At 47.0% G+C, this 57671-nt stretch carries 46 protein-coding genes and 1 other annotated feature (2 of these 47 running past the window's edge); of the genes, 10 read left to right on the top strand and 36 right to left on the bottom strand.

Annotated features, from left to right (window positions below; translation table 11 throughout):
• The 4 genes from AB3N00_RS05380 to AB3N00_RS05395 form a co-directional block, all read right to left on the bottom strand.
• Positions 1–605 carry the beginning of a PAS domain S-box protein gene (locus tag AB3N00_RS05380; protein WP_413033663.1) on the bottom strand. It extends 2029 nt beyond the left edge of the window, so 605 of the gene's 2634 nt are visible here — the first part of the coding sequence; it begins with the start codon at positions 603–605; the stop codon falls past the left edge of the window.
• Positions 606–873: 268 nt separating this feature from the next.
• Positions 874–3258 carry a polyprenyl synthetase family protein gene (locus AB3N00_RS05385; RefSeq protein ID WP_413033664.1) on the bottom strand — a complete coding sequence of 795 codons (2385 nt, stop codon included), beginning with the start codon at positions 3256–3258 and terminating at the stop codon, positions 874–876.
• A gap of 190 nt (positions 3259–3448) precedes the next feature.
• Positions 3449–4246, bottom strand: coding sequence for a sulfite exporter TauE/SafE family protein (locus AB3N00_RS05390; protein ID WP_413033665.1), 798 nt, complete (start codon positions 4244–4246; stop codon positions 3449–3451).
• A 433-nt stretch (positions 4247–4679) separates the two neighbouring features.
• Positions 4680–5147, bottom strand: a complete 468-nt coding sequence (locus AB3N00_RS05395; protein WP_413033666.1) for a DUF6376 family protein — start codon at positions 5145–5147, stop codon at positions 4680–4682.
• Between the two features lie 141 nt (positions 5148–5288).
• Here AB3N00_RS05395 and AB3N00_RS05400 point away from each other — a divergent pair, with 141 nt between their 5' ends.
• On the top strand, positions 5289–6257 hold the full coding sequence (locus AB3N00_RS05400) for a bile acid:sodium symporter family protein (RefSeq protein WP_413035196.1): 969 nt from the start codon (positions 5289–5291) through the stop codon (positions 6255–6257).
• A 60-nt stretch (positions 6258–6317) separates the two neighbouring features.
• On the opposite strand, the gene asd is transcribed toward AB3N00_RS05400, so the two are convergent.
• The 5 genes from asd to AB3N00_RS05425 form a co-directional block, all read right to left on the bottom strand.
• Positions 6318–7403 (bottom strand): aspartate-semialdehyde dehydrogenase, encoded by a 1086-nt coding sequence (gene asd / locus AB3N00_RS05405; RefSeq protein ID WP_413033667.1) that lies wholly within the window; start codon positions 7401–7403, stop codon positions 6318–6320.
• Between the two features lie 167 nt (positions 7404–7570).
• Positions 7571–7844 (bottom strand) — a binding site (T-box leader).
• A gap of 189 nt (positions 7845–8033) precedes the next feature.
• On the bottom strand, positions 8034–8906 hold the full coding sequence (gene galU, locus AB3N00_RS05410; protein WP_413033668.1) for a UTP--glucose-1-phosphate uridylyltransferase GalU: 873 nt from the start codon (positions 8904–8906) through the stop codon (positions 8034–8036).
• Position 8907: 1 nt separating this feature from the next.
• On the bottom strand, positions 8908–9345 hold the full coding sequence (locus tag AB3N00_RS05415) for a GtrA family protein (RefSeq protein WP_413033669.1): 438 nt from the start codon (positions 9343–9345) through the stop codon (positions 8908–8910).
• Positions 9338–10324, bottom strand: a complete 987-nt coding sequence (locus tag AB3N00_RS05420; protein ID WP_413033670.1) for a glycosyltransferase family 2 protein — start codon at positions 10322–10324, stop codon at positions 9338–9340. The genes AB3N00_RS05415 and AB3N00_RS05420 overlap by 8 nt, the downstream gene beginning before the upstream one ends.
• 47 nt (positions 10325–10371) lie before the next feature.
• Positions 10372–12618, bottom strand: coding sequence for a glycosyltransferase family 39 protein (locus AB3N00_RS05425; protein WP_413033671.1), 2247 nt, complete (start codon positions 12616–12618; stop codon positions 10372–10374).
• 201 nt (positions 12619–12819) lie between these two features.
• On the opposite strand from AB3N00_RS05425, the gene AB3N00_RS05430 reads away from it, so the two are divergent.
• Together AB3N00_RS05430 and AB3N00_RS05435 are read left to right on the top strand one after the other, a co-directional pair.
• Entirely contained in the window at positions 12820–13503 is a 684-nt protein-coding gene (locus AB3N00_RS05430) for a response regulator transcription factor (RefSeq protein ID WP_095287436.1), read from the top strand.
• Positions 13504–13514: 11 nt separating this feature from the next.
• On the top strand, positions 13515–15029 hold the full coding sequence (locus tag AB3N00_RS05435) for an ATP-binding protein (protein ID WP_413033672.1): 1515 nt from the start codon (positions 13515–13517) through the stop codon (positions 15027–15029).
• An 80-nt stretch (positions 15030–15109) separates the two neighbouring features.
• On the opposite strand, the gene AB3N00_RS05440 is transcribed toward AB3N00_RS05435, so the two are convergent.
• The 5 genes from AB3N00_RS05440 to AB3N00_RS05460 all read right to left on the bottom strand — a co-directional run bounded on the left by AB3N00_RS05440 (position 15110) and on the right by AB3N00_RS05460 (position 19321).
• Positions 15110–15700 (bottom strand): HAD-IA family hydrolase, encoded by a 591-nt coding sequence (locus AB3N00_RS05440; RefSeq protein ID WP_413033673.1) that lies wholly within the window; start codon positions 15698–15700, stop codon positions 15110–15112.
• Positions 15700–16065 (bottom strand): VOC family protein, encoded by a 366-nt coding sequence (locus tag AB3N00_RS05445; RefSeq protein WP_413033674.1) that lies wholly within the window; start codon positions 16063–16065, stop codon positions 15700–15702. The genes AB3N00_RS05440 and AB3N00_RS05445 overlap by 1 nt, the downstream gene beginning before the upstream one ends.
• A 233-nt stretch (positions 16066–16298) precedes the next feature.
• Positions 16299–16592, bottom strand: a complete 294-nt coding sequence (locus AB3N00_RS05450; protein ID WP_413033675.1) for a hypothetical protein — start codon at positions 16590–16592, stop codon at positions 16299–16301.
• A gap of 159 nt (positions 16593–16751) precedes the next feature.
• Positions 16752–18482 carry an ATP-binding cassette domain-containing protein gene (locus tag AB3N00_RS05455; RefSeq protein ID WP_413033676.1) on the bottom strand — a complete coding sequence of 577 codons (1731 nt, stop codon included), beginning with the start codon at positions 18480–18482 and terminating at the stop codon, positions 16752–16754.
• Complete coding sequence (locus AB3N00_RS05460; RefSeq protein WP_413033677.1) at positions 18473–19321, bottom strand: ATP-binding cassette domain-containing protein; 849 nt, start codon at positions 19319–19321, stop codon at positions 18473–18475. Before AB3N00_RS05460 ends, AB3N00_RS05455 begins: the two co-directional genes overlap by 10 nt.
• A gap of 113 nt (positions 19322–19434) precedes the next feature.
• Between AB3N00_RS05460 and AB3N00_RS05465 the strand changes: the two genes are divergently transcribed.
• Positions 19435–20025 carry a biotin transporter BioY gene (locus AB3N00_RS05465; protein WP_413033678.1) on the top strand — a complete coding sequence of 197 codons (591 nt, stop codon included), beginning with the start codon at positions 19435–19437 and terminating at the stop codon, positions 20023–20025.
• Between the two features lie 121 nt (positions 20026–20146).
• Here AB3N00_RS05465 and AB3N00_RS05470 read toward each other — a convergent pair whose 3' ends face one another.
• The 6 genes from AB3N00_RS05470 to AB3N00_RS05495 all read right to left on the bottom strand — a co-directional run bounded on the left by AB3N00_RS05470 (position 20147) and on the right by AB3N00_RS05495 (position 28469).
• A complete protein-coding gene (locus AB3N00_RS05470; RefSeq protein WP_413033679.1) occupies positions 20147–22402 on the bottom strand; it encodes an FAD-dependent oxidoreductase in 2256 nt (751 codons plus the stop codon).
• A gap of 5 nt (positions 22403–22407) precedes the next feature.
• Positions 22408–23253: a carbohydrate ABC transporter permease gene (locus tag AB3N00_RS05475; RefSeq protein ID WP_175396356.1), complete on the bottom strand. Its 846-nt coding sequence runs from the start codon at positions 23251–23253 to the stop codon at positions 22408–22410.
• A gap of 22 nt (positions 23254–23275) precedes the next feature.
• Positions 23276–24142: a carbohydrate ABC transporter permease gene (locus tag AB3N00_RS05480; protein WP_413033680.1), complete on the bottom strand. Its 867-nt coding sequence runs from the start codon at positions 24140–24142 to the stop codon at positions 23276–23278.
• Positions 24143–24423: 281 nt separating this feature from the next.
• Positions 24424–25737 (bottom strand): ABC transporter substrate-binding protein, encoded by a 1314-nt coding sequence (locus AB3N00_RS05485; protein ID WP_413035197.1) that lies wholly within the window; start codon positions 25735–25737, stop codon positions 24424–24426.
• A 154-nt stretch (positions 25738–25891) separates the two neighbouring features.
• A complete protein-coding gene (locus AB3N00_RS05490) occupies positions 25892–26647 on the bottom strand; it encodes a helix-turn-helix domain-containing protein (protein ID WP_413033681.1) in 756 nt (251 codons plus the stop codon).
• Between the two features lie 25 nt (positions 26648–26672).
• Positions 26673–28469 (bottom strand): sensor histidine kinase, encoded by a 1797-nt coding sequence (locus AB3N00_RS05495; protein WP_413033682.1) that lies wholly within the window; start codon positions 28467–28469, stop codon positions 26673–26675.
• Positions 28470–28916: 447 nt separating this feature from the next.
• On the opposite strand from AB3N00_RS05495, the gene AB3N00_RS05500 reads away from it, so the two are divergent.
• Positions 28917–30641, top strand: coding sequence for a cellulase family glycosylhydrolase (locus AB3N00_RS05500; RefSeq protein ID WP_413033683.1), 1725 nt, complete (start codon positions 28917–28919; stop codon positions 30639–30641).
• Between the two features lie 127 nt (positions 30642–30768).
• A complete protein-coding gene (locus AB3N00_RS05505) occupies positions 30769–31668 on the top strand; it encodes a manganese catalase family protein (protein ID WP_413033684.1) in 900 nt (299 codons plus the stop codon).
• 79 nt (positions 31669–31747) lie between these two features.
• Here the strand turns inward: AB3N00_RS05505 and AB3N00_RS05510 are convergent, their stop codons facing one another.
• The 3 genes from AB3N00_RS05510 to AB3N00_RS05520 all read right to left on the bottom strand — a co-directional run bounded on the left by AB3N00_RS05510 (position 31748) and on the right by AB3N00_RS05520 (position 36361).
• Positions 31748–33709 carry a sucrose-specific PTS transporter subunit IIBC gene (locus tag AB3N00_RS05510; protein WP_413033685.1) on the bottom strand — a complete coding sequence of 654 codons (1962 nt, stop codon included), beginning with the start codon at positions 33707–33709 and terminating at the stop codon, positions 31748–31750.
• A 26-nt stretch (positions 33710–33735) separates the two neighbouring features.
• On the bottom strand, positions 33736–35211 hold the full coding sequence (locus AB3N00_RS05515) for a glycoside hydrolase family 32 protein (RefSeq protein ID WP_413033686.1): 1476 nt from the start codon (positions 35209–35211) through the stop codon (positions 33736–33738).
• A gap of 166 nt (positions 35212–35377) precedes the next feature.
• Positions 35378–36361, bottom strand: coding sequence for a LacI family DNA-binding transcriptional regulator (locus AB3N00_RS05520; protein ID WP_413033687.1), 984 nt, complete (start codon positions 36359–36361; stop codon positions 35378–35380).
• A gap of 533 nt (positions 36362–36894) precedes the next feature.
• On the opposite strand from AB3N00_RS05520, the gene AB3N00_RS05525 reads away from it, so the two are divergent.
• Complete coding sequence (locus AB3N00_RS05525; RefSeq protein ID WP_413033688.1) at positions 36895–37980, top strand: bifunctional 3-deoxy-7-phosphoheptulonate synthase/chorismate mutase; 1086 nt, start codon at positions 36895–36897, stop codon at positions 37978–37980.
• An 83-nt stretch (positions 37981–38063) separates the two neighbouring features.
• Here AB3N00_RS05525 and AB3N00_RS05530 read toward each other — a convergent pair whose 3' ends face one another.
• From AB3N00_RS05530 to AB3N00_RS05590, 13 genes are all read right to left on the bottom strand, one after another.
• A complete protein-coding gene (locus tag AB3N00_RS05530) occupies positions 38064–39737 on the bottom strand; it encodes a ribonuclease J (RefSeq protein WP_413033689.1) in 1674 nt (557 codons plus the stop codon).
• Positions 39738–39943: 206 nt separating this feature from the next.
• A complete protein-coding gene (gene rhaA, locus AB3N00_RS05535) occupies positions 39944–41215 on the bottom strand; it encodes an L-rhamnose isomerase (protein ID WP_413033690.1) in 1272 nt (423 codons plus the stop codon).
• Between the two features lie 17 nt (positions 41216–41232).
• A complete protein-coding gene (locus tag AB3N00_RS05540; RefSeq protein ID WP_413033691.1) occupies positions 41233–43302 on the bottom strand; it encodes a bifunctional aldolase/short-chain dehydrogenase in 2070 nt (689 codons plus the stop codon).
• Positions 43303–43626: 324 nt separating this feature from the next.
• The gene (locus tag AB3N00_RS05545; RefSeq protein WP_413035198.1) at positions 43627–44559 is read right to left on the bottom strand and encodes a glycoside hydrolase family 5 protein; all 933 of its coding nucleotides are present in this window, start codon (positions 44557–44559) and stop codon (positions 43627–43629) included.
• A 355-nt stretch (positions 44560–44914) separates the two neighbouring features.
• Positions 44915–45625 carry a trehalose operon repressor gene (treR, locus tag AB3N00_RS05550; protein ID WP_413033692.1) on the bottom strand — a complete coding sequence of 237 codons (711 nt, stop codon included), beginning with the start codon at positions 45623–45625 and terminating at the stop codon, positions 44915–44917.
• A gap of 115 nt (positions 45626–45740) precedes the next feature.
• Positions 45741–46394, bottom strand: a complete 654-nt coding sequence (locus tag AB3N00_RS05555) for a prolyl oligopeptidase family serine peptidase (RefSeq protein ID WP_413033693.1) — start codon at positions 46392–46394, stop codon at positions 45741–45743.
• Between the two features lie 16 nt (positions 46395–46410).
• Complete coding sequence (locus AB3N00_RS05560; RefSeq protein WP_413033694.1) at positions 46411–47427, bottom strand: SDR family oxidoreductase; 1017 nt, start codon at positions 47425–47427, stop codon at positions 46411–46413.
• Between the two features lie 96 nt (positions 47428–47523).
• Positions 47524–47949: a cupredoxin domain-containing protein gene (locus AB3N00_RS05565; RefSeq protein WP_413033695.1), complete on the bottom strand. Its 426-nt coding sequence runs from the start codon at positions 47947–47949 to the stop codon at positions 47524–47526.
• Positions 47950–48175: 226 nt separating this feature from the next.
• Positions 48176–49129: an EamA family transporter gene (locus AB3N00_RS05570; protein WP_413033696.1), complete on the bottom strand. Its 954-nt coding sequence runs from the start codon at positions 49127–49129 to the stop codon at positions 48176–48178.
• A 332-nt stretch (positions 49130–49461) separates the two neighbouring features.
• Complete coding sequence (locus AB3N00_RS05575; protein WP_413033697.1) at positions 49462–51675, bottom strand: DEAD/DEAH box helicase; 2214 nt, start codon at positions 51673–51675, stop codon at positions 49462–49464.
• On the bottom strand, positions 51672–53015 hold the full coding sequence (locus tag AB3N00_RS05580; protein WP_413033698.1) for an ATP-binding protein: 1344 nt from the start codon (positions 53013–53015) through the stop codon (positions 51672–51674). The genes AB3N00_RS05575 and AB3N00_RS05580 overlap by 4 nt, the downstream gene beginning before the upstream one ends.
• Positions 53016–53022: 7 nt before the next feature.
• Positions 53023–54627, bottom strand: a complete 1605-nt coding sequence (locus tag AB3N00_RS05585; RefSeq protein WP_413033699.1) for a TerB N-terminal domain-containing protein — start codon at positions 54625–54627, stop codon at positions 53023–53025.
• A 239-nt stretch (positions 54628–54866) separates the two neighbouring features.
• Positions 54867–55466: a biliverdin-producing heme oxygenase gene (locus tag AB3N00_RS05590; RefSeq protein ID WP_413033700.1), complete on the bottom strand. Its 600-nt coding sequence runs from the start codon at positions 55464–55466 to the stop codon at positions 54867–54869.
• Positions 55467–55709: 243 nt separating this feature from the next.
• Here AB3N00_RS05590 and AB3N00_RS05595 point away from each other — a divergent pair, with 243 nt between their 5' ends.
• The 3 genes from AB3N00_RS05595 to AB3N00_RS05605 all read left to right on the top strand — a co-directional run.
• Positions 55710–56507, top strand: coding sequence for a Nif3-like dinuclear metal center hexameric protein (locus AB3N00_RS05595; protein ID WP_413033701.1), 798 nt, complete (start codon positions 55710–55712; stop codon positions 56505–56507).
• 247 nt (positions 56508–56754) lie between these two features.
• On the top strand, positions 56755–57180 hold the full coding sequence (locus tag AB3N00_RS05600) for a DMT family transporter (protein WP_413033702.1): 426 nt from the start codon (positions 56755–56757) through the stop codon (positions 57178–57180).
• 44 nt (positions 57181–57224) lie between these two features.
• A protein-coding gene (locus AB3N00_RS05605; protein ID WP_413033703.1) for a Crp/Fnr family transcriptional regulator crosses the window boundary here: on the top strand, positions 57225–57671 show its 5' portion. 252 nt of this gene lie beyond the right edge of the window; 447 of the gene's 699 nt are visible here — the first part of the coding sequence; its start codon is at positions 57225–57227; the stop codon falls past the right edge of the window.

The raw sequence follows: 57671 nt of genomic DNA on the forward strand, positions 1-57671 counted from the left end.
GTACTCAAGTCCATTTGCGAGATCCGCTCCAAATCTTGTGGATGGAAATAGGCATTATTATTTTGGCCAATTACGTCTTCTTGCGAGTAACCCAGTAAATTTTGGACTGAGGGTGAGCAGAACCGACATACCCCATTAAAATTGGCGATATAGATGATCTCCTGAGCGTTATCCGAAATGAGTTTGAACATCTCTTCACTGTGCAAAAGTTTTTGTTCGGACAATTTACGATCGGTAATATCTACAATATGGCAAATGAAGTAAAGAGGCTCTTCCGTTACTTCGTCTCGAGCCAGGGATACATGCAAGGAAATCCATAGTACATCACCATTTTTTTTAATGTAGCGCTTTTCGTATTTATGCTCTTTGGACATGCCTTCAAACAGCTCGCACGCATAGACCGTATCTTTTGGTGTATCATCCGGATGCGTAATATCCTGGTAGCTGAGATGGATTAACTCCTCACTAGTAAAGCCCAGCATACAGCAAAAAGCAGGATTCACTTTCATCCATTGCCCTGTTGGAGAAACGAGTGCAATTCCAATAGGCGCTTGGTTATAGATCTGCTCGAACAATTCATGATGGTCGACCTTTTGAACCTGCATGTTAAGCTCTCCTTTGGTATATAACTCTAGTTAATTATTGTCGAATTTTATAATTTTCTTGGATATCGTTTACTCACAGTTTAGTCGGTTTAAAACCGATAATCTCTGCTTAATACCCAGTATTTTAGCCATTGAAACGGCTCTTTTCAAGAGATTTGTGTCTTTGAAACCAAACAAGGCCTGGAATCCATCATCATGGAACTCCCGACCTATGTCGCTATATATCATTATAAGTCATATAAGTACAAGGAGTCGCGAGTAAAAAATGTCAGCGCTCACGCCCAACGATATAATCTAGCAAATGCTTCAGGAATGGAACATGCTTGGGCATATCGTTCAGCGCATCGGTTGCAAGACAATAATGTTCCCACATCTCTTTTTTCGCTCCATCCTCCCCTAATATGGATACGAAGGTTGAATTGTTGTTCCGAGCATCCTGTCCTGCTGGTTTACCAAGTACAAGATGATCCCCTTCCAGGTCCAGCAGGTCATCCTTGATTTGAAAAGCGATACCTGCATGATATGCGAATTTCTTCAAGGAGGCGATTTCCGATTCCTTCACCTGTGCCAGAATAGCTGGCATTACAAGTGCCGCTTCAAAGGCAATGCCTGTTTTATAGAAACAGATCATGTTTAATTGTTCCAGTGTCAGTGCTTTTCCTTTGGAGTTCAGGTCCATCGCCTGCCCCATGCACATGTCTTCTGCTTTTTCAGCCGAATACCGAATAAGGGTTAGGACCGTTGCTGCGTCGAATTGTCCGAGAGAAGATTGTTCCCCTATGGCTTTCTGGATGAGAAACAGACCCGTCAATTCAGCTGTGGCGCTGTTATGCACCTGATGCAAAGTCGAACGCCCCCGCCGGGTTGAAGCATTATCCTGTGTCGGCAGATCATCAAAAATGAGGGAAGCGGTATGCATATACTCCAGTGATCTTAACAGGGGAACGATTGACGCTTCTGTAAGTCCATACTCACGCACACCCATTACCCAGGTTAAGATAGGCCTCAGCCGCTTGCCATCTCCCTGCAAACTGTAATTGGCTGCATCAATCAGCGTTTCCTTCATTTCTGGAATTTCAGTCGGTTTGGAGATTTGCAATTCAATATTAATCTGTTCGCGAACCGTTCGAATCGTATGAAGAAATTCTTCTTTTTCCTGTTTGTCATTTTGCAGATGAACAATTACCTGATCCCTGAGCAATTTGTCGAGAAAATCCACATCATCCGCTTTTCGAACCATTTGCTGAACTAGCTGATTGAATTCGGGCTGGCCCGAAGCAAATATGTTCATGATCTCATTGTATTTCTCCCGGCCAAGGCGCTCTTTGCTGCGCTTGAGGCCATTGATGGCGCGATCCAATATGACTTCACGTGTCTTTTCGTCCGAATGATACACGCTATGGATCAGATGAGAGATGACCGTCCAATACAGCTCATACGGATTAATTAAATCGGGACGCAGATCTCGATACTTCAAATAGTACGTATATGGGGTAACTGCCCCCTCTTCCATGTCGTCAAACATATCTGCAAAATCATCTGCAAGCTGATTGTAGATTCCATAATAGAACGTGCGCAGATCAAAGCCTTCATCCTCTGAAGCGCTAAGAACTGAACGGACGATGAGTCTTGATGATGATGACTTGATAATAATCGGTACATACAGCTCTTCATTGGTATAATTCGCATTGCTGAGTTTCTTTGCCCGGTCCAGTTCCTGGGATTGAAAAAATACATAGGATTGCTCGAAAAATGTACGCTGCATCTCAGGTCGCTGGTAGTTCTTGATATATTCAAATGCTTCCCGCAGCTCCGAATGAACATACTGAATGACTTCCTGGTTCGCTCCGTTCCACTGGCCAATGTCAGGTACAATTCCAGTGAGCAGCGCTTGGCGAATCATCTGGGAATACTGCTCTTTCTCTTGCGCAGTCAATGCCTGTGAATCCAGAAGGTCGTCAATAAAAGGATAGGTCAATCCATATGAATAGCCCAATCTGATCGCTGCATCAAATCTCTGCGAACGTTCCGCAATTGGAGTCATCTCATCCATTTCATCATTCACGTGGAGGACAACGCCAAGAATAATCTTAATGAGCTTTCGCTGTGCCTGCTCTGCATCCAATTCCTTTGGAATATTTGAAGCTACATTCTTAAGCTTCTGGATTAGCCAGATTACGGCTGTCTCCACATTTTCCTTCTGAGCCCAGCGATACAATGAGGCCACACTGATATAATCGGGCTGCTCTTTGCGTTTGCCAGCATTGGGGCGCATGAAATACTTCTTGGTATCCTGCGCTACGCGCTGAATGCGAGCCTGCGTCTCGGAAGAATCCAGGGCCTTGCCCAGATCTCTCATGTAAATGTATGAGATACTCCGATCCAGGTAATCATCCAGTTTACCTGTAACGTTAAGCCAGTGGATATATCTATACACATCCCGTGAATCGGGTTTTCTTTTGCTTCGTGATACCAAGGGCAACCAGGAGTATCGATGAATATGTTTTTTTTGCCATAATTGAATATCTTGGGTAAGCGCAGTTGCATATGTGTTGTTCATTAACTGCTCGTGTAGGGAAGTAAAATACTGGGCTGCCTTTTGCTCAGCCAACTGATATCCTGCCTCAGCCTGATCTATAAGTACGTTATTCATAGGATGGATACCTCAACTTCTATTAATGTTAAACACGTATCCATGAGAGGAGTATGAAGGTGCGCTCCATGGACGAAACTGTTGTGAATTCATGCTGTAACAAATTCGCCAGCTCATGTTCATAACCTATATACGGTGTTCCAACGTTTTGGTTACGAAATCGTCATGGGTGCACCACGAATGCTTGTTTCTACAGAATGGAAGCCCAGACTTTAACGGCTGTTATGGCAATGAGAACGATTAATCCATAGCGAAGTACACTCACATTGATCATCGAACTGACCCTCGAACCGAGGGAAGCCCCGAGAAGACTGCCAATAACCGTATAAATAATAGGTTCAATCGGAATGTCTCCGCCCGTAATTTTCCCGATCACTCCACCAATGGCGGATATAAACACGATGGCAAGGGATGAAGCAATGGTTGTTCGTGTAGGTATTCGGAGCACCGTCAGCATGATCGGTATCAGGATGAAAGCTCCACCCGCACCTACGATTCCCGAGACAATCCCCACGGCAAAAGCGGCACCCGCAGCAATCCATCTGTTAAATACCAGATCATCAGCAGCCACTTCTGTTCCCTTTCCAGGAATCAGCATGAGCACGATCGCCACAATCGCCAATATTCCATAGATCAGATTGATGACATCTCCATCCAAGTGTCCGGATAGGATACCTCCAATCAGACTGCCGGCAAGAATGCTGGTGCCCATGTATGCCACAAGTGCTCTGTTCACCAATGCATGCCCATTTCTTATTTTCCTTTTCTTTCTCTGAAATGCTACCACACCTGCCAATGAGGAAAAAAACACCTGGAACATACTAATGGATGATACCTCATGTGCAGTGAAGGGCTCAAGTCCCATCAGAGAAGGAACATATAAAAGCAGCGGGTAATTAATGATAGCTCCACCAATACCGAGTAAACCGGAGAAGAAGGAACCGACCAGACCGAGTATAAACATGATGATAAAAAGCAGAACATCCATCGGTTATTCTTCCTTTCTTGCGATGAAAAATCTTGTCAAAAAACAGTATACGCAGTGAATATAATCGGCTATAATAAAAACCAAGTAAATTAATCAGAAATGAGTGATTAAGCATGCTTAACGTGTTGAAGACTCTTTTTGAAAACAAATGTCCACTCTGCAACGGAAAATTGCATGTCCATAATGACTCACTGTGTGCTACCAAAGCTTGCTCACAATGCCATTACAAAGAAGAGAGCTATGGCTCTCTCGGTGTACGTATTGTGTATGACACCACAAAATGATAAAAATAACATTCCTGCTTATTGTATCACGTCTGAGCTGACTCGATAAGCACCCTTACTAGATGAGCTATGTCCTTATAAATATAAAAAAGGTGCTAAACGAATCGAAATCGTTCTGCACCTTTTTTTGCTGTCTATTCGAAATTCGGTTAATTTCCAAGACCGCTTAACGGGTCTTTTAAACTGTTGATATTATTGATCAAATCGGGAATCCCGGTATTCTGCCAGTTTTCCGCGGTAAACCCCTGCTCTGCAATCGTTGTCTCGAAACGGTCCACAACTTCGGTTAATTGATTGTTATAACTGACCAAATTTTCATGAATGCTCTCTCCAATGGCGGGAGCCGTAAGCTGCGAGAATTCACTCGCTTCCGCTTGAATCTGATCGATTTTCGCTTGGATTTGCTCTGTCACTTCCGGGTTGTTTACCGCTTCCGTTGCCAGCTGCTGAAGATCCGCGCCAGCGCTGGATACCTGCTCAATATATTCGGTAGCGCCACTGACGTAACTCAAACTCTGGTTCGCTTGTTCCACCACAGAACAGGCAGAGATGATCAAAATACTTGAAGCAATAAACCCCGTCATTAACAGCGTTTGCCTTCGTTTACGTAAAATCATGAGCATCTTCCCTTCCTTATATCAGAAGTAATTACTTAATTGAATGATAGCTGTTCCGTATACCCGAATGCAAATCGGTCTGCACTCATAGGATTGAACATGTATAATGGAAGAATCACACGGTAAAGGGATGTCATGAATATGCTTCAGGCTTTGAATCAGCGCTTGAACCGCATCATGCCACTGATTACTCCAATCAGCATTATCATTGGCGTACTTTGCGGAAGTCTTCTTTCTTCGTATACTTTTTTATCCCCATGGCTTTTTGCATTCATGACGTTTGCAGGAAGTATCAGTCTCGGGATCAGGGATTTTCTGAACGTGCTGAAAAAGCCTTTCCCGCTGTTTGTTTGTCTGTTTATTCTGCATCTGGCCATGCCTCTGATTGCACTGGGTATGGGCCATTTGGTTTTTCCGACGGACGCCTATACAATAACAGGTCTTGTTCTGGCAGCAGTGATTCCAACAGGTGTTAGCAGCTTTATCTGGGTTAGCATCTATCGGGGCAATATTGCACTGACGCTATCCATCATCCTTATCGATACCATGCTGGCTCCATTTGTCGTTCCTGGTGTGTTATCTCTGCTGATCGGCACCAGCGTTACGCTGGATATGGGCGCAATGATGAGCAGCCTGTTCTGGATGATCGTCGTGCCTTCCCTGCTCGGCATGCTGCTAAATGAGTGGACCAAAGGAGCAATCGTCCCGGTGTGGGGCCCAAGACTAAACCCATTCTCCAAGTTGTTTATGGCAGCAGTTGTTGCGATTAACGGATCCGTTGTAGCTCCTTATCTCGCCGATTTCAACTGGAAACTGGCCGGCCTTGCAGCAATCATCATTTTCCTGGCTTCCTTCGGCTATGCACTAAGCTACTTCATCGCTAGATTGCTGGGCTGGAATGAGGCTGACCAAGTCGCACTCGTGTTCAATGGAGGCATGCGTAATATCAGCGCAGGAGCGGTGCTAGCCGTATCCTATTTCCCCCCCCCGGTAGCTGTCCCGGTTGTTCTGGGAATGGTATTTCAACAAATGCTGGCTTCGCTGACAGGGTATCTGCTTGGAAGACGCTCGCAATTGCTGCAAAATGCGGATAAAACATCCGCCGCCTAAGGATGCAAACAAAGAAAAACGCCAACAAAACGTTGGCGTTTTTCTGTTTCATGTTAAGTTTTATTTCGGTTGAATATATCCTTCGGCTTTGAGAAGCTCAGCAATCAGCACTGCGCCACCTGCAGCACCGCGCAATGTGTTGTGAGACAGCCCGACGAATTTGTAATCATACAGGGAATCTTCACGTAATCTGCCTGTTGATACGCCCATTCCGCGCTCAATGTCACGGTCCAGTTTCGTTTGTGGTCTGTTTTCTTCTTCGAAATACGTAATAAACTGTTTTGGCGCACTTGGCAATTCGAGTTCTTGTGGGCGTCCTTTGAACTGCAACCAGCGGTCCAAAATTTCATCTTTGGATGGTTTTTTCTCAAAGTTTACAAATACGGTAGCCAGATGTCCATCCGTAACCGGAACACGGATACATTGCGTCGTGATTACCGGTGATGAAGCCTTCACAATCTCATTATTTTGAACGCTGCCCCAGATGCGCAGAGGTTCTTGCTCACTCTTTTCTTCCTCGCCACCGATGTACGGGATCACGTTATCCAGCATTTCAGGCCAATCCGTGAAGTTTTTGCCTGCTCCCGAGATGGCTTGGTAAGTGGAAGCTACCACTTGAGTTGGGTTGAACTCACGCAACGCGTGAAGTGCAGGTACGTAGCTCTGAATGGAGCAGTTTGGTTTAACTGCAATAAATCCGGTTTTGGTGCCCAGGCGTTTACGCTGTGCTTCAATAATCTCCAGATGTCCTGGATTGATTTCAGGAATAACCATCGGAACATCAGCCGTCCAGCGATGAGCCGAGTTGTTGGAAACAACCGGTGTGCCTGTTTTGGCATAAGCCTCTTCGAGCGCTTGGATCTCATTCTTTTTCATATCCACTGCACAGAAAATAAAATCAACCTGGCTCGCAAACGCTTCGACCTGGGAAGCATCCTGCACTACGATTTTTTTCACCGCTTCCGGAATCGGAACCGCGAGTTTCCATCTGCCCTGAACGGATTCTTCATAGGTTTTGCCTGCCGAATTGGCACTCGCCGAAATAGCTGTTACTTCAAACCATGGATGACCATCCAGCAGATCCACAAAACGCTGGCCCACCATTCCTGTTCCTCCAACAATACCGACTTTCAATTTTGCTGTCATATCATCATCAATTCCTTTCGGTGTGAGTAGAATATTAGCTTATTTCATTCCTGTAATGGTTGCTGGGACTTCGTGATTCTTCCCTTAATAAAAACTATTCAGATGATTCCAAAGCGTGTAGCCAACACCCCGGAAAAACCAAAAAATCCCACCCCCAAGACAGAAGTCTCAGGGACGAGATTGAATACTCGTGGTACCACCCAGATTCGCCAATATGTCGCCATATCAGCCTCTTTGAGTTAAGGATAACAACACGTAATGAGTTGTCATTGCCTATACTCCAGCTCTGTAACAGGAGCTCCTGTCACACCATCCCTTACGTTTAAGTTCCGATGTGCTGCTCTGAGTCTTTATTCAACAAAAAATTCTTTACCCCTTTTCAGCTGCCGGGGCTCTCTGAGAAAGAATACTTTTATCTACTCATCTCTTCGTCGCATTTGATATTGCGATTATAATATCAAAGTTACCATTGCGAAGTAAACATATTTTTTATAATTTGCTGCAAATGGATATTTATTTACTGCATTTTAGTGACAAAAGTATAAGTTACCAGGTAGGTTTAAGGTTTAGCATAAAAGGATTCGCCAACATTTACCGTATTCCGCCTAATTGTTCTATTATTCCAGCAGTTTAGCCCCATTGCGTCGCAAGCTGCTTGAGATACGGAGACAGCATGGGCTGCAGTTCCTTGCGCATAAGTCCGATCTCCAGGATCGCCTGTATGTATCCGAACTGATTGCCAATATCATAGCGGCGGCCCTCAAGTTCAAGAGCAAGCAGTTCCTCCATCTGACTGACTTCTTTTAAGGCATCGGTTAACTGATACTCTCCTCCTGCCCCTCTCTCGATCTGGTCCAAAATTGGAAAAATGGACGGTTTCAGAATATAGCGGCCCATCACCGCTGTTCTTGAAGGTGCTTCCTCCACTGAAGGCTTCTCCACAAGATTGGTAACCCGGTGAACCCGGTCCTCTGCATCTGTTGAATCGATAATGCCATATTTACTTACGTCTGCAGCCTGAACTTGGCGTACACCCACGATCTGGCTGCCCGTCTTTTCATACAAATGAATCATTTGTGCAAGTGCCGGTGGATCAGACACCATGATATCATCCCCCAGCAGTACAGCAAACGGATCATCTCCCACGAACTGACGGGCACAACCGATGGCATGACCAAGTCCCAATGGTTCTTTTTGACGGATAAAATGAATGCTTGCCATATCACTAATCGCCTGCACCTCTTCGAGCAAATCCTGTTTGCCTTTGGCATGTAGGGAATGTTCCAGTTCCACCGATTTGTCAAAATGATCCTCAATTGATTTTTTGTTGCGTCCGGTCACAATAATGATATTTTCAATTCCCGATTGTACCGCTTCTTCCACAATGTATTGAATGGCCGGTTTATCCACAATGGGCAGCATCTCTTTGGGCTGTGCCTTGGTTGCTGGCAGAAATCGTGTCCCAAGTCCGGCTGCCGGAATGACTGCTTTTTTAATTCTCATATCATGAAACTCCCCTTTCATTGGTATTATGGTTCGGATCGAGCATGGTCGCGGACACTGCCCGGAAAACCCAATACCGACTGGCAATATAGTTTAAGAACATTCCCGAGAGGGTCGCCGCTGCCTTGCTAATGACCAGATTCCAACCAAGTATGCTGTTCGAGAGGAACAACATCAGGGATGAAAACGCAAGAACGAACAGATTTGTAATCAAAAATCGCAGCAATTCATTTTTTTTGCTTTGTCTTCGCGCATCACGAAACGTCCAACTTCCGTTCCACCAATAACTGTTCACGACCCCGCAGCTATACGAGATAACCTGGGCGATTAAAACAGGTGTCCCCAAGGCGGCGAGCAAGGTGAACACCAATGCATCCACCGCCGTATTCATGACACCCACAATCCCGAATTTGATCAAAGTGACCAAACGTTTAGTCATGGTGAGCAACTCTGCCTGTCAACCGCACTTGCCCAGGGTGACTCTCCGACGGATACACATCTCGCACAATATAGAGGGGTCTTGCCTTGGTTTCATCATAGATACGGCCAATGTACTCGCCAAGAATGCCCAGCATAATGAGAATGAATCCATTAAAGATCAACATGATACTGACGATGGAAGGCCAGCCTTTGATCGTAGAATCCGTAAATATCGCAGAAGCAATCACGCTCAGCATATAGATAAATCCGCCTATGGAAAGAATAGCTCCCAAGTAACCCGCAAGCTTTAGCGGTTTATGTGAAAATGAAGTGATGCCATCCAGGCTTAGTTTCAACATGCGTTTCAGCGGATATTTGGTCACCCCAGCCAGACGCTCATCCCGTTCATATTCAATCGCTGTCTGTCTGAATCCGACCCAGCTGACCAAACCACGGACAAAACGATTTTTCTCCGGGAGGCGTTTCATCTCATCACACACTTTGCGGTCAATCAGCCGGAAATCACCCGTGTCCACTGGGATATCCGTATCGGTCGAGGCACGCAGCACGCGATAAAACATGCTTGCAGACCACTTTTTGAAGCGGGTTTCCCCACTTCGTCTGGTTCGGCGGGCGTATACGACTTCATAGCCCTCTTTCCATTTGGGAATCATGTCTAGAATCAATTCGGGAGGGTCTTGAAGATCTGCATCAATAATGACGACTGCATCACCTGCTGCATAATCCATCCCTGCGGTAATTGCGATCTGGTGACCAAAGTTACGTGCAAAATCAATCAATTTCACACTCTCGTCCCAACGTGCGTAGTCACGGATCATCTGTGCGCTTCGATCGACGCTGCCGTCATTGACAAACAGCAGTTCATACGTCTCACCCGTACTGCCCATGACTTTTTTTAAACGTCGATAGGTTTCTTCAATGACCGCCTCTTCGTTGTACATCGGAATAATGATGCTGTAACGGCACGTTTGAGCCATATTCGTTCCCTCCCTTTTCAAATTCGGTTCATTCCACTTGATCATCTCTATAATTTCACTTCATACAGGGTACTCTGCCCGCCGAAGCCAGCTCCACTGTCTGTGCCTGTCGTCCACTCTGATGTGGGAATTTCGGTACCATGCTCCATGATCCAGTTGCTGATATCCGAATTGCCTCCCCGGCCGCCCATACCACCAACCATGAAGTATTTCACTTGCCCACTCTTCACGAGCTCTTCCAGTTCCTCCGTGGTATACACCGGATCAGAACCCGAGAAGCCTCCAAGCGTAATGACTGCCTCATTCTCATCAATGATGTAAGGGGCTGCCTGGTTATAATCTGTTGCTGCAAAAAGATACGTTTCTCCTGTGTTATGCTCTCTGAGAAAATTCAAAGTTGTTATATCCACTTCTTCATTCCTGCTTCCAGCTCCGCCTCGTCCACCAGCCGCTCCCATTCCTCCGCCGCCAAACATGTTTCCGCCTGATGCAGGAGGTGTTCCTGTACCGGTATTATCGACAACAGATTCGTCGCTCGAAGAAGACGGGAAGGATTGATCCGCATCACCTGAAGCATTTGGTGGAGTCGTGCCCCTGTTGTCATTCCCTTGTCTGACGCCCATGCCCATTCCTCCGAACATTCCATTAGAACCTGTAGGACCAGCCTCAGGAATCATGCTGTTACCGCCATAGGTAATTGGCGTGAACGCCCAATAGACCGGACCAATAAGCATAACCATGAATCCTGCGATAATCATTCCTTGTTTCCAAGGATGCGAACGATTGAGCATCACGATCAGGATGATCGTCATCAAAAGGCCTGCAATCAATTCGCTGATGGACCAGCCGGCACCGATGGTGTCATTATAGACCTGCATAATATACCAGCCGAAGATCGTAGTGAGCATGACTGCAAGAGGAAGCAGCCAGGCCTGCCAGCCATTACGTTCACGATATGCCTTCCACATGGCTACAAATCCAGCGCCAGTAAGTGCGGCAATCGGTGGAGCGAGCATGATCAGGTAATATTGATGGAAGAAGCCAGCCACACTGAAGAACGCCGCAACCGGAAGCAGCCAGATCAGCCAAAACGCAGTTTCCTTATGTTTCATCGTTATATTTCTCCGTCTTAACCCTGCAAAGAGAGCAATGCATCCAAGCAGTACCGTGGGCAAAAGCCAGCTGGCCTGGCCGGACAGTTCGGTCTGGAACAGCCGCAGCAGACCTTTTTCCCCTGTTCCAAACATGCCGCCCATTCCTCCGGCACCATTGCCTCCTCCGAAATCCCTTCCGTTTGGCATCTCGCCGCCATTGGGCATCTGGCCCCCATGCGGGAAATTCATTCCGTTCATTCCACCCATTTCACCTGCTGCACCGTTGTTAGATGGATTGCCTGAAGGAGCCGGGTTGTCCGTTTGATCAGAAGCCGGGACGGAGGCAGAAGCATTATCCCGATTATTTCTGTTATCTGCAGCGTTTGGCATGCCTGCACCCGCTGCTCTGTTCTGCTGGCCTGTGAGACGGGACAGACCGTTATAGCCAAAAGCAAGCTCCAGCACCGAATTGGTTTCGCTGCTTCCTATGTAAGGGCGCTGACTTTCCGGTATAGAATCAACCGTCACTGCCCAGGATAGGGAAACCACTGCCAGTACCGCCGTACTGACTATAAGCAGGATGATTTTTTTTCTCCATTTCGCCTGGAATGCGAGCAGGTAGAATATATAAAATGCCGGTAGAATCATGTAGGCTTGAAGCATTTTCATGTTAAATGCAAGTCCAATAAGTGCGAATGCTACGAGGATACGCCATGGACTGCCCTGTTTGGTACCTTTGAACAAAATCCAGGAACCCAGCAATAACGTAAATACCAGCATGCTGTCGATATTGTTGGTACGGCTTACTGCTGCCACAACGGGAACAGTCGCCATGGCTAGAGCAGATATACGCGCTGCTGCAAGGCCAAATGTTGGCTTGACCATCAAATAAATGAGCAGGACCGAACCAATCCCCGCCAACACTTGCGGCAAAATAACACTCCATCCGTGTAATCCGAAGACGTAGGCAAAAGCCGTCTGGATCCAAAAGACGACGGGTGGCTTATCTACGGTTACTGAACCAGCCGAGTCCAGCGATGCATAGAAGAAATTGTGGAAGTTTCGGAGCATGCTCCCAACGGCGGTCGTATAATAGGAATTGGCATATTGATCGTTCCAGATCCCATACCCGTTCAGAATTGCCGCTAATAATACGATCGGCAGAAGGACAAGATCAATCCTTCGTTTGGCGTTATTCAATGTTAATCACTCCTTCTCGCTCTTCATGATTGTATTGTGACATACCAAAATAAAATTGGGATGAGTGCCCGCTGAATGTTACCTGAGGATAAGTTCCAAACCTTTCAGCTAATTTTCAGTTTGGCAAGCGATAATACAACATAAAGCCCTCAATTCTTGGGGCATTTAATAGAGGGATTGAACAGGGAGGCATGCCCACTTATGAAGCTAAGTACGGGAATTAAAATACTTTTGGCCGATGATGAACCACATATTCTGCAATTTCTGGAGCTTGGATTGAGCAATGAAGGCTTCGATGTACGAACAGCACCGGACGGTGCTGCAGCACTTGAACTGGCGCTTGAATTCCGCCCACATATGGCCATTTTGGATGTGATGATGCCGGAGATGGATGGATTCGAGGTGGTTGAACGTTTGCGCAAGACCGGGGCTCAGGTTGGAGTCATCATGCTGACAGCCAAAGACGAAGTCGAGAATCGGGTTAAAGGTCTTTGGCTCGGTGCTGACGATTATATGATCAAACCCTTTGCCTTTGATGAGCTGCTGGCCCGGATTCAGGCAAGACTGCGTAATCAGTTTCCATTATTGATCGGTGCCGTAACACACGGTCCGTTCCGAATTGATGATCAGCGCAAAGAGATTACGTATCATGATCAGATTCTTGAGTTGTCTCCTACCGAATATGAACTATTAAAGTTCATCGTACTGAATCATGGTATTGTGCTAAGCAAAGCGACCATTCTTAGTCGTGTATGGGGATACGATTTTGGTGGGGAAGAAAATATTGTTGAAGTCTATATACGTTCATTGCGAGACAAACTCGGGGATAAAGAGCATAAACTCATTCGCACCCTTCGAGGTGTTGGATACAGAGTGGATCTCTGATGAACTTTTCAATGAAACAACCAAAAACACGTTTAGGACGACTGCACCAGTGGATCTGGCCCCGTTCGCTGCGCTCCCAATTGCTTACACGCTCCCTGTTTATACTTGCCGCATTGTTCTTGTTGATTGGTATTCTTCAATTCTGGATTATGGAGAGCTTTCTGTATCGCAATCAGGCGAAAACGATGGAAGAGCAGATCATGTCCATGCCCCCTGTCTGGCTCGGAATATCTTCAAGGAATGAGTCATTCAACAACCCGTTTGCCGGACAGGCAGGAACGGATACACGCGCGTCCGGTAACAGGTTGCTGTATATTCCAGATCGTTCGCTCGCGTTATTCGATACGAAAGGGACGTTCGAGGATGTATTTGGTGAAGACGGCCTGACGGCGCCCCGGCTCACTTCCGCTGAATATACGGCTATTACGGATGAATTAATGGATAAGCGACACGCTCCATACCAGATCGTGACGGATCGTACAGGCAATGAGCAATTGATTGTTTTTGCCTCGCCTGGCCCGCGTAATCGGGATTTGTCCATGGTTCAAATGGGTACCCCGACGAAGCCGCTAAGAGATCTGATTATGAAACAGCTTCTTATATTCGTGATGTTGTCCCTTCTGGCGATGATCGCGGGTCTCATTCTGTATACCAAAGCCCTTCGCCGCACACTGATTCCGTTGTCCAGTATCGTAGATACCGTGCAGCGGATCGATGCGGGCAGCTTGGCAGAACGCCTGCCCGCTACGCAGGGTCAACAGGAAGTGGATCAACTTGCGCTATCCTTTAACGGCATGCTCGAAAGACTCGAACAATCGTTTGAAGCAGAACGCGAATCCAAGGAACAAATGCAGCGTTTTCTGTCCGATGCTTCCCATGAACTCCGTACTCCGCTGACATCCATCCACGGATTCATAGAAGTCCTACAGCGGGGCGCAGCTACCAACAGCCAGCAATTATATCGTGCACTGGACAGCATGTATGGTGAATCCGTTCGAATCAATAAGCTGGTCGAGGACTTGCTGATGCTGAACAAACTGGATCAGGCTCCGAAGCAGGAGCAAGAAGTCGTTCAGCTTGATCATCTGTTGCTTGAGATGCAGCCACAGCTTGCCATGATGGCTCGGGAACGCCATGTTCATATGGACCTGACCGCTGGTATATATGTAATGGCCGACCCGCACAAGCTGAAGCAAGTGGTTCTCAATTTGTTTCATAATGCGGTGCAGCATACTCACTCAGAATCGGGTTCCATTACTCTGACGTTGTATGCTGTTCACAATAAGGCAGAACTGACTGTCAAGGATAATGGAACCGGCATTGAGCCGGAACATCTTCCTCATATCTTTGAACGCTTTTACCGTACCAGCTCTTCCCGTTCCAGAAAAGAAGGCGGAGCCGGCCTTGGTCTTGCGATTACACGATCCATTGTTGAGTCGCATGGCGGGATTATTACGGTAACCAGTAAGGTAGGCAGCGGAACGACGTTTATCATTGTATTGCCCCTGTCAGAGGCGGCAGCATGATCACGACGAATAACCCTTTCATCTCTGCGGAGAACGAGAAAGGGTTATTTTCTAATTCTTTTGAAATTTTCATTCCAAATCTAAACTTGAACTGTAAGGATGTGGTCCACTTTCTCAATCCAATGATGATGTTCATCTGCAAGCAGTGTTTCCCAACCTAGATCAGCAGCAGGCTTGAGATTTTTCATTTGATCATCCACATATAGTATACGTGTGTTAAGGCCCATATGAGATTGTACTAGTTCATAAATTTCTCTGTTAGGTTTGCAAAATCCAACCTGATTCGAAATGGTGATGCTCTTGGTGTGCTTTTGGATCGTCAGCAATGTGGGCTCAACCCACTCATGGCAATGGTTACTTAGGAGATGTATATCTGCATGCTGGCTCCATCGTTCAAGATAATCTATCGCAGGTAATGTTTCTGTCGTACGTTTCAGTAAATCGTAGGCATAGATTTTTTCGACGCTGGGGTATTGTGCTTGCAGCCAGTTCCAGAACTGCTCCTCTTTCAATTTGCCAGTCCACAGGTCTCCCCGAATACCGCTCAGTTGTTCAATTAAAACAGGAAAAGTGGTACCCGCATGACTTGCAAGCGCTTGCCAAAATGATTTGGACAGATTGGTAATCAGAACTCCCGCCAGGTCCAAAACAAGCTGAGGTTTGTTTTCCATTAAATCACCTCGGATAAACACTTGCACACCATTAACGTATTCCCATCCGGATCCTGAAAGTTAAACCAATGATCATGCTCAATTGGCGTCGTTATATTTACATCTTTGGATTGCATGAATGCATAGGCTTTTTCGATATCATTAGTATCAAAATGAAATGCTGGCGTCTTAAACGTATGCTCCTCGGCATAAATTTTGCTGTCCAGCACAATCCGTGTTCCAGCCATCGGAATAATAAACAAGTGTCCAAATAATATCTCGCCATTTGCAGGCAAACCCAAGATATCACAATACCAATCTCGTGCTCTCTCAACGTTACTGACAGGAATAAACACCGTGCCAATCCGATTCATAATGGGACTCACGCCAGTCCCTCCTTTTCCATAAACTCGTCATTGGTCAAACCAAAAAGAATCAGGTCATGATACTTTCCGTCCGTGTAATGCGGTTCGTTTCCCCCATAAATTGAACTAAGCTTATAATAACCCATAATGTGGAATTAAAGGTATAGTCTCTTCACAAAAAAGAACGCCAAATAGCCCCCCGGCAGGCATCCTGCCAGGAAGCTATTATTTATCTATACGACGGATCAAGCGAATCATTCCGGATATTGAGGTTTGGTCACGTTATCAGGAACCGATTCGTCGAAGACATCCTGACCTGGATAATCCCGTACTTCCCCTTCGTGAAGCTCATGGTTTTCATAATCAAAACGATGCGCGGATCTCTGATCCACTCGCCACGGTGAACTCTTCCCGAGAGTTTCGGACAATAGAGACGAGCCATAGGGCCCTTCCGGGAACTCCTCGAGTGCCAGGTCATTTCGCTGCGACTCCACCGTAGACACATCGGTGTATTCGCGCCTTTCTTCCTGAAGAAATTTATCCTTCATCGTTCGTCCCTCCATATCCGCTTTAAGGTATCCAAAAGATATCTAAGGCACGTCTATTTTGAACGAAAACCAACCCAATTATGCATATCCACTGGAAAACACTGCGTTTTATGCCTGATTCACGAGATGAATCCGTGCTGAGATCCCTCTCCTCAAACCCTACCGTAGCAATATAAATAAAGCAAAAATTATAAGGCCTATCACACAGATGACGGTATCCCGTTTGGACCAACTCAACAAGGTGGAGCGTATTCCAAGCAGAGAGTTCTCTCGTACTTTTCGCATTTCCATCGCGATCGTCATCTCTTCGGCTCGCTGGAACAACGACATTAATAAAGGAATAACCATCGGTCCCAGATCCCGGATCCGAACCGTATTCGGTTTCAGCGCAGCTTTACCCCGCGCCCGGACAATCAGTGAGAATCGCTGCCACTCGCTCCAGATCATCGGGATAAAGCGAAAAATTAAAGAAACTGCAAGTGCAAACGAGGCAACAGGCAGCCTGATTTTTTTACCGATGCCCAGCACCCAGTTTAACCCTTCCACCATGCGTCCGTATGGTGTGGTTAGCGAAAACCAGAGACTCGCCAAGGTGACGATAAATAAACGATACACATTTAAAAGCGTAGCCTCCGCCTGTAACAGAGAAAAACCGAACCGGAGATTTCCTCCTTCTGTTGCAAGCGTTGTTCCAGATAACGCCGTCGATATGATGAAGAACAGCAATAAGGGCTTCATGAGCTTAACGCAGCCTGCCAGTGTCTGTCGGGGTAAAATACTTAGAGCCAAGACTACCGGTACCAGTGTGAGGGACAAACCGAGCCAATGGTGCTGCAGCATTGCTGCCGTCACAAGCAAAATGTACAGCATCCATTTGAGACGCGGATCCATGCTGCTATAGAGGTCTTGAGGTTGCGTTATAGCTTTACCTTCAATTGAACTTTCCGCTTTGGCCGGCTCGTGTTGGTTCACATGACTTGTCCCTGGCACTTCAGATAACTGCTGCATACGCTGGTGAAGCTCATCGGAAGAAACGAACGTGGATTGAACTATATTTGCGGCCATCTCCTCTGGCGTCAGTGCACTAGGCAAATGAATACCTGCAGCTCTGAATTGCTGTGCAAGTCGCATGGAAGGCGGCAACCCGATTGCAGCCTGTTCCAGCAATTCAGGTCGACAATGAAGTTCTCTCGGTGTGAGATCCGCAATCAATGTTCCTTCCTGCAGCAAGAGAACACGATCCGCAATCGGCAAAAACGTATCCAGGTCGTGAGTAGCCACAACCGCTCCCTTGCCTGCATGTCGATGCTGTTCAAGCACGTCAAGCAGAAGCAAAACGCTCTGTGCTTCCAATCCGGCGCTGGGTTCATCCAGCAGTAGCCACTCTGGCTTCGTTGCAGTCCCGAGTGCCAGACCGAGTCTTCTCCGTTCTCCCCCACTCAGCGCAAAAGGTGATCTGTCCAAATGGAAGCGCTGCTCCAGCTCGTCCTGTCCAGATGGCGGATCCCACTGCTCAAGAGCCTCGATCATCTGGCGTTTCTTTTGTTCGTCCGATAATCGATATGGACGCAGAGAATACGAGAACTCTCGCCTAATGCTTCGTGCAAATAATTGTTGCTCCGGGAATTGAAATACCAATCCCATCTGCAGCAGAATGGACTGCGGTACCTTCCCATGTTGCCAGAAAGGTTCACCGTTCAGTGTAATGCTGCCTGCACTTGGCGGTTTGAGACCTGCTATTGTTTGCAATAGCGTGGTTTTACCCGATCCCGTGCAGCCCAGCAACAAGGTAATCTCTCCGCTGTTGAGTTGCACGGACAGATTATGCAGGAGTGCTCGTGATCCGGTTTCAGGCGCTGCAACAGTCAGGTGATTTAGTTCTATATGCAACGGGCTGCCTCCTTCACCAGCTGTTCTGGTCGCAGTGGTGAGGCGTGATTTAACATGCCTTGCCGTTTGAGCAGGAGAGCCGTTTTTACGGTAAAAGGGGGATCCAGTCCCAATCGATCACAAGGTGATTGTGTCTCAGCATCTGTTGAAGAGAAGTCCTTGTCGGGACTTCCATAGAAGAACGATGAAGGTGCTCCGTCATACACACAGCGGCCCTTTTTCATGGCAATTATTCGATCACTTAAAGTTGCTTCTTCCAAATGATGCGTAATCCAAATGACCGCGGTCCCTTGCCGGACGACAGATTGAACAATGGTCTCCATTCGTTCCCTTGCTCCCGGGTCCAGCATGGCTGTAGGTTCATCGAGGATGAGCACATCCGGCTCTGAGGCTAGTGCTAACGCGATATTGAGCAATTGCTTCTGGCCGCCAGACAGGCGGGAAATCGTTGTTTTTGGTGGATAGCTAAGGCCAACCATATGTAAGGCATCTTCTCTACGCCGTATTTGTTCTTCAATGGAATCAATTAGTGGGGATAAGGTGAAATGAAATTCTTCCTCGATCGTATCTCCAAGCACCTGAGCATCTGGCTGCTGGAGCACTCCCCGAACGGCAAGCTCAGAAGTAGTATGTCGTTTCCCGCCAGACAGGGGTGTGAATCCGATCAACACCGCTGCTAACGTGCTTTTTCCGCTGCCATTGGCTCCTACAACACTGACCCATTCTCCTGGATGTACGTTCAGCGAGACGCCATCCACCGCCTTGCGAACTTGTCCGGCTTCGGCGGCATAATAGACACGTGCATCTTCCAGTGTAATTAAAGGTGTAACTTCCTGCATCGAAATTTGGTCCTTTCCCTTTTGCTACATTTGTGGTACGATCCAAATCGTTAACCACCATCTATTGTTTTGGTTAACAATAAGATTACCAAAATGGAAGGGATTGTTCAATCATGAAATTATCTTTGCGGGGTATTGTATTCAGTGCACTCATGGCAGCCATACTTGTCCTTTTTGGTTACATAAGTATTCCCATCGGTTTCTCGCCTGTCCCCATAACTTTGCAGACACTCGCCGTGATGCTTGCAGGGGGATTACTGGGACCATTGTATGGTTTTCTAAGTATTGCACTGGTCGTTATTCTGACTGCTCTCGGGTTCCCTCTTCTGCACGGAACCGGCGGACTTGCAGTACTTCTCGGTCCTACTGGCGGATATGTAATGATGTGGCCTTTCTCCGCACTGCTCATCGGACTGCTGCTGGCACGGATTAAACTGAGAGGGATTGGCGGTTATGTATTGGCTTTTATCGTGTTTGAGCTGTTCGGATCATTGTTGATCTATGTTTCCGGTGTGCCTTGGCTGGCTTATGCCTATAAAATGTCTTTCTCGGAAGCGATGATTCAGGGGTTCTATCCTTACATTGTCGGGGATCTGATCAAAGCACTGTTTGCAGCCATCATCATCGCGCCAGTGCGTATGGCATTTCCGCCCCAACGTCTGACAGGCGATCTCCATTCGACTATTGTGCGGGCAGACTCCTGAGCCACACAACATTACAAAATCAGAGTGCAAAAAGTGGTTCCCGTGTCCAAGAACCTGCAATCCAATTTCACGGAATTAGGCAGCTGTAAACACAAAAGAGCAGCGCCATAGGCGCTGCTCTTCATGAATATACGCGTACTTCAACCAATTCGGCACGTGAGCCTCCGTTGGTCTCCTCCATTATGATACGCAAAGCCTTTGTTGAGATTGGACTTTTCAATACAATCCGATTGGTCCGCAGGTGATTGTCCTGTACGGATTCAACAAGAACCCTGCTGCCTTCTATCTCTGCCTCGATCCGATAGGTTTTGACCAGCTCGGGAATGATATCGAATGGAGTCCGGTGATGATGCAGGTTGATCAGATCTTCATTCACATCATCATTCCATGTTAGAAGAATTTCCCGGATCGCCACTGAACTCTCCCATTCTAACTCCACCCAGGCTTCCCCGTTTTCATTCTCATTCAGAGGAAGAGACATCCATGAATGAGGGCCACCGTAAGGGCGTTTATAACCATCGATCACTTTTTCAGGTAGATAGGCTTCCGTCTGTCCCGCAATGCGAAAACAAAATGGCCTACGGTTTAGCGACTTCATGCTCCAGGCTACAACAGGCTGATGCTCGTCATGCTCCTCCAAGGCAGCAACGGCGTGCGGTGCTGCACCCTTCTCAAAGGCCAAGATGCCGGTTACTGGCTGGCTCGATTGATACAGTGTAACTTTGTCATTCTGCCGCACAATAACAAATGCATTCTCTGGATGGGTAGGTTCCCATTTCATATCGACATGCACCCATTGTTGTTCTCCTTGTGCTACACGAATAATTGTATCCATCTTCTGATTTGCCGGAACATAGTTCTCTCCCCGACCTGTATCCCAAAGCTCTACCCGAAGTTCGGTATCTTCCTCAGCCGATATCAGCAACTCCATTCCCTGAAGCGAAGGGGCAACGGGAAAGAGAATTCCGATATCTCTCTCCAGTACATAGGACGCATCCGGTTGGTCGATTGCAATAGTGCTGCATGTCGTAGAAGCTGTAACTGCGGCCTTAGGAGCCAAATCCTGCTGGTCTTCATTCCGTAGTCCAATTACCGAAGCATCCTGCCGCAGCAGCGTTTGCTGCAATTCCTCCAGATGCTGGTCATGGATCTTACGCGGCGAAACCCCTTTGGCCGCACAGAGTGCAGCAGCTGTTCCCGCAGCTTCTCCCATTACCGCGCAGGTAGCCATAACTCTTGTGGTACCAAACGCCACATGTGAAGCACTTACATTTCTCCCTGCAAAAAGCAGGTTCGACACATTCACCGAATATAATGAACGATAAGGAATATGATAGATGCCGTCGGCATGCATATGCTTGGAACCGCTGGTTTCAGCGTACATCCCTTGTGGCGGGTGCAGGTCAATGGACCATCCTCCAAAGGCAACCCGGTCGGCAAATGGCTCCTGCGCGAGGATATCGTTCTGGTTCAGTACATAATCTCCGACAAAACGTCTGTATTCTCTCTTCCCTGGGATGGAGCCTACCCACTCCAAGGTCATGGTTTCTGCCTCGAACTGTCCGGAATTTTTAATATAATCCCAGATTCCATATATCACCGACCAGAGTTCGTCCCGGATTCGTTCGTTCTGATGAACGGTGTCCAGCTCGCCCCCCCACTCGATCCACCAATAGTGACAGCCCGAATCACCGCTGCGAATAACACGTTTGATTGGAATGGGTGTTTCTTCAATGTTTTTGGCGAAAGACGGAGGCACGAAACGAACAGGTCTGCCGGCATCCTGGGTATAAAAAAGCAGGGTGCTGCCCAGCGTAACCTGGTCGGCAATCTCAGGCGCCCATTCTTCACCATATTCATGCGCAGCCTCCCGGCCCAGACGATAGCGGGCTCCCGCCAAAAATCCAATCAGGCCATCTCCTGAACAATCGAGGAAAACTGGACTTTCGAAGCGAATGCGCCGTTCCGATCCCATCATCCACCCCGTTACCGAGCGAATTTGACGGTCTTCTTCCGTACCTTCTGCCTCCACCTCGTGAACATCCGTATTCAGAAACAGGGTGATCCGCTCTTCTGCACGTATAGCTTCCAAGAGAATCAAATCCCATATATAGGGATTTCCTTCCGGATTGCGGTACTGATTCTCCACAAACAATTCACCCATAATCCCCGTCTCACGGGCATAACGATTGGTTCCATGTGCCGTTGCACCGCACACCCACACTCTGACTTCACTGCTTGAATTGCCACCGAGCACAGGCCGATTATTGATCAGCGAAACTGTACTGCCCAATCTTGCCGCTGCGATCGCAGCACAGATGCCGGATAACCCGCCTCCGACAATTGTGATGTCACTGGAGATCTGTTCTGTTTTCATGCTCATCACCCTTTCACAGCAGAATTGGTCAATCCTTGAATGATATAACGCTGTCCCACAGCAAATACAATGATCATGGGGATAATTCCCGCAGAAGCAGCAGCCATCATGCCGTTATAATCCACTGTATTTTCCAAAATAAAATTTTGCAGTCCCAGAGGTACCGTGTACAGATCCTCGTCAATCAAAAACACAAGTGCATTTTCATAGTCGTTCCACTGCCAGGAAAAATCAATGATGGCCAGCGTGGCGAGTGCCGGCTTGGCAAGTGGCAGAATCAGGCGGAAGAATATGCGGAAATGTCCTGCACCATCAATAAAGGCCGACTCCGATATTTCATTCGGAATGGACAGGAAGAACTGGCGAAGCATGAACACTCCAAAAATGGTGAACATACCAGGCAAAATCAGCGCCCAATGGGTATTATAGATTCCCGCCCACTCAAACATGATGAATTTGGGCACAAAAAGTACTTGCGGCGGGATCATCATCATCGACAGATAGAGCAGAAACAGCGTATTGCGGCCCTTGAAATCAATACGGGCAAACCCGTACGCCGCAAAGGCGGACAGAAACGTGGCGCCTACCATGCCGATGATGGATATTTTAAGTGAATTCCAATAGTAGGTGCCGAAACTTTTGGCGCCAGACCAAACCTTTTGATGATGCTCCCAGGTCAGATTGGACGGAATCCACTCAATGGGATACTTGAATACTTCCATAGGCGTCTTTAGAGAAGTGCTTATCATCCAAAGAAAAGGAATAATCATGACAATAGCCAGTGCCAACATAATGATTGTGATGAGCAAACTGCCAGGCTGCACAATGGATAGACGTTTTTTGACTTCCATACTTCCTGTCCCCCTTCTTTGTTTAGTAATGGACCCAGCGTTTTTGGCCAACCCACTGAAGAACGGTAATCAGCAGAATGATGGCAAACAGTGCCCAGGAGACTGTTGCGGCGTATCCCATGTCGTAATACCGGAAAGCATTCTGATACACATACAAGGATAGAATGGTTGTACTGTTACCCGGTCCTCCCTGCGTCGTAGCCTGGATTATCCCGAACGTTTTGATGGCCATAATCAGTCCTGTGATCAACAGCAGGAAAGTGGTCGGACTAACCAGAGGCCATATAATTCTTCGCAAAATCTGAAGCGGTCTGGCTCCATCCATCTTTGCTGCTTCCAGCAGCTCCGAGGACACTTCCTGTAACGCAGCCAGATAAATAATCATGTTGTACCCCAGCATAAACCAGATCCAGATGATATCGATGGCATACATCGATGAAGTTGTCGTGGAGAGCCACCCCGGCGGGTTATCCACACCGATACTGCGCAAGAAACCGTTAATTGGCCCCTGATTCGGCTGAAACAACAGCATCCAAACGAACGCCACCGCCACCCCGCTCGTGATGTAAGGCATAAAGTACAACCCACGCAGCAGCTTTTTCAAATAAATCTTTTGGTTCAGAATCACGGCTACAATGAAGCCCAGCACGATAGAGACAGGCACTGCGAGCAAAAAAATCAGGGTGTTGCGCAAGGAAAGATAAAACAGCGGATCCTTAATCAATCGCTTCATATTGTCCATGCCGATAAACGCCATATCCGGGTTCATAAATTTGTAATCTGTAAACATGAGACCGAAAGAATAGACTGCCGGGATCAGGAAAAAGAGCAGTACCCCCAACATGTTTGGACCGACAAAAATATATCCCAGCATGCGCTGTCTTCTCATCCAGTTGTTATGCATTGGTCTTCGCCTCGTTTCTTCCAGGGATAACCCAAGTCTACCAACCTGTCGAGGTTCCCATAAGTAACAAATCCACCTTGTTCATAAAACAGATTGATGCAAAAAAACGCCTTGCCACGGCGGTCTTATCATGGGGAAACATCAAATTGTTCTATTCAATGACAGAGCAGCATGCTGATGCAAAAACAAAGAGACTGCCACCATGAAACGGGGCAATCCCTTGTGATATTTTATATTTTCGAGAGCAGGTGTAGTATTTTCCTTATTTATTTTGCCGTCTTGAGATATTCATTATGACGAGTGACCATGGCCGAGATTGTTGTATTCAGATCCTGAGCGCCCAGAAAATACTTTTCGTACTCCTGCGCACGCAAATCCATGACTTCCTGCGGCACGGTTCGAACATAAGTTGGAGCTTTATAATCAAACATGACATACATCAGGGACTCCTGGTCATACGTATCTTTTTTGTCTCCAAGCATGCTCGCCATGGCTGTATCCTGATCTGCATCCTTCGAAGCCGGGAATCGACCCCCCTCTGCCATCGGAGCCATTCCGCCATCTGCATACCATTTCAAAAATTCCCATGCCGCTTCCTGGTGCTTGGATTTTGCATTGATGGAAATGTAGTCTCCCAGACCACCTCGCGTCACATAGCTATCCTTATCTTCAGCCAATCTCGGTACTGGTGCGAAGGCAATTTTGAAATCACGCGGGTAATCGGTAAAATTGTTGGAGCTGCGCAGGAGCCAGGCCCCAATGTTCAGCATCGGCACCTCCCCGCTCAGAAACATCTGTTCCACAGGCATCTTCGAGGTCAGCTGCTCGCCAAGTGGAGGTGTTGTCTTGTCTTCAACCATCATGGCATTCAGCGTTTCCATCCACTGTCTGACCTTGGGGTGATCCAAATTCGAAGTTCCGTCTGCCTTGATGTACCCTTCCTGTGAGAGTACGGAATCAATCGGATCAACAAACGGTTCCGTGTTTTGGATAAAGCCATATCCATTGTCCTTTTTTAACTTTTTCGCATACTCTCTCATTTCATCCCAGGTCCAGTCCTTGGGTACAGGCAGATTTGCCGCGTCGAGAGCATCCTTGTTCAAAGCTACAAAATAAGTGCTTTTTGTCGTTGGAACCCCATAATACTTCCCATCAATTTTCCATCCTTCTGCATCCGTGCCCATTTTCTCGTCGATGTTGTAATCCGTGAATGAACTAAGGTCAGCTGCCGCGCCGGATGCGACCCGTTTTGCTGCATGGGACACCGTGTAGTTCACAAACAAATCTACATCCTGCCCTGTCATAATCGCCGTATCCAGCTTCAGATTGCCTTCGTCATCATTTACAAAACGAACATATTCAATCTGTGTTTCGGGATGCTCTTTGTTCCACACATCAATAACGGCCTGTGGTCCTGCTTCCGGCGGTACCCCTCCCCACATTTTCAGCTTGACTGTATCACCGGAATTTTCAGACGCACCCGTCTGAGCATTTGAACCTGTATCATTGGAGCAACCTGCGATCATGCCCACGACAAGGACAAGAGATACCATTCGTGCAACCAAGCCTTTTTTTCTCACCAAGAGACGACCCCCTCGTAAATTCTGGATTGAAGTTTGCAACTTAAGGATAGCAAATGAGTGAGAACAGTCGTAAGTAACAGAATCATGATCACCATGGAACAGAAATACACAGTTGAAACCGCTATCAATTGTTCTTGGTAATCATTTTGTTCTATTGCTGCTGCCGGTACTGACTTGGGGTTGTCCCCGTCATTCGTTTGAAGATTTTGATAAAATAATTATCGTTCATAAAACCAACGTGATGACCAATCTGATTCACTGGCCAGTCGGTGTCTGTTAGGTATTCTATCGCCTTGTTAATTCGTATTCGATGCAAATAGTGAATTAATGTCTCTCCGGTTTTCTTTTTAAACAGGGCACTCACGTAGTTTTCCCCCATCATGACATGACGTGCGAGGAATTTCAGTGTAATATCCTGATCATAATGCTGTTCGATATATTGAATGATTTTATTTACTTCCGGATGCGTGATCTTTTCCTTGGGTGCTGCGGATGCAGGGCGACTTGCACGCTCCGTCGTCACGCCCTGATTCGATAATTCCTTGCTTACCTTAACGAGGGTTTCCCGCAGATCCTTCACACTCATCGACAATTTCAGAATATAATTGGAAGCTCCATATTCCATGGCCTGTCGCATCGATTCAAAATCGCCCATGCACGTCAGCATCACAAACTTGGATTGAATACCGGCCTTTCTTGTTTCCTGCAGCAGCATTAATCCGTCCATTTGCGGCATCACAATGTCACATAGGACAAGATCAGGAGGATCCTGCTTAATCATTGGTAACGCTTCCATTCCATTATTTGCTTCTCCTGAAAGCGTGAAGCCCATGTCCTCCCAGCGAATAATCTCTTTCACGGACTCCCGAACGAATGTCTCATCTTCCACCAGCAGTACCTTCCACATCGAAGTCCCTCCATTCCGTTAAATCCTAATGATCCTTGTTGCCTAATGTTTCGTTCGCGTACGGCTCGGACAGCAATACCGGCAGATGAATTTGGCAGAGTGTACCCTGTTTCAATGAGATTATTTCGAGTTCTGCTTTGTCTTTGAACAGAAGTCTCAGACGCTCCCTGATATTCTGCAATCCTATACTCGGTCTCTGGCGTCCCTGCTCCCTGTTGTTTTTTGACTGCTCCATGCCTACCCCGTTATCCTCTACCTCCAGCGTCAAACGATCGGGCATGGCAGCATTTCTGAACATGCGGATCTGTATTCGTCCTCCCTCGGTCATGTTGCCGATCCCATGACGAATTGCATTATCAATCAAAGGCTGCAGACTGAGCTTGGGAACCAGAGCATACAGCAATTCTTCGTCATAACTGAACTCTATATCAAAAACATTGCCATACCGGATTTGCTGAATATACAGAAAAGCTCGCGTTAGCTCCATCTCATCCCGAAGGAGAATGAGATCCACATCTGAATTGAGACTGGTTTCCAGCAGTTTACCGAGTGAAAGACATATTTCCACCGTTTCTTCATTCCCGTTGCGCAAACCGATCCATTTCAGTGTATTAAGCGTATTGAGCAGAAAATGAGGATTCATCTGAGCAAGAAGCATCTGAAAATGAACGGCATCCTTCTGCCTCTCTTCGATACGAAGCTGTTGAACCAATCGGTTCATGTCTACCATCATCGTATTGAAGGTTCGGGTCAGATCCAGCACCTCTCCCCGGTGATTCTCCTCAGGCAGCCGAATGCGCAGATCCTTGCCAACCGCTTCCTTCATTTTGACCTGCAAACGGGATAACGGTCGTGTAAACGTATAGGCAATCATAAAGGCGATGGCAATAAACATGGCAGTAATGGCATAGAAGGTTACAAAATAATGTCTCTTCAGGCTCTCAATCTCACCAAACAATACTTGCAGCGGAATACGGTTCACCATGTACCAATCCAGGGAAGGCAGATAACTGTAATTAATGAGTGATTCACTTGATCGGTCTGTCCAGTAGCCGTTACTGGCCTCCCTGGAAACTTCCCGAACGACTTCATCTGACAGCCAAGAGTCGGAATTGGAACGAGCAATCACTTCGCCTTGGCGGGTCATGATAAAATAGAGCTGATCACTCTCGGACTTTTGCAATACAGACTGGAACCAATAGGAGAAATCGATGCTGATTCTTGCCAGTCCGTAAGTATTGTTATTGCGATCACGCAGTTTGGCGTACAGGGATAAGAGCGTTGGACTCCTTGTGACGTCACGGGATACATAATTCTCATCATTGGACGTCCACACGTATGAAGTCCCGCTGTCCTTGAGTGCCAAAAAGGAACGATCTGATGTAATGGTGTCATAGTCTAGCGGAACCTTGGGTTGATATGAGGTGTAAATATGCCCGTCTTGATCGAGCAGTGTAAAATAAACGGATGGATTGTAGAGAAAAAAGCTGTTATTCAAACCTTTGAATTTGTCCTCCATACGCTCCTTATTGTCCAAAATGGTGTGCTCGTCGGGATTTTGAAGAATCCGGCGAACTTCGGAGTCCTGTTCCAGAAAGATTAATGTTTTAAAAGCGATACTTAGCTGATCCTCCAGAGACTGGTGGAGATTATCCAGCTGTTCATGACTCTGTTCACTGATTTTCTGCTGCACGAGCGATTCGATTTTTTCATAATTGTACAGATTGAGAATGCTGAATGGAAGCAGAATGACAAGCGCGAAACCTGCAAACAAACGGTATTTAAGCTTATGGGGGATCATCCACCCCAGCCACTTCCGCATCAAAACCGACTCCTTTTGCTGCCTCTGGTAACTCATTATATCACCTGCAGCTAAACCTGGATGGCTGACTTTCCCCACCATCATTATTCATTTTAAGGAACAATACACTTCCGTCATAGAAACATATTTCTCATTGAATAGAACATATCTACACATTAAGCGTGTATTTTCATTAATATCAAGCTTGTTATGGAACGATTTCCTCTCCTACATCCCGATATGCAGTATATCACTAATTTTTATATGAATTCTATTCCAATTATAATGGTACTCACTTCTTTTATATCATGATATATTAACATCTACGAAAACGCTTTCAATACATAATTTAGAGGTGATGCATCCTTCGTACAATCTGTCTGGACTGTTTTATGAATGAGCTTTTACTCAGATCAAGCAAGCAAAATTCTTCAGTTCAACCATCCCAAAATGAAGGAGACACTGTTTATGAGGAAAAATCGTAAAAACGTTCTATCCCTGACACTGGTAACAGCAATGATCCTGTCCCTATTCTCTTCTGCCATCGCCTCTGCGGCTCCTGATCACAAAGACAAGCCAAGCAAACCAGCTGCTCCTACCAAAATTCAATCCTACGTCAGCGCCATGGAACCAGGCTGGAATTTGGGTAATTCACTCGACGCTGTGGGCGAAGATGAGACCGCCTGGGGTAACCCGCGGATTACCAAGGAACTGATTCAGCAGATTGCGAAACAAGGTTATAAAAGCATTCGTATTCCCGTGACCTGGGAGGCTCATATCGGTGAAGCACCCGACTACACCATTGATCCCGCTTACATGAACCGTGTGCAGGAAGTGGTGAATTGGGCACTCGATGCCAACCTTTATGTCATGATTAATCTTCACCATGATTCCTGGCGATGGATCAGCTACATGGAGAAAGACCATGACAATGTGCTCGCACGTTACAATGCGGCCTGGACCCAGATCGCTGATCAATTCAAAAACGCATCGTCCAAGCTGATGTTCGAGAGTGTCAATGAGCCCCGGTTCACCGAGGGCGGAACGACCGACACAGCTGTCTCATACCGTTTGCTAGATGAGCTTAATACTTCTTTCCACAAAATCGTAAGAGACTCGGGTGGGAAAAACACGACACGTCCACTCGTTCTCCCAACATTGCATACATCGTCTGCACAAGCCGATCTCGATGCGTTAACTCAGACCATTACGAAATTAAATGATCCGAACATTATTGCAACTGTACATTACTATGGCTTCTGGCCATTCAGTGTAAATATCGCCGGATATACCAAATTTAACGATGAAGTACAAAAAGACATCACCGATACATTCGATCGTGTATACGACGCATTTGTAGCCAAAGGCATTCCTGTGATTGTCGGTGAATATGGCTTGCTGGGCTTCGACCAACACACAGGTGTCATCGAGCAAGGTGAGAAATTGAAATTCTTCGAATTCATCGGACAATACCTGCGTCAGAAAAAGATGACGACCATGCTGTGGGATAACGGCCAGCATTTCAGCCGCACCAACTTTACCTGGTCTGACCCTGACCTGTATAACACGATGAAAGCGAGCTGGAAGGGTCGTTCGTCCACTGCCGAATCCGACTTGGTGCACCTCAAGAAAGGTGCAGCCATTCAAGATCAAACGATCAAATTGAACCTGAATGGGAACACCTTCAAATCCCTTGCTCACGGCAGCAAAAAACTTGCCAAAGGCAAAGACTACACCATTCGCGGTGATGTTTTGACCCTGAAATCCAGTCTACTGACCAGACTCACGGCTTCCGGCAATCTGGGCGTGAATGCGAAGCTGACAGCCAAATTTAATAAAGGCGCCAACTGGAACCTGAATATCATTACGTATGATACGCCCGTACTGAGCGATGTAACGGGAACTACTGAATCTTTTGCAATTCCAACGACCTTTAACGGAAACCAGCTGGCTACCATGGAAGCGACTTATGCAAGCGGTGGTAACGCAGGTCCGCAAAACTGGACTTCGTTTAAGGAGTTCTCCTACACCTTCAGCCCGGATTACAGCCGCAACGTTATCGAACTGAAACCCAACTTCTTTAACGAAACGAATGATGGTGAGGTTATCCTCAAATTCCATTTCTGGAGTGGAGACGTAATTACGTACAAAATTACGAAGAGCGGCACAAGTGTCGTTGGAAAAACGTCTTAACATCGGAATACAAACGTTCTGTTCAGAGCACGGCTCTGGCAGAACGTTTTTGTTTTATCTAAATGTCCGAATAACGTACAAGTAATGCCTCATACCTTTACAGTAATTTGGCTTGAGGAGGAATATTATGTTTAAACGAGTAGATCGCCTGGCGATTGAACTGCCGATCTCCAACAACCCGGATCCCAATGGAGCAAGCGCAGTCCAGGAACTGCTGGGTGGAAAGTTTGGGGAGATGTCCACGCTAAATAATTACATGTTTCAGTCCTTCAATTTCCGGGGCAAGAAAAAGCTGCGTGCCTTTTACGACATTGTGGCAAGTATTACGGCTGAAGAATTTGGTCATGTGGAACTTGTTGCCAATACCATTAACCTGATGCTGGTTGGCACCACTTCCCCGGGAGATCCCGACACCACTCCACTACGTGCAGGCAAGGATGCTCGCATGACTTCACATTTTATCGAATCGGCTCAAACGGCACTCCCTTACGATTCCATGGGCAGACCCTGGAACGGTTCTTATGTCGTCAGCAGCGGCAATCTTATCTTTGACCTGCTGCATAACTTCTTTCTTGAATGCGGCGCACGTACCCACAAAATGAGAGTGTATGAGATGACGGATCATCCAACGGCCCGAGAGATGACCGGGTATTTGCTCGTGCGTGGAGGCGTACATATTCTGGCCTATGCCAAAGCGCTCCAAATTGCAACCGGCGTCGATGTAACGAAGATGTTCCCTATTCCACGCCTCGATAATAAAGTGTTTGATACGACCCGGAAATGGGAAGCCATGGGCGAACATCGCAGGCTGTACACCTTTAGTGACAAGGACTATCAGAACATCGCCCAGATCTGGAAAGGCACACATCCGACAGATGGCGGAAAACTGGAGGCTTTTGCAGGACTTCCTGGTCACAGCGGTAGCATTCCCGATCTGCCGGATCTGCCGGAAGAATTCGCCCCAGGTGTATCTGCAGAGGATCTGCTGCAAATTGCAGAGCGGCTGAAGCGGCACGCCGGTTTGTAGCTTTTTAATGGATACCAAAAAACAGGCAAAGGATCTGGTATACTGCAGTGCACCAGATCCCTCTGCCTGTTTAAGAGTTTTAATTAAATTTTACAATTAGCACGGCTTCACCATTGGCTTGCACACTTCCAATCTTGGCCGTCTGTACCTCTTCAATCGTTTCATTTCCGTTCGGAATCAAAACGGGAGTGATTAGCGGCAGTCCCGCAGCCTGAATGGCGTTCATGTCAAACTCAATCAATAATTGTCCAGCGGTGATCACATCCCCGCTTTGGACATGCGCCGTAAATCCTTCTCCCTTCAACCCGACCGTATTGATTCCAATATGCACAAGCATCTGAAGACCAGTTTCATGCTCCAGAATAACCGCGTGTTTGCTCTTGTTCATGACATGGGCAACGACACCATCAAAGGGCGCGTATACTTTGCCTTCGGTAGGCTCAATGGCAATGCCTTCACCCATATGTTTCTCTGAAAATGCTGGGTCAGGTACGTTGGCCAAAGCAACCGCTGTACCTGTCATCGGCGAAGCAATCTCCAGCTTATCCACTTTGGGACGATACGACTCTGTATGGTTGGTACGGTCATCCATACTTGCGGTTTGTACAGCGGAAGAATCATTCTCATTCCCTCTGTTCGTTATCTCCTCTGCAACAAGTGGCTGATCCTTGTAACCAAAGAACCAGGTTAACGCAAAGGCCACACCCACGGCAACCACATTGACAAGAATGTAGAGGGGCAGCTGGCTGTTCAGATACAGCAATGTTCCAGGGATCACCGTTACGGCCATGCCCGTTCCCTGCAGATGGAACAAGGATGCGAGAAAACCGCCGACTCCGCCGCCAACCAGTCCCATAATGAACGGTTTCATGAAACGAAGATTCACTCCAAAAATGGCGGGTTCGCTAATTCCCAGAAAAGCGGACAATGACGATGGCAGCGCCAGTGCCTTGAGTTTCGTATTCTTTGTTTTTAATCCTACGGCTAAACAAGCTGCTCCTTGTGCAGCCATCGCAGATGTGACGATGGCGTTAAACGGATTATACCCCGTTTTCTCCAGCAGCTGGATTTCCAAAAAGTTAAAGATGTGATGTACACCGGTAACGACAATAATCTGATTGAAGAAACCAATAATAATCCCGGCAATGCCGAATGGAAGGTCCAGAACGGCTGTCGTCCCATGCAGCACCCACTCTTCGAGTGAATGAAAGACAGGACCGATGGCAAATAGTCCAAGCGTAATCATAACGGTCAGTGTGATAAACGGCGTAAGGATCAGATCCAGTGCCTCTGGCACGCGTCTTCTCAAAAATTTCTCGAACTTCGCTCCAATGAGACCTACGAAAAACGCTGGCAAAACAGATCCTTGATAACCGACCACGGGTATAAATCCAAACATGTGCAGTGCCTGCGCTGATCCATCTGCAACCGAATAGGCATTCGGCAAAGCCGGATTCACAAGCATCAGACCGAGTACAATCCCGAGCACAGGGCTGCCGCCAAATACGCGGAATGCAGACCAAGCGACCAGTGCGGGCAGGAATGCAAAAGCCGTATCCGTCAAGACTTGAGTAAACAGCAGGAAATTGGGTGATATGTCCTCAGGTGTTGCGCCAAACAAAGAGAGAATTTCATTCTGGGTGAGCAGTCCCCGGAGTCCCATGAACAACCCTGTAGCCACCAGCACAGGAATGATGGGTACGAACACATCACCGAATGTACGAATTGCCCGTTGGAACGCATTGCCTTCCTTTTTCACCTGATTCTTCACATCTTCCTTGGAGGTTCCTTCAATCCCCAGCTTCTCGACCTCTTCAAAGATCCGATTCACGGTCCCTGTACCAAAGATGATCTGATATTGCCCCGAATTGAAAAAGGCACCTTTGACCTTATCTATGTTTTCAACCTGTTTCTGATCGATTTTGTCCTTGTCATTCACCATAATGCGAAGCCGTGTCGCGCAGTGGGCAAATGAAGCAATATTATCCTTGCCCCCAATGGCTTGAATGACTTCCTTGGCTATCTGTTGATTATCCGACATGGTATTTCATTCCCCTCACCTGATATCTAGTAATCCCATTTGGTCGCTTTGAATTTAGCCTTTCCTTCATCCGCAAAAAAGCGAATCCCCGTACTTTCAGAGCTCGGGAAAATCCGGCTTGTGAATACCTCTTCCCCATCGTTGACAAAGATTTCAACCGATGACGTATCCACAAATAATTGTAACTTGATCACATCCCCGTTCAGTTTGCACTGACGTACCGTGCCATTCTTACCTCTCATGGGACCACCTGATAAGGATCGATCCAGTATTAATTTCTTCTGGAGACAGTCGTATTGCAAAACGGTCTTTTCTTCACCGCCTGTTCGAAATTCAATTCCGAAACGTTCAGCATCAAATTGACTGATTTCACATTCCAGCTCGTAGGCAATCCCGGCAAATGCAGGAATGGCTTCAGAGCAGTTCTCAAGTGTATTTTGGTAACAGCGTCCCTGCTTTTGCTGACGCAGCTTCGCCATTTCATCTACAGGACGCTGAATGAGTTTGCCGCCTCTAAGTGACAACTGACGCGGGATCGTAAGACAGTGCGCCCATCCACTCGCATCGGTTGGATACTCCACATCCGGGAGTCCCATCCATCCGACCAAAATACGTCTTCCATCCGGCGCTGCCATTGTCTGTGGAGCATAGAAGTCGAATCCACGGTCCAGTTCCCGAAACTCATCATGCTTGAACTCTCTTGTCTGAAGATTCAATGGTTCGCCAATCAGGTAGCCCGACTGAAAAATGTTGTTATATAAATCCCCATCACTTTCAATGCCTTGTGGCGAAAAAAGAAGTATGCCCTTGCCATCCATTTCGATGTAATCCGGACACTCCCACATGTAGCCGAAATGTGATAGATGAGTCTGGATCTCACCCAGAAACTCCCACGCTGTGAGGTCAGATGATCGATAAAGCACCGTACACCCCGTCTCATCCGTCCGCTGTGCTCCAATTACACAATAATAGGTATCCCCATCCTGCCAAACTTTCGGGTCCCTGAAATGTTCCGTATACCCGGGCGGTACCGAGGATATAACCGGCTGCTCGGCTTTCACAACTGAACCGCTTTCATCCATAATCGCCAAACACTGATACGGATGTCTGACCCATGCTTCATCCCTAGTGTTGCCGGTATAGAGCAGATGCAGTTTGTCATTCTTGACAATCGCACTCCCTGAATAGGCACCATGTGAATCGAACGTATCCCCCGGACGAATACCGATTCCAACCTGCTCCCAGTTCACAAGGTCTGTCGAGCGGACGTGATACCAATATTTCATTCCATGCTCGGTTCCCAGAGGAAACCATTGATAAAAGAGGTGATAATGTCCCTGATAATATGAAAATCCATTAGGGTCATTCAGTAAGCCCGTAACGGGTTGAATATGATAGGACTGCCTCCACGAGCAAGCTGAAATCAACGCTTCCAGCTTCTCGATCTCTCCTTCTTCCGCCTGCTCAATCAGTCTGTAGCGCTGCTCTCTCGTCATTTTCATAACTTATCTCCTATCCTTGCCAAATAATCATCAAGCTTCAGAGGAACCGGTTCCAATACAAATAAAAAAATAATCCCATACGGCACAATGCCAAAACCTGCATTCCAATTCGGCATGAAAACATTTGAATGGAACCGGTTCGATGGAATTATCATAAAGGATATGTTTATAATTTGTCAACGCTTTCTCGGGGAATCAGTTCCACATCCAGCACGGTTCGCTTCTCTACCGATTCACCTCTAACCTGGCGGATCATATGACTCGCTGCCAGTTGGCCTGCTTGCAAATAATGATATTTTACCGTGGTCAATGCCGGGTGAATCATCTCTGTAATATCATATCCCCCAAATCCTGCAACCGATAATTCGTGGGGAATTCGTATCCTTTTGGAAAAGGCCGTCTTCATTACACCAAGCGCAATGTTATCGGTTGCGCCTACAATGATAGTCGGTCTGTTGTCTCGTAGAATGCTTTCTGCTGTAACAATGGCTTCAGCCATTTTGAAACTTGTCTCATAGTAGGTCACATCACACTCGCCGCATTCGGCAATAGCGCGCTGAAAGCCTTGTCTTCGATGAATGCCTACGGCTTGGTCTTTCTCTGTTACCCCAATATAGACAATCTGGCGATGTCCCTTCTCTACTACATATCTACCCATTTCATATCCGGCCTGATCGTCATTATGTACCAGACTGTGCAGACGTTCATGCTGCTGTCCCACCAAGAGCACTGGAATACCAATCTCTTCAACTGCTTTCAGATGTGCTTCCGTCACTTCAGCAGCAAGCAGGATGATGCCCGACACCTTCTGCCTTGCAAAGTCATAAATGGCATCAATCTCACGCTGCATGTCCTGACTCGTATTGGAAATTAGCATCTGATACTGATTATTTCTTAATTCCTCATCAATGCCAATTAACGTCTGAGAAGTTGCAAAAGAGTCCAGCCGGGGAACGACCGTGCCGATAATGCTGGTCTTCTTCGCTTTGAGGCTCTGGGCAAATGTATTTGGTACGTAATTGTATTGTTTGATAATTCGCTCAATTTTCTGACGTGTATCTTCACTGACGGAGCCGCCATTGAGAAAACGGGAGACCGTACTTTTGGCCACACCGGCCAGTTGAGCGATATCGGAAATGGTTTTGTTCATAGTTACTCCTCTTGTGTTCAGCTTGAAATAAAATGGATGCTACACCCCTCTTATTATACTTGGTTGAAGTAGTCGTGGCGAATGTCATTGTGATGCAGTACAGCGTTATTGTTTTGCGGCATTACTTCGAATAATTGCATACAGGATGAGTAACATGCTAGTATAACTTCAATTCATATCGTGCACGATGGAATAGAATACATGATTATAAATGACAGGCTATGACGGAAAGAGTAAGCGGAGTATAGCGTTGATTACAGGGACGTGGTGCCAGAGACTGAGAGCATCCGAAGCAACCAACCGCCGAAGTTCACTCCTGAGCCGATTGCTGAAGAGCTGATTTTTCGTGATCCAGCTTCTAGGACAATCCGTTCCTTGCGTTAAAAGGTCAAAGTGAGAAACAGGTATGCCCGCAGTTTGGCAGGACCGTTTCTAATTAGGGTGGTACCACGGCTTCTTCGTCCCTTGCGGATGAAGGGCCTTTTTGCATTTTTTCAATTAAAACAATCCATATCCAAAATGCAGAGGAGTGTATGAACATGGATGAGAATAGAAATTTGGAGCAATTACGAGGCCGTTTGAATGAGATTAATCATAGTTTACTTCACCTGTTGTCGGAGCGCGCCCAGATTACACAGGAAATCGGTCAGATCAAGGAAAAACAGGGAGTTCCCAAATTTGATCCGGTTCGTGAAAAAGAGATGCTGGAAGAACTGACTGCGGCCAATCCGGGGCCGTTCCACGATGATGCCATTAAGCTGTTGTTCAAGCAGATTTTCCAGGCTTCCCTGCATCTGCAGGTCGACGAACACAAGAAACAGCTTCTAGTCAGCCGTAAAAATCAGCAGGAAGACACGGTTGTCTCCATCGGTGAAATCAAGGTTGGCGCAGGCAAACCGATCATGATTGCGGGACCTTGCTCCGTTGAGAGTTATGATCAGGTACGGGAGGTCGCCAAGGCTTTGAAAGAAGCCGGTATCCCGGTCATGCGCGGCGGTGCCTTCAAGCCACGTACCTCACCCTATGATTTTCAGGGCCTGGGGATTGAAGGATTGAAGATTCTCAAAGAAGTGGCAGACGAGTTCGGACTTAAAACGATCAGTGAGATTGTGCATCCAGGTCATATCGAGCTGGCAGGAGATTATATCGATGTGATCCAGATCGGTGCCCGGAATATGCAAAACTTTGAGTTGCTCAAAGCTGCGGGAGACGTCAACATTCCCATTCTGCTTAAACGTGGGTTGGCCGCAACCATTGATGAGTTCGTGCATGCTGCGGAGTACGTTGTCTCCCGTGGGAACAAGCAAGTCATGCTGATTGAAAGAGGTATTCGTACCTATGAAAAAGCGACGCGCAATACCCTCGATATCTCTGCCGTGCCTATTTTAAAACAAGAAACCCATCTACCCGTTCTGGTGGATGTAACCCACTCTACCGGACGCAAAGATATTCTGGCTCCATGTGCCAAAGCTGCTCTGGCAGCAGGTGCCGATGGCGTCATGGTTGAAGTTCATCCGAACCCGGCGGTGGCGCTATCCGATAGTGCCCAGCAGTTGAACATTGAACAGTTCCATCAGTTCCTCTCCACCGTGAGACAATCCGGATTATTGAACGATTAATACCAAGAAAAAGCCTGATGGAACCGCCTTTCATACGAAAGTATGAACTGGCATCCCTCAGGCTTTTGTCATCCTTTTCTTCATCAAACCTCAATGATAATGGGCAGAATCATCGGTCTTCGTTTCGTCTGCGCGTAGATGTAATGACCGATCTCGTCTTTGAGCTTTCTTTTAATCACGTTCCACTGGTTCACTCCTGCCCCGGTTAATTCTTCCATTCTGGACAGTACCAATGCATGAATCTCTCGCATAAACTCTTCTGAATCCTTCACAAATACAAATCCTCTGGAAATGATCTCGGGAGAAGTGACCATTTGTTTCTCCGTTTTGCTAAGTGTAGTCACGATAACCAACATGCCGTCTGAGGACAGCTGTCTGCGGTCACGAAGCACGATATTGCCTACGTCGCCCATAATCAATCCATCAACCAGACTGTTGCCTGAAGCAATTTTCGGCCCTGGTGATGCTTCGCCGTCCTTGTACTGAACCATATCCCCGTTATTCACGATGAATACATGATCAGGGTCCATCCCAACCGATTCAGCCAGCAATCTGTGCTGGTACAGCATGCGGAATTCGCCGTGAATGGGCACCAGATAATCCGGTTTCATCAGCGTCAGCATCAGTTTGAGTTCTTCCTGACTGCCATGCCCCGACACATGCATGCCCCCTGACCCGCTTGAACCATAAAGGACTCTCGCCCCCAAAACATACAGGTTATCAATGACGTGGGCAAGGTTGCGCTCATTGCCCGGGATTGCCCCTGCTGCAATAATCACGGTGTCTCCTGCTGCCACTCTCACATGAGGATGCTTACCTGTAGCCAATCGGGACAGCGCAGCCATTGGCTCCCCTTGGCTTCCCGTACAAAGAATGACGACCTGCTCGGGAGGAAACTGGTCCGCATCAATCGCTTCAATCAGCAGACCGTCAGGAACATCCAGGTACCCCAGATCACTTGCAACTGACACGACATTGACCATACTTCTGCCCAACAAAGCCAGTTTGCGGCCGGTCTCAAACGTGGCATTCACAATCTGTTGGACCCGGCTGACATTTGAAGCAAAGGTGGAGATAAATATTTTTTGCTTCGCTCGGATGAATGCATCCAGAATACGATCACCGACAACGCGCTCTGAAGGTGTAAAGCCAGGACGCTCGGCATTCGTGCTTTCGGACAGCAGCAGATGAACCCCTTGTTTGCCAATCTCCGCCATACGGTACAGATCAGGATATGGCCCATTCACAGGTGACATGTCGAACTTGAAATCGCCGGTATGTACCACATTTCCGCCAGGCGTCCGGAAGAAAACACCCAAGCAGTCTGGAATACTGTGGCTGGTTGCAAAAAAAGAAACCTCGATATCCCCCAGCATGACGGTGGAGTGTGCATCGATTGTGTGAAGATCTGCTGTTCGCAGCATATTATGCTCTTTGAGTTTCAATTCAATCAAGCCACGGGTAAGTCTGGATGCATACACAGGGATATTCATTTGTTTTAAAAAGTAGGGAATGCCCCCAATATGATCTTCGTGTCCATGGGTAACGACAAGTGCTTTTACATGGTCCAGGTTCTCCAGCAGATAGGAGACATCCGGAATAATAAGATCGATTCCTGGTAAGGTTTCATCCGGAAATTTGGAACCACAATCGATGACAATGATGTCCTTATTGTACTGGATGATGTACATGTTCTTGCCGATTTCGTTTACGCCGCCCAGTGCGGCGACATACAATTTATTGTGGGCGAGATTCAATTTTAATTGATCCTCCTCTTCGTTTTACTTATGTGCAATGATCATTCTGTAAGCCTGTTATGTATTTCTAGTATGTAATTTCTTAGAACACTTATGCATGGGGAACGATGAACACGTCAAAAAGTCCGCAGTGGAACGGTTTGTTCCACTGCGGACTTTTATTAATGTACGGGAAAGGATAGAAAATGGCTATAGATATACACTTACTATACGAGCGACTTACCCCGCTGAAGCAAAACGTTCTCTTCATAGGTTTTAATCTCGGAGATCCACTTCTCACGAACAGGTACCCCCTGCTGGGCACAATAGTAATCCCAGATGGCACCAAACGGATAGGATTTGAATTCTTCCGTCAGTGCAAGTCGCAAGGTATAATCGCCTTCCAGTTCAGCAGTCTTCAAAGCCTCTACTGGCTCCAGCATGGCACGCAGCAGCGCTTTGATCGTGTTGCGTGTACCAACGACCCAGGCTGCAACCCGATTGATGCTGGCATCAAAGAAATCGAGTCCAACATGTGTAGTTGGAAGCAGGTCATGACGAACCAGTTCGCGTGCTATTTCCAGCAGCTCATCGTCCATAATCACGACATGGTCACTGTCCCAACGCATCGGTCGGCTGACATGCAGCAGGATGCCACTGGTAAACAGCGCGAGGGACGACAACTTGTTGGAGATGACTTCTGTGGGATGGAAGTGACCTGCATCCAGACAGATCAGGGTATCATTTTGCAATCCATATCCCATGTAAAATTCGTGCGACCCAACAACATAAGCTTCTGAACCAAGGCCAAACAATTTACTCTCCACTGCATCCAGATGATGCTTCGGATCAAGCTTCTCCGCAAACACTTCGTCCAGGGAATCCTTGAGACGTTTCCGAGGGGTCATGCGATCCACCGGATTATCCTTGAAGCCATCGGGTACCCATACATTGGTGACGCACGTCTGGCCCAGCTGTTCTCCGAAGTATGCACCGATACGCCGGGATGCCTTGCAGTGATCAATCCAGAACTTGCGAATTTCGGGATCCGGATGACTGAGTGTGAATCCGTCACTTGACTTCTCGTGAGAGAAGCAGGTTGGATTAAAGTCGAGACCAAGTCCCTGCTCTTTTGCCCACTGTACCCATTTCTCATAATGCTTGGGCTCAATCTGATCCAGCTCTACCTTTTCGTCCGTATCGGTATAGATCGCATGCAGGTTAACCTTATGTTTGCCGGGAATCAGGGAAAAGGCTTGTTCCAGATCTGCCCGAAGCTCAGCAGGAGTCGTTGCAGCTCCCGGATACTGACCCGTAACGGAAATGCCTCCGGTCAACTCTCCATCCTGGTTCAAAAAGCCTTTGACATCATCCCCTTGCCAGCAATGTACCGATACCTTGATCTCTGCAAGCTTCTCCAAGACTTCATCCGTATCAATTCCATGCTGGGCATATAACAATTTGGCCGCTTCATACGCTTGCTTGACTTGGTTATCCATTCGCAAGAACCCTCCTCTTAACGTGTAAATGCTGCCGGTACACCACCATCAATGGTCATCATGCATCCGGTTGTTTTTTCGGATTTGGAAGAAGCGAAGAATGCAATTCCTTCCGCGATATCTTTCGGGTAAATATTAACGAGCAATGTGGTGCGTTTGCGGTAATACTCTTCCAGTTGATCCGGTTCAATTCCATACGCTGCCGCCCGTTCATTCCGCCAGGAACCATTCCAGATCGCAGAACCTTGCAGAATCGCATCAGGGAGTATCGTGTTGACACGAATGCCATATTCACCGCCTTCTGCTGCAATACAACGGGCAAGGTGTGCTTCAAGAGCTTTGGCCGAGCTGTAAGCGGAAGCGCTTTTACCTGCATAGACCGAGTTTTTGGATCCGATGAAGACCATGCTGCCTCCAATTCCCTGCTGCTTCATCAGCTTGAACGCTTCACGGGCAACGAGGAAATACCCGGTACCCAGCACGTTCATGTTGAGGTTCCATTCCTTCAGGGATGTTTCGTCAAAAGGACTGGATGTGGCAAGGCCCGCATTGTTAACGATGATATCCACACCGCCATATTGTACTGCTACTTCCGCGTACGCCGATTGCACGGCTTCCTCATCAGTCACATCCATTTTCAGAGCATATGCGCGATTGGCACCATATTGGTCATTGATTTCCTGTGCCACTTTTTGAGCACCTTCCAGGTTCAGGTCAGCCAAAACGACATGTGCGCCCTCGGATACCAACCTACGTGCAGTTTCGCTTCCGATTCCGCCGGCGCCACCTGTAATAAACGCCACTTTCCGGGAAAATTCCGTCTCGGCTGGAGCGAGAGACAATTTATACAGCTCAAGCGGCCAGTACTCTACATTGTAGGACTCATTGGCGCTGAGTGATACGAAATTGCCTAAGCTGGTCGCACCACGCATAACGGCAATAGCCCGGTGATACAGTGCCCCGCTCACTTGCGACAGCGCCCAGCTCTTGCCTGTATTGATCATGCCCACACCTGGGATGAGAATGACGCGTGGTGCTGCTTCGAACATAACGTCGCCATCATTCTTGTTGCTTTCAAAATATTGTTGGTACTGCTCTTTGTAGGCAGCAACGCCTTCGACCAGCTTGGCTTTCAGACCTTCAATATCTTCAGCATCTGGTGTCCATTCAATAAACAAGGGAACCACTTTGGTATGTACCAAATGATCCGGGCATGCTGCTCCCACCTGAGACAGTTGTGGCGAATCCGCTCCACCTACAAAGGTAAGTACATCGTCCTGATCGTCATAGGACAAAATCATTTTTTTGCTATCCGATACTGCACCGCGAAGCGTTGGCATCACTTTGGCTACGATCTCACGCCGCACTTCAGCTGCGAGGGCCGGATGTTTAACACCGCCGAACAGACCTCCCTCATCCACGCGTGCCTCGATGAAAGCTTCCGCTTCATTGATGATTTTGATGGTTTGTGCGTAGCATTCCTCGGATGTTTCTCCCCATGTTACGAGTCCATGCTTCTCCATCAAAACCAGTTCAGCATTCGGATTCGCGAATACGCTTTCAGCAATCATCTTGGATAATGTGAATCCTGGGCGAACATAAGGCACCCATACAAAACGGTCTCCATAAATCTCTCTTGCCAACTCTTTGCCGTTATCCGCACAACACAGACTGATAATCGCATCCGGATGAGTGTGGTCCACATGTTTATATGGAAGGAACGCATGCAACAGCGTCTCGATGGAAGCACGTGGGTGCTTGGAATCAATCATGCAATGCCCCAGATATTCAACCATCTCTTCATCGGTCATCGATTCACGTTCAATCAGGGGACGAATGTCTTCCAGAGCCAGACCTGTAAAATGCTTCGCTTGCATCGAGCCTAAGTCGGATCCGCTTCCTTTCACGTACATTACTTCTATATCGCGGCCACGAAAATCCTTCACTGTCGTTTTGGTAGACGTGTTTCCTCCATAGATGTTACATACACTGCGATCTGCGCCAATCAGATTGGATCGATAGACCAGCTGCTCAAGACCCGTTGTTTGCTCCGAAGCCTGTGAAGTGTTCCATAAACTCTGTACCATTCATTTCCCTCCGATAATGTTTGTTTTATTCCTAATCAGAGTTTATCATCTTTGTTTTGTTTTGAAAACAACATATTTTAGATATAAACAGAAATAATCAAAAGAAAATATTTTGATATTTGAATGAACAAAAACACTCTGACAAAAAGGGTCAGAGTGTTCAGTTATTCTTATATGCCTCCTATTCTGTTGCAAGAGAATTACTTCAGCATTTTGCATCATTCGATTCCACTCGCTCCAGGGACAATATATAGACGAATGGACCATTTCGGTCTATATATTGAAGATTGGAAGCCGCTTAATAGATTTATGCAAAATGCTCACTTAAAAGATACCAGCCTTTTGGGACGTATTTTTGATGCCATAGGTATCATTGACGACCGTGTTGCCAAAGCTTGTTAAGCTTCCGTTAGGTCCTGTGGCCATATCCAGGTAGTTCAGACCTGAGCTATTCCCATACCAAGACCATGCAAGCCAGCCGACCCCTTTTTCCTGACCATATTTCATGATCGCATATTCATCGACATCTCCATTGGTGTGGTATCCTCCGAATTCACCGATAATTAATGCCAGCCCCTTGTTCAGCACACTTTCCATATTGGATTTCACGGTTGCTGCATCTTTGCCTGCATACTCATACATGTGAATGGAAAATACCGTGTTTTTCTGTGAATCCGCGGCGAAGACACTTTGCCCATAATCCACGATGGACTGAGGATATTGCCCCCAGCCTGCTGCATCCACGATTAATGTATTTTTAATGCCTGCATTTCTTAACTTTGGAATGGCTTTTTTGTATCCGTCTGCCCATGCGCTTCCGTTCCATGTTCCATACCACTCGTTGGCGATATTCACAATAACCCGATCTTCCTTGCCGATCAGTGCTTCCTTGATACTGATCCAGTAGTCAACCGCTGCATCCAACGAATTGTAGTCATCTTTGCCTGTGGCATCATGCACTTCAAGGACTGCAATCATTTTGTTAGCGTTTACAACATTAATGATGTTTTTAACGGAGTTCAGATCATCTTTGGTGTACTGTGTTCCGTTGGACAAAACAATACGGACCGTATTGGCACCCGTTTTCGCAATTGCAGGAATGGCTGTGTTCAAGTCATTCTTGAACCAGGAATGTCCATGATTGATGCCTCTCATGTAAAATGCTTTTCCCGTAGAATCATACAATTTGCCGCCACTCACATAAAAACCTGAAGCTGCCGATGCTTTGGGGGCAGTGCTCCCCAGAATGACAAACATGAGTGCTGCAATGACGGTGAAGATTGTGACTTTTTGCAACTTGGCCATAGATTAGAACCTCCCTGAATTTTTTTATATTTCAATTAACCCTGCTCAAGGCAATAAGTTAACTAAAATCAGAAACCTTCCAACTAAATTAAAATTCAAAAAAAATAAACTAATTAAAGTAAGTTAAATGAGTTTTATTACTTTATCGTTTAGGTTATGAAGTTATAATAGAATGAAAACGCTTACCAGTCAACTCTTTTTTTACTACAAAAAGGAATTTTTTCTTTCATAAGAAGGCTCCTGCATAGCAAAAAGAGTACCCGTTCAATGAAGTGAACGGGTACTCTTTTTTCAGCTTACATTCAAATTATTTTCGCCGTGCAAAATCAACAAATCTGAACTTGTCCGGACGATGCCGGGATTCCGTGAACTGAAAAGGACTTGCATCCTCCAAGTAGACTTGACTGCGTACAACCACGACATTGTGAAAGCCGTCCAGATCCATCAGCCTTCGATCCTCTTCGGTAGGCTCTTCCACCAGGATTTCCTTCTTGGCAAAAGAAATGGACAACCCCAGTTCCTCCTCAATGTACTCATAAATGGAGTTGTTGCAAATCTCTTTGCTCAATCCCGGAACGAGACGCTGACTGATATAGTCCTTGTCCAGAATGACGCGTTCTCCATCAACATTACGGACGCGTGCAATTTTCCACACCTGTTCGTCCATCCCGAAATGAATGGTTTTAAACAAGGCTTGGTCTACCTTTTGATCCTCAAACACCTCAACCTGCGTTTTGGCCCGATGTCCCATCTTTTTGGCCAGTTCCTTGAAGCTCACCAGACCCGAGATGGGAAAATCGATCTTGCGAATATCCAGTACAATCGAACCTTTGCCCTGAATTTTCTGAATATAACCTTCTTCATATAACATTTTTAATGCTTTGCGAATCGTCTCTCTGGACGTCTGATAGCTTTCAGATAAATCGAGCTCTGACGGCAGCATCGAACCTGCCTCGATTTCTCCAGTCCGAATATGAGCTGCTATATCTTCATAGATTCGGATAAACTTGTTATTCATCATTCATCACCATAGTTCATTACCCTTTTTTATCATATTGGCAACCTATTATAGCATTAAAAACAGGGTTAATACACTTGATGATTCCAAATATCAATGGTTGATGAACAATGGATTACAAGGTATGACTAAGAAACCACTTGTACAGTTCAGGATTGCTATACGTCTCGTCCCACGCATTGTGGTTCCCTTCAGGATAGACTGTGAGCTTCACGTTTGCATCCAACGCTTCGAGTGCATCCACAATCCCCTGTGATTCCGAGAGCACAACAACGTCGTCCTTGGCGCCATGAAATGCCCAGATAGGCACATTGCGCAAGGCTTCAGCTTTGGATGGGTTCATTCCCCCACACACGGGAGCCACCGCTGCGAATACATTCGGGTAGTCGACTGGCAGATGCCAAGCCCCGTAACCGCCCATGCTTAATCCTGTGAGGTATACCCGTTTCGGATCTGCAGGATAGTTGTCCAGCACATGTTCGACAATCGCGATCAGTGCCTCCTTCTCCATTGCCCAGAATTCATCCTCCGGGCACTGTGGAGATATCACGATGAACGGAAAGCTCTTGTCCTGATCCACTATTTGCGGCAGCCCATGCGCTTTGACCTTTTCCAGATCACTGCCGCACTCTCCAGAACCATGAAGAAACAGAATAACGGGCCACTTCTGTTCCACAGGTTGTTCTTCCGTTTCTGGAACGTGCAGCAAGTAGTCCAACGTCAACGTTTTGGTTATTTCTTTTACCATTCGATGCCCGGTCTGGGTCATATCTTTTCCCTCACTTCTATTCTCTAATCTTCTTCAATGCTTCGTCCAGTGCGCCAACCACCTTATCACACCATCCGTCAAATTCGGGATCCTCGGTCTGCAATTCAGGATGAGCAAGAATAAACTGAATCGTCTTCCTGATTCCCTGATCTGCCCTCGTTGTGGCCACAAATTCAGGTACAAGTCTCTTCAGTTTGCTATTATCGAATACCACGGTATTGGCCTTGTCCCCAAGCAACCCGCCTCGAAGATCCTGATCACTGCATGCCGCCAAAAATTCAGACGGCACATGAACCGCATTCAGTTTGACACCAAGTACTCCTGCGATAATCTCATAGATCTGATTCCACGTCACAGACTCGTCCGATGTAATATGTACCGACTCACCGATGGCATGAATATTCCCCATAAGACCGATAAATCCTTTGGCAAAGTCACTGTTATGTGTAATCGTCCAGAGCGATGTGCCGTCACCATGAATGATTACGGGTTTGCCTTCGCTGATGCGCTTGAGAACCTGCCAGCTGCCCTTGGCCCCATGAACACCCAGCGGTACGGACTGGTCTCCATAGGTGTGACTTGGGCGCACAATCGTCACCGGAAATCCGTGTTCCCGATACTGCTTCATGAGGTAATCTTCACAGGCGATCTTGTTGCGTGAATATTCCCAGTAGGGATTGGACAACGGTGTGCCTTCGGTAATGCGGTAATCCGCAAGCGGCGTCTGATAGGCAGATGCCGAACTTATGAATATGAACTGTTTGGTTTTGTCCTTGAATAAACGATAATCCCTCTCGAGCTGTGACGGTACAAAAGCAATAAAGTCTGCAACGACATCGAATTCCAGATCCTTAATCAGCTCCGCCACTCGGTCTTCATCATTGATATTAGCTTGCAGCACTTTCACTTCCGCAGGCAGGTCATCATTCCGATTCCCCCGATTGATCAAATAGAGTTCACAGCCCTGACTGGCGAGCTGATTCGTAATTGCTGTACTGATTGTGCCTGTTCCTCCAATAAATAGCGCTTTCATAATAGGCCACCTCCAGATGGAATGTCTCACTAGTCCATGATATCATGCATGCAAAAGAGGAGCAAAGCCAGCTTGTCACTGACTCTGCTCCTCCGTTTATACTACCTTAATCGTTCCGTATATCATGTACATGCCGCAGTGAATTTCATATTCTCCAGGCTGCAAATTTTCGTCAACAGTGTAGTAGTTATCTCCTTTTTGCATGTATAAATCCAAGCCAAGTTCTTGTGAACCAACCGATTTAACATGGGTGACTGACCGGGTGAGAATAAAATTAATTTTGGTGGGAACTCCCGCTTTAACTTCTATCACACCAGGCTCAAATCCGTCGTTACTAACATTGACATCAATGACTTCATATCCCGCTAAATCCTCTGGTGTTCCGGCTTGGGCCGTTACTGAATTCCCTGCGCCAGGGGACATATCCTTGCCCATGAAATATACGAGAAATGATCCGAGTAATACAATTACAGCAATGCCTAGCGTTAGCCACGGCCACATTTTCTTGATTGAGCTGTTCATATCAACATGCCTCTTTTCATCATTTAAAAGTACAACCTCTATCATACCTCAAGCTGTTATAGATGAAAATGGCCCCTATGGGCCATCTCAGATTATACATTTCGCCCTAGCTCGAAATTCACAGAAGAAACCTTCAATTCATAGAAAAAAGCCTGATCGCCCAGGCTTCTTTACGTTTATATTTATTTCCACTAACACTCTTTTGCATCCCTGCTTCCTATCGTCTTCAGGAATACAGCGGTGTGTTCCGACTGCGCTTCAGCCGCATTTTATATAACTCTGGCAGGGCAACACCGATTAGAACGATGATGACGCCGAACCATTGCAGCACGCTGACATGTTCATGGAGTACGAAGGAAGATAACAGTACCGCAACCGGTAGTTCAACCGCACCCAGAATGCCTGCCATGTCACCTCCGATATGAGGAACCCCTACGGCGAAGAGGACTGGCGGAATGAAGGCACCGAAAAATCCGAGCAGTAATCCGAACACAAGCAGTTGGCTCCAGATCAGTCCGTTAAACAAGAATGTTGGCGGGAACAAAATGCAGAGCAGAATCAATCCGCCTGTAACCATCCAGGCGCTGCGAAACGCAGGATGTGCTGAAGGAACGGCTTTGCCGCTGAACAGTACAAACAGCGAATAGCTCACAGCTGCCATTAGTCCAAGAGCAATACCAAGACCATTAAACTCGCTAAGTCCCTGTTCCAAGAAACCTGCGGCAAGCAGCGTACCACCGAATAGGATAATCAGCGTCAGGAAAGTGACTTTGTCTGGACGTTGACGTTTACTTATCGCCTGAATCAATACGCTAATCCATGTAAACTGAAACAGCAGGATAATCGCGAGTGATGCCGGAATGTAACGTAATGATTGATAATAAACCAGGCCCGTAATGACCGTCGGCGTACCGGCAGCCATCAATAGCAAACGCTGCTTCCACGTCAAACGTGTGAAAATGTTGGCTGCAGCTGCAGATGGTTTGCCATCTGCCTGTGATCTGCGTTTAATTTTAAACTTCGTGTATAATGCCAGCATCCAGGACAGGATGAATCCCGTGATCAGCTGTGAGCCTACAACCTCACCGAGCTGATATCCTTCACTGTATGCCAGTACCACAATAGTGGACAATATGCCATAACTCATCGCTCCAGCGAGAACGGACAAATAGTATTTCATTATGAATAAACCTCCTGATGATCGATATTACGTCCGCATGTCTATTTCATGCCAAGGTCACAACCCGCCATCCAAACGCAAAAAATCCTAACTTCGAGCTAGGAATATCAATTGATTTCCTGGCATCGTAGTTAGGAAGTATAGGCTTCCCGTAGAGACCCTCGCCCTGTGTACACTTCTGGCCTGCGAGGTTATACGAAATAAAGTATGCTTTTGTGATGTTACGTATGTGACGACTTTTCATATATTACATGGCAGGTGAGATGGTGTCAACCCTCATCATGAATTTAAATGAAATTGGAACATATGCGGATTGGACGATAATATCAGCGTCATGATAATCCAGGAGATTCCCAAGTCAGTGTCTGTTCCAATCCCTCTTGCAACCCTTGCAGGTCCAACCCATCTACAGCAAAAGCTTCCCGGATCAATGGAGGCGCCACAAATTCATCATATTTGCCGAGATAAGGCGCTTCGTCTTCCGCCAACAGTCCTGAAGCATCTTCAACGGTTCGGCATTCACTCATAATCTCTGCGAGCAGTGTACGTGCATCTGCTTTACCAGAGACAACAAAATAATACGGCTCCATGGGCACAACCGAACGCAGTGCAAGCTTGTCAGACAGATTATGCTTCATCAAACGTTCCAGGGTTCGGAACGATTTGCTCCCCACCCAAGGCAGAACGTAAACGGAGTCACCTCCTGCGGGAATGACAACCTGCTTCAACAACCCGCTCTCTCGTGCCAAACGACGTGCCCGCTCCAGCCGATTTACCGCTTGTGGAGACAAATAGGGATAGATCACTGAATCAGACAGAACCTCACGCATTTTCTGGACTACCAAGGTATGAATGTCACCCCCCGCACCGAGCCATAAGGTGTCCACTTTGCCTTTGGCAGCCTTCACATACACGGCTTTGTGTTTGTGGTCCACTTCTTCCACTTTCCACAGCTTACCAGCAAGCGAAAAGCAATAACCTGGCGGCGGCACTGTGGTAATCGAACCAATTTCTTCTGAGCCATTCAATACCTTGTGTTCCTCATCATCCTTGAAAACAGCGTAAAAACGATAGTTATTCACTGTCTTCTCGCCAGTTAACCCAATGATTAGTGTTCGTTCTTCAGTCCATTGCAGATGATCCGTCTCGATCAGATAATTCAGGAAAGTCTGGTACTGATCGGCCCGGATCTGGCTGAACGGCGCAATTGAAAGTACGGCATACGCAAGTTCACGAGGCTCTGCTTCTCCCATGCTTTTCAGCATACTCATCGTCTGATGATAGAGAACACCCATAGGCATTTTGCGAGCTTCAAGAGGTTCAACCCACTTGGTTTTCACATACAGCTCTATGACAGCAATGGCCCGCAGCAGCGTCCAGGGCATGCGAGCCGGAAGCTGCGCTTCTTCATCCTCTTCTTCCGGACATACGAATAGCATCTCCGAAGCCATGTCATCCCGTCTGCCCGATCTGCCCAGACGCTGGACGAAACTCGATGCGCTGTAAGGAGCTCCGAGCTGCACAACCCGCTCCAATTCACCAAGATCAATCCCCAGCTCCAGCGTTACAGTTGCGGCGGCTACTGCCGGCCCGACGCCGGTTCTCAAGGCAGCTTCGGTTTCCTCTCTGAGCATGGCCGAAATGCTGCCATGATGCACATGAAACACATCCCTTTCCTCTCGCCGTGCGGCTACTCTTCTCATCTCAAGGATGGTCACTTCGGCATCCGTACGGCTGTTGGTGAAGATCAGTGCCTTTTTGTGATGAGTACTCTCATAGATAAAATCGTAGTAGGCTTTTCGTGCATTGTGCAGATGTTCTGCCTGTTCTTCATCCCGGGCATCGGGAAAGGAGAAGTGCTCCACCCGCAAGCGCAATTTGCGGCCACCTGGAGAAGAAACGACATCCACTCCCTCCTGAGATCCGGCTGCCAGCCAGGCTGTAGCTGCATCATAGTCACTCAATGTCGCAGAAAGTCCCACCCTGCGGGGTTTGCAGCCAGCCATTCGTTCAATCCGGGCCAGTTCACTCAATACCTGAATACCGCGATCTGCTCCCATGAATGCATGAACCTCATCAATAATGACGTATCTTAAATCATGAAACAGCGCTGGAATGGCATTCGGACGGTTCATCAGCAGACCTTCCAGCGATTCCGGGGTAATCTGGAGAACTCCAGACGGATTCCGCACCAAACGGGTTTTCTCTGCTTGTGGCACATCCCCATGCCAGTGCCATACCGGGATGTTGCCTTCAGACAACAGGTCCTTCAAACGTTCAAACTGGTCATTGATCAGTGCCTTTAGCGGCCCAATGTACAGGATACCAACAGATTTGGAAGGATGTTCATACAGCTCGGTCAGTGCAGGAAAAAAGGCAGCCTCTGTCTTGCCTGAAGCCGTGCCTGCCGCGATCAGCATATGATGCGGGGTATTGAAGCAGATATGGCAAGCTTCGATCTGGGCAGGACGGAGTGCATCCCATTTTTTTTTGTAGATGAATTCTTGTACAAATGGGGCCAGTCTGTAAAAAGGATGATCACTCATAATTCAAATTCCGCCAGAAAATCGTCCATCTCATCCGGAGCTGTCGAAGAATCCGTTGCTTTTCCATCATTCTGCGGCTTGGCCGTCCGTTCTCCAAGCAGCTGAGCATAGGTCACTTCGGGATTCTGGTGAAGTGTATGCAGCACATCCATGAAATCCCTCACTACTTCACGAGTAGTTAACAGCTCGTCTGCACCGAGACGGTTTACTGCCGTTTGCATAAAATCAACCAAATCTTCATCCGTCAAGCTAGCACTATAAGCAAAATGAAGGGCATGAATCTGACGCAGTTTCTGCAGCAGGATCAAAATCTCTTCGTGAGATAACATCGCAAGCTTCAGGATGGGTCCCGTGTAGTTTGCATATTCTCTCGCTGCATAACGCCCATCAATCAGTCTGGAGCGTAGTGCCTCGTAACTAAACAACCCACGTCTCTCATCCTCCACAAATTGCGGTGTACCTCCCACAAATATTCCAAGATGCTCCGCCTTGCCCTGCATCGTATCGTTGAACATGGTCAGCAGTTTTTCATAATTGCTTTGCCGGGAGATGCTGTTGGTGATTTTGTACAAATTCACCGCTTCATCAATGAAGAGCAGCAGCCCTTTATAACCAATCCGTGCTGTGAATTCCGACCATAATTTGAAATAGTCATACCAGTTGTCATCGTCTATGATGACGCCAACAGCAAGTTCCTTTTTGGCTTCTGTCTTGGTGGCATACTCTCCTCTTAGCCAGCGAAGTGCCGCCTGTTTGCGATCATCATCCCCCAGTTTGTATCCGTTCCAGTATGATGCAAGCACTTTGGCAAAATCAAAACCGTGCACCAGGTTCTGCATCTCATTCGTAACGGCATAAATCTGTTTCTCCACCTCTGCCGGGAGAGCAGGATCATCAGGCCGCAAACCTTGGTTCTGCATCGCCTGTTGCTGCAAGGCAGCGATCCATTTCTGCAGTATGGGTTCAAGTGCCCCGCCATCCGGACGTGTGCGTGTAGACAAACGAGTCATTAGCTCACGATACGTTGCAAGCCCCTGACCTTTGGTACCAACCAATCTACGCTCTGGTGACAGATCAGCGTCTGCAACAACAAACTCCCGATCCATCGCATAGTTGCGTATCATCTGCAAAAGAAAGCTTTTCCCGCTGCCATACCTTCCCGTAATCAGTTTAAACGCCGCGCCGCCCTCAGCAATGTTATCCAAATCCCGCAATATCGCGTCCACTTCAGGCTTGCGGCCCACAGCGATTTGCTCCAGTCCAATCCGCGGCACAACGCCCGCTGTCAATGAATTCACCAGTGCTGTGGTCAGCCGCTTCGGTATTTTTAGTTCGGTCATTGTCCTATCACCTCTTCACATGTTCAAATACATTCATATATTCAGGAACGATCCGGTCACTGTCTATTAGCAGATCACCGATGGTTTCCATTGCAAGATCATTCACTTCATCAAGCAGAAGTGCGGGCATCGTTCCAAATTGTTCTGCGACACGCATTAGCTCGGTATCAGGCTCCGCACCCAATAGCGCATGAATAACCAGCACATGCTGGGGAGCAAGCCGTTCTGCCAAGAGGAACCACTCCTCGTCCATTTCATCTGCAGCCGTTTCCTCCCATTGCAAACCGACTGGCTCATGACTAATCGGTCCTTCATCAGGGGAATCGTTGATCTCCTTGTCAGCCTGTGATTCGATAGAATCATCTTCTTCTCGTTCAGGCACGACAAACAAAGTTTCTTTTGCTTCTCCCTCTTCAAGAGGAAGGGAGCCTGACGGAGCTGCTGCATGTTCCGCAATAGCGTCCTCTTCAATCATTAAGGCTTTACGGACGTATTCGCTCTCATGCTGCAAAGATATAAGCCTTTCGGTATTGATTCGAACGATTGGCTTCTTGACGGCTTTCGCTTTTTCCGCTGCATATGCCTTATCCAGGTAGCGTTCGATCAGGCCCGCCAATTCGGGTTCCAGAGTCTTTCCACGCAATCGCCCTCTGAAACCTAAAAGCTCACGACACTTATTCTCGGTACATCGGAATACACGTGTAACAAATTGCACAAAATCTGCGTTTTCTCCAATGGGCACATAGGTTAACAACACCGATTTGCCATAAAGGGTATCGTCATATACCGCTTTGCGAAATAACATCCGTTCCGTCGTTCTTTCGTTAACCAGTTTGAATTGGTCAACGATCCCTCCCTGACGTGTACGCAGCAAATAAGAATCGACGAGTGCCATAACCTTGGGAATATACCTTTCGAGAACTTCCTCGCCACCATCCCTGTAAAATTTACTGAGCGTGATATCATAGTCATAATATCGGCGCAGCAGTTTTAACGAAACTTCAGCAACACGATTCTGCAAAATCCGGTGCATCTCCATATCCAGCATCTCCGCTGGAAGATATCCACTTGTAACGTCCAAAATCTCGGACAATGACATGTCCAGTTGATGAACCAGCGCGTAATCCATAAGCCATTCCTGCATATAAACGTCCAGCTGCGGATGGCGCGCCCTGTAATTAATCCATAACCGTTTAAGCTGATCAAAACCCACTTGGGGTTCATTCCACCCTATACCGTTAATCAACTCATACGTATGGACAAAAAGATAGGACAGATCCGTATCCGGGTATCTTTCTTGCCTAACTTCCGATCTCCAATACAGATACCATTCCCGCTGGGGTTCGTTCATGACGCCATAAGTTGGCCAGTAGCTCATAAAAGGTACAAACGGAGCAGGATCTCCTTCCGTTTCTTCAAGGTGCCTCGCCTCTTCCACAAATCGTTTCTCGGAAGACAGTATGCTACCACTAGCCTGCCTTGAATGGAATTCCCTGTGGGCCATTGTTGAACGTTCAGGCACCGGCACTGCCGCAGTTTCCGGCTCTTCGCTCAGATCAATCTCGATAAACTCCAACTGCCTTGAATCGTCTTTCATTGAACGTTGTTTCACCGTCCCTTCATATTCGCAATACGAACAAGTGTATCCATAAGCATCATTATAGCACTTGTCCTGTGTCAGCGGCGACGAAAAAAAACGATTCAAAAAAAGAATGGCGCTCAAACTGTTTTCCAGTTCAAACGCCATTCCATACTCATTTACTTTATAAAAATTAATGATTGATATCCTATGGGATATTAGACCATGCTCTCACTGAGGTCAGTGTATTTCAAGAGCTGAAATACGAATGGTTAGTTTACTTTGGTATTTATCCATTGATCAAGCAACCGGAATGTTTCGGAAGCTGTATGAACCATGATGTCTTGTTCTTCCTCACTGCGTGCGAACTGAACAAGCTGTTCCGTGAATTCGGTCCATCTCGTTCTGGTTTCCGCACCATAAGCGTTAAAATATTCAAGCCCGCGGCCTGCTTCAATCGGCAAAAACTGTGACAGGCGCTTGGTCATGATCTGACCCCCGTTGGTAGACCCTTCAATTACATATAGATAACCGAACAATCGTGCAGGTGAAGATATATCCGGCAGTTCCTCACATCTTGGCAGCTGCGCTATGTCCACTTCGCTAGAACCCAAATGACGCAAATCATTTTCTAGCAAAATGGCTTTCCCACGGATTTCGTAATCCAGTCCGGTGCTCTCCCAGAACGGCTGCTCCAAAGCTTGCTCTTCCATCGGTTTCAGAAAGCCGTAGAATTTTTCTAAATACTTTTTATACTCTTCTAAACTCACGGTTTGACTCATAATAGCCTTGGCATAATCGTTCTGTTCTACTTGTCTGTGATAATGAGCCGTCTCACTTTTCAAACGTTCCATAATGGTGCTGGCTGTCATGTAATCATCACCTTTCTCTGCTTGCTTCCTTTATCAAAATTAAAACGTATGCAAAAGCTCACATGTTCAGTGGAGGTTTGAATGGATGCTCTGTTTAATCTAGATAAAGCTTCTATGTAAGTATACTTTTTCCCATAGAAGAAAACTACTTAACCCCGTTTCACAATGTGTAATGCCGTCGTCTGTATAAAATGATAAACTGGGAATATATTCTGTATCCTGTCATTTGGAGGTATCGCATTCATGAAAATTACCGTTCAAGATCTTATCCATCATTTGACCGCCCATGTGGAGCTGCGGGAAAACACGGTGGATCAGCTGATTAGCGGATCCATGGAGCAGCTCGTCACGGGTGTTATCGTTACATTCATGCCCTCACAGCATGTCATTGAGCAGGCAATACATCAGGGAGCCAATCTGATTATCGCTCATGAGCCTCCTTTCTATAACCATCATAGTCACACGGATTGGCTCACTGAAGACCCTGTCTATCAGACGAAGCGCAGCCTCATTGAGAAAGCGGGAATTGCCATTTATCGTTGTCATGATTCCATTCACCAGATTCAACCCGATGGAATCACGGAAGGATTAATTCAGGCATTGGGATGGTCATCCTATGTCGAGCGGAGAAAGCCGGAAGCAGATATTTTGTTCTTCAATGATCACATGACGGTTCAGCAGATTGCAGAACATATCAAGCGTACACTTGGAGTTGAATATGTGCGCATTGCCGGCAGTTTGGAGATGACTTGCAAGCGTGCAGCAGTGTTGGTCGGTTTCCGTGGAAACGGTAATCTAGCCATCCCCTTACTTCATAACGAACAATTGGACCTCATTATCGCAGGCGAAGGCTTCGAATGGGAAACACCGGAATACATACGTGATGCTGTGAAGCAGGGCAAACAAAAGGCACTTATTATGATGGGACATGCCGAAAGCGAGGCCGCGGGTATGAAGCTTCTGGCAGCAAGGCTTGACCATGCCTTCCCCGGATTGCCTGTCCACTTTGTAGGCGAGCAGCCCGTGTACAAAGTACTCTAATGAAATGCGATTAATCGCTCCCTGATGTAGGGGGCTTTTTTCTTTTCCTCCATAAACTCCTACCTGTTATTGCTTCATCTTAAAAATGAATTATTCAAATGATCATTCGGTCATATGTGGATTTTTGCAGTCCTTTGTTGTACGCTGAATGCTGTGTATTTGGAGCTTAGGACATTTGTCCTTGGCGATCGGGGTACGTTTGTCATTTAATAGAAGTCGAAGTAACACATGATAAGGAGAGTACAGCATGAAAGGAATTATTTTTGCATTATTGGGCGGGGCCTGCATTACGCTGCAAGGTGTAGCCAACACCCGGATAAGTACCGATATGGGCACATGGCAAGCCGCCACCATTACGCAGCTGACCGGCTTCATTTTGGCAGCCATCATCCTGATGTTTGTTCGTGATGTCAACCTTCAGGGTTTAAAACAAGTCAAACCGTTATATCTGGCCGGAGGTGCCTTCGGTGCAGTTATTATTTTCAGCGAAGTGACCGCCATACAGCAAATTGGAGTCACATTTACGATCTCGGCCCTGCTGATTGCCCAGCTGTTCCTGACTTTTCTGGTAGACAGCAATGGGTGGTTCGGTGTAGTGAAGCAGAAGATGAAGTTACCACAATTTCTTGGCATAGCACTCATGGTTACAGGTGTCATCATTATGAAGCTGTAGTTTGCTTTAAGTTTTCACAAGAACAAGTCGGGGGCGAAGTACTGATGGAAGAAATCCATAATGAAAATCAATTGTTGCACTATTTGAAGCAGTATCAGCTCGAATCGGTATTTCACGAGCCCCTGCGTCCATACATGACGGTATGCCATTTTGAGAAATGTGAGTTGATCTGTCGCGAAGGCGAAGCATCGGAATACTTATATGTGCTGGTGGAAGGCAAAGTCAAGATCTTCACCACCTCCGCTCAGGACAAAACACTTGTACTCTGCTTCAAAACACCACTTGAAGTTGTTGGCGATGTGGAGTATGTCCGGGAAAGCAATATTATCAATACCGTACAGGCCGTCACACCTGTCGTCATGCTGCGTATTCACTATCGATACCTCGCTGAACATGCGAGTGATTATGCACCATTGCTCAAATTTTTGCTAAAAATCATATCCCATAAGTTCTACATTGATTCGAACTTTTCCAACTTCAATCTGATGTAC

It is taken from the genome of Paenibacillus xylanilyticus (assembly GCF_047246825.1).
GTDB classification, from domain to species: Bacteria; Bacillota; Bacilli; order Paenibacillales; family Paenibacillaceae; genus Paenibacillus; species Paenibacillus xylanilyticus_B.

Coding starts and splice junctions, on each gene's coding strand:
- AB3N00_RS05385 (WP_413033664.1), bottom strand. CDS start 3,258: ATGAATAACGTACTTATAGATCAGGCTGAGGCAGGATATCAGTTGGCT.
- AB3N00_RS05390 (WP_413033665.1), bottom strand. CDS start 4,246: ATGGATGTTCTGCTTTTTATCATCATGTTTATACTCGGTCTGGTCGGT.
- AB3N00_RS05395 (WP_413033666.1), bottom strand. CDS start 5,147: ATGATTTTACGTAAACGAAGGCAAACGCTGTTAATGACGGGGTTTATT.
- AB3N00_RS05400 (WP_413035196.1), top strand. CDS start 5,289: ATGCTTCAGGCTTTGAATCAGCGCTTGAACCGCATCATGCCACTGATT.
- asd (WP_413033667.1), bottom strand. CDS start 7,403: ATGACAGCAAAATTGAAAGTCGGTATTGTTGGAGGAACAGGAATGGTG.
- galU (WP_413033668.1), bottom strand. CDS start 8,906: ATGAGAATTAAAAAAGCAGTCATTCCGGCAGCCGGACTTGGGACACGA.
- AB3N00_RS05415 (WP_413033669.1), bottom strand. CDS start 9,345: ATGACTAAACGTTTGGTCACTTTGATCAAATTCGGGATTGTGGGTGTC.
- AB3N00_RS05420 (WP_413033670.1), bottom strand. CDS start 10,324: ATGGCTCAAACGTGCCGTTACAGCATCATTATTCCGATGTACAACGAA.
- AB3N00_RS05430 (WP_095287436.1), top strand. CDS start 12,820: ATGAAGCTAAGTACGGGAATTAAAATACTTTTGGCCGATGATGAACCA.
- AB3N00_RS05435 (WP_413033672.1), top strand. CDS start 13,515: ATGAAACAACCAAAAACACGTTTAGGACGACTGCACCAGTGGATCTGG.
- AB3N00_RS05440 (WP_413033673.1), bottom strand. CDS start 15,700: ATGGAAAACAAACCTCAGCTTGTTTTGGACCTGGCGGGAGTTCTGATT.
- AB3N00_RS05450 (WP_413033675.1), bottom strand. CDS start 16,592: ATGAAGGATAAATTTCTTCAGGAAGAAAGGCGCGAATACACCGATGTG.
- AB3N00_RS05460 (WP_413033677.1), bottom strand. CDS start 19,321: ATGCAGGAAGTTACACCTTTAATTACACTGGAAGATGCACGTGTCTAT.
- AB3N00_RS05465 (WP_413033678.1), top strand. CDS start 19,435: ATGAAATTATCTTTGCGGGGTATTGTATTCAGTGCACTCATGGCAGCC.
- AB3N00_RS05470 (WP_413033679.1), bottom strand. CDS start 22,402: ATGAAAACAGAACAGATCTCCAGTGACATCACAATTGTCGGAGGCGGG.
- AB3N00_RS05475 (WP_175396356.1), bottom strand. CDS start 23,253: ATGGAAGTCAAAAAACGTCTATCCATTGTGCAGCCTGGCAGTTTGCTC.
- AB3N00_RS05480 (WP_413033680.1), bottom strand. CDS start 24,142: ATGAGAAGACAGCGCATGCTGGGATATATTTTTGTCGGTCCAAACATG.
- AB3N00_RS05490 (WP_413033681.1), bottom strand. CDS start 26,647: ATGTGGAAGGTACTGCTGGTGGAAGATGAGACATTCGTTCGGGAGTCC.
- AB3N00_RS05495 (WP_413033682.1), bottom strand. CDS start 28,469: ATGCGGAAGTGGCTGGGGTGGATGATCCCCCATAAGCTTAAATACCGT.
- AB3N00_RS05500 (WP_413033683.1), top strand. CDS start 28,917: ATGAGGAAAAATCGTAAAAACGTTCTATCCCTGACACTGGTAACAGCA.
- AB3N00_RS05505 (WP_413033684.1), top strand. CDS start 30,769: ATGTTTAAACGAGTAGATCGCCTGGCGATTGAACTGCCGATCTCCAAC.
- AB3N00_RS05510 (WP_413033685.1), bottom strand. CDS start 33,709: ATGTCGGATAATCAACAGATAGCCAAGGAAGTCATTCAAGCCATTGGG.
- AB3N00_RS05515 (WP_413033686.1), bottom strand. CDS start 35,211: ATGAAAATGACGAGAGAGCAGCGCTACAGACTGATTGAGCAGGCGGAA.
- AB3N00_RS05520 (WP_413033687.1), bottom strand. CDS start 36,361: ATGAACAAAACCATTTCCGATATCGCTCAACTGGCCGGTGTGGCCAAA.
- AB3N00_RS05525 (WP_413033688.1), top strand. CDS start 36,895: ATGAACATGGATGAGAATAGAAATTTGGAGCAATTACGAGGCCGTTTG.
- rhaA (WP_413033690.1), bottom strand. CDS start 41,215: ATGGATAACCAAGTCAAGCAAGCGTATGAAGCGGCCAAATTGTTATAT.
- AB3N00_RS05540 (WP_413033691.1), bottom strand. CDS start 43,302: ATGGTACAGAGTTTATGGAACACTTCACAGGCTTCGGAGCAAACAACG.
- AB3N00_RS05545 (WP_413035198.1), bottom strand. CDS start 44,559: ATGTTTGTCATTCTGGGGAGCACTGCCCCCAAAGCATCGGCAGCTTCA.
- treR (WP_413033692.1), bottom strand. CDS start 45,625: ATGAATAACAAGTTTATCCGAATCTATGAAGATATAGCAGCTCATATT.
- AB3N00_RS05555 (WP_413033693.1), bottom strand. CDS start 46,394: ATGACCCAGACCGGGCATCGAATGGTAAAAGAAATAACCAAAACGTTG.
- AB3N00_RS05560 (WP_413033694.1), bottom strand. CDS start 47,427: ATGAAAGCGCTATTTATTGGAGGAACAGGCACAATCAGTACAGCAATT.
- AB3N00_RS05565 (WP_413033695.1), bottom strand. CDS start 47,949: ATGAACAGCTCAATCAAGAAAATGTGGCCGTGGCTAACGCTAGGCATT.
- AB3N00_RS05570 (WP_413033696.1), bottom strand. CDS start 49,129: ATGAAATACTATTTGTCCGTTCTCGCTGGAGCGATGAGTTATGGCATA.
- AB3N00_RS05575 (WP_413033697.1), bottom strand. CDS start 51,675: ATGAGTGATCATCCTTTTTACAGACTGGCCCCATTTGTACAAGAATTC.
- AB3N00_RS05580 (WP_413033698.1), bottom strand. CDS start 53,015: ATGACCGAACTAAAAATACCGAAGCGGCTGACCACAGCACTGGTGAAT.
- AB3N00_RS05590 (WP_413033700.1), bottom strand. CDS start 55,466: ATGACAGCCAGCACCATTATGGAACGTTTGAAAAGTGAGACGGCTCAT.
- AB3N00_RS05595 (WP_413033701.1), top strand. CDS start 55,710: ATGAAAATTACCGTTCAAGATCTTATCCATCATTTGACCGCCCATGTG.
- AB3N00_RS05600 (WP_413033702.1), top strand. CDS start 56,755: ATGAAAGGAATTATTTTTGCATTATTGGGCGGGGCCTGCATTACGCTG.